The organism is Paenibacillus sp. USDA918EY (genome assembly GCF_009870825.1).
GTDB classification, from domain to species: domain Bacteria; phylum Bacillota; class Bacilli; order Paenibacillales; family Paenibacillaceae; genus Paenibacillus_AQ; species Paenibacillus_AQ albilobatus.
The window spans coordinates 57,672-112,995 of the sequence record NZ_WTWY01000017.1 but is presented as its reverse complement, the minus strand read 5'-3'; the positions used below and the strand labels follow the sequence as shown (position 1 = coordinate 112,995).

Below are 55,324 nucleotides of genomic sequence, written 5' to 3'. Positions count from 1 at the left end.
CTAAGACATCTACACCTTCGCGTAGATTGCCCGGCGTCAGTCCAGGAACGGGAGCCGTCACCCACGTAGCCCCATTAAAGTATCCGTTAGGTGGTCGTATAAAGACGCGATCCCCAGGCCAAACGGTAGATTCAAGCCCCGGCATGTGGTTATTCTCAGCGCTCCGGTTTGGCATCCTACCAGGCGTCCCGGCCACGGTATTTCCGACTAGGAGTGCATCCGGATTAACCGGGACGCCCTTGATTGTAATTGCCCCATCGTAAATACCGGCTCCCTTAACGATATCGGAGGGGCCAGGCGTCACCGTTTGTGCTCCTGTTGCTTGCGTGACAAGCGAGCCGTTCTCCTTTACACCGTTTTTGTAGGCTGATTTCCCGGCGCGAATATCTCCAGCTGCAGCCGTCGCGTCAGCCGTGTAACCCGCAGGAATGGTCTTAACACCTGCGGCCAGCTCGTCAAAAGTCGGAATTCCGTCCCCATCAGCGTCCGCAACCGTACCTTTTACGCCAGTGATCGCGTCGCGGACCTTGCCTTTTCCGTCACTGGCTGATGTAAAAGCCGCATTGGCGCGGTCATATGCCGCTTTTACCGCCTTCGGCGTCGCGGCCATTGCCTCAGACGTGCTGTCTGTGGCGCTGGAAAGCTGAGTGATGCCTTTTTGCGTCGTGGTGGCATCGTTGATCTGTATTCCGGCAATAGCATCAGCCAAATCCTGCTGAGTGGCGTATACTAGGGATTCATCGATGTTGGCCGTGATGTTTGCCGCGGATCCAACAAAGACGTTCATATTCAACGCCTTTTCGATCACTCCGTCGCCTTGCGGCGCAATATAGTCGGCCGTCGCTCCGGAGTTGGCGTACATATAGAGTATCTCGCCGTCGTCCGGATCGGTGGCAAATATGCCGATCTCCCGCAAATAAAACCCGGTCGTAACGTCCTGGTTGGTCAATGTCGCCCCGATGAGCGCCCGTGTTGCCCCTGCCGGACGTTTGAGCCTAGTAATGTTCAGGTCCTTGATCGGGGCGATCAGCGCGGTCATACTCTCCAAAGATTGCCCGCTCAGCGTACCGCTCCCTACCGCCATTCTCGTATAAACGAGTTGGGCGCCAGCCTGCGCTTTTGCTTGCAGCTGACGTCCCTTATTAGTTAATGCATAGCTCCAAGAGCTCACAAAAATCACCTACCCTATTGTGATAAACTCGCCGATGTGCAACATACCGCCAAAGTACATGTCGCGAGCCTCGATGGTTTCCTCCAGGATTACAGCCTCAAGCCACGCTGAGAGACGCTTTACGGAGTCGATGGCCTGTACAAACTCTTGAGCCCTCTCATTTGTAGCCGACGGATCGCTTGTGCGTACCCGGAATCGCCCCGGCACGCCCCCGTATTCAAACCATTCCTCGACCTTGCCCTCACCAAAGAGGATCGTGATCAGGTCCTCAACAGCTGCGGGTGTCCCCTTCCGCCGGTGGAATTTAAAGGCGTTCTTTACCAGCTCACGCTTCTGCTCGAGCGGCAGAGCCGGATCATAGAAATCGACGTGAAATTGCCATGCCAGCTCGTCGGCCTCCTCGTCGCTCAACTCGTCAAGCCGGGAAAAGAGCGGCAGCTTGTAAATCTCGTCAACAGCCACCCGAATTTGTTCGTCCAGCGCTTGGGCGATGGCTATCACCCCCGGATCATACCGGATGCTCGTCGGCAGCAGATCGAGTAGAGACATGTTTTTGACATCAGTCATCGGCCAACCCTCCATATGTGACGTTCACGGCGCCCTCTTGGGCCACCTGCAGTTCGGTAACCGGGATGTTAGTCGGCGCTGCGACGTCTACCCGGAGCGCCCCGGCCGACATCACACGCCAAATAAGCTCCGATGGGTTAATATCCCGGCCGAGCTTGGACTTTTGCCAGAGCCTATATTCGTCCACAGCCTTGGTTACGGCCGCCTTGATCGCCGTTTCCGACGCCACATTTGCCGACGAAATGTAGTAGGTCAGGGTGATATCATACGGCACCACATCGGGCGCCTGAACGGTTACGTGGTCCGTGAGTGGCCGAATTGATCTATCATTTAAGGCGTCGCTGACCTGGTCGATGATGTCCTGCGTCGGGAGCTCGCCGCCCTGCAGCAACGGCACAATTAAAACCTCACGCTCTGCCGGGGATACAGCCGCCACGTCGATGATCGCCGGGCTAGCAGTCTTGGCCCAATATATATATCCTTCCCGCGGGCCTGCCGTGCTAAAACTCTCCGGCGCCAAACGTATGCGTGCTCGTAATGCGTCATCGGATTCAGTGTCCGCTCCCCCGGAGCTCTCCGTCACGTTAACGGCGCTTTGCACATACGGCAGAGGGTCCATGATGGTATTGATCTGCCCGGGGATAAACCCGTTTCCGGCCGCGCCTGTCACGTTGGCAGCGGCAGGGATGTCCTTGGTCGTGCTCCCAGCAGGAAAGACGGCAGCCTCCTTCGTCGCAAAGAACATAGTGCCGCCACTATTCTGCACGCCAACCCGGGTCCCTGCCGGGATGGTCTGCGGAGATGTCAGCGGCATCGAGAGCGTAAAACGAATGGTCGTATGCGCCGCCTCCGCTGGGAGACGGTAGACATTATAAAGAGCGCCCAGATGATCGAGCGCTCCCCCTCTTGCGTATTTCAGTAGGTCCCCTTTTTTGACTTGGTCGATCAGGACCCGAAGTTGAATGATTTCACGCACTAAAGCCAGCAAAAGAATCCGGTCCGGATCAGCCCGGTTCATCGTCCGGCCCGTCTTTGCTTCGACTGACGAGAGCGCCGCGTCAAGTATGCTCTGCACCTGCTGGTCCGTAAATTGGATATCCGGCAAATCGACATAGCTCATGATCCGCCCACCTCCTCCGTAAGCACAAATTTGATTGTGGGGATTAATTTTTCATCTTTCCAATCCAGCGAAATATCCGTTACCGTCGCTCGAGGCTCAAACTCCTCGATAGCCGACTGAATGGTTACCTGCAGCAGTGCGCCCGCAGCTGGCAGAGCCTGGTCAATAGCCACCGGATCAACCCCCAGTTCACGATCCAACGGGCAGGAGCCGATTATCGTCGTGCATATGAGGCGGATATTTTGCTTAACCGATTCGACGCCCGTCAGGCCCAATCTGACCTCCTGGGAATCCACGGTGACCGTGTACGTCGTCGTCATACGTATTCCTCCAACGTGAGAGAATAGGTTGCGCTGATCAAATTGCCGCGGTTATCGAGCCGCTCCCAGTTCTGGGTCAGGCTTATAATCTTGACTCGATCCACGCCCATTCCTTTACCGCCCACTGTAAATTTCATGACCTTACCCTCCCGGCTGTATTTGACCAGTTTATCCACCTCAGCCCGGGGATTCAGACCAAGACGTGCATCCACGCGGACTGTCAGGTCAAAGGTATCAAGCCCGGGGCCGAGGAACTGACTTCGCGGCTTCTTGTGGATAATATCGTTGTTGGCCCACCGATCATTCGAGGTGCGTGTAAGACTTTCAAACGTCCTGACCTTGTATGATGTCACGATAAATACGATGTCGCCCAGGACGCCTACTCCATCAGGTAACGCCATGTCCGCGCCCTCCTCCTCATATGATATTTGCGGCAGTTACCCGTCCGGTCACGGTCAAATCGCCGTCGATCTGCACGCCGCTGGCCGCCTTGACCATCAGCTTTTTCTGAGACCGGTCGTAATAGACGTAGCTGCCGTCCTCAAAATAAACGCCTTGCTGGTCGGCGGTCCCCGGGACGGCGTCGGGAATGACGCCCAGACAAACCCCGTTGCTCTTGCCGTTTCCGAGCATCAGGCATAAAACGGTGTCGCCTTCCTTTGGCATCCCGTTTCCCGTCCCGAATCCGCCAGCAAATAGCACAGGAATGTCCCGGCTAACCTTGTCCTGCCGATCCGGAAAGGTCGCGGTAATCGTCCCGGTTTCAAAATCAACGGTTGAGCATTCCCCTATCTTGACCAGCTCTGCAAGTAAATTAGCTGCCATTACCATCCCAGCACCTTTCTAATTTGAACTTCTGTCGTGTACGCCCCGGTAGCGTCGATGCTATGGGTCGCATTTTCGATGATGTATTTACCGTCAAAATAGCCCCATCCCTTGATGGTGATCGTCTGACCTGCTGCGATGCTCGTATTGCCTTCGAGTGTGATTTTAGCCAGTCCAGCCTTTTTGTTCTGCTCCCGCAGCCGGTTCTTGGCAAGCCGGTTCGCCTCGGCGACGGTGTCGACCTGCTCATTTATTCGAAGCACAGGCAGGCCGCTCGCCTTCGGCAGCTTGTACGACCCTTTGATCGTCTTAGATTTGGACGTCTTCGTCTTGGGCGCCGTGTAAACGACCTCGCACGAGCCATACGCAGCACTCTCACTGTTCATTTCGAACGAGTAGTTCAGCACGTTTGATTTCCCAAGCTCAATGATCATGACCGGCTTCTTTTTCTCAAACTCTTCCTCGTCAAACATGACCAACTTCGATCCGCTCACCTTGAGCGTGATACCCTCCCGCTGGGCGATGTCGAGCAAAAACTCGAAATCCGTCTGCTCCGTTTGGTCCAGCCGTTCATAGGTCGGATTCGAAGACGATTCATAAACAAGATTTAGCTTCGCCCGCCGGGCGATCTCCCCGGCCACCGTTTTAAGCTTGATCTTCTCCCAGGACTTCGAGCGCTTTTCCTGCTTGGCGGAATTACCCTCCACTGGCAACGCACTGGCCTCCATGGTCACTACGTCTGGCTTGCCGGCATACGTAAAGGACTTGAGGTAAAACTTGCCACAAGGCAGCTTCTTCTTCTCGCCTGGCTTATCCCAGTGCCATGTCACAATACCCGCCTTGATCTCATCGCCGATGACCGGTACCCAGCCCCTCATCCATCGGCCCTCCCTGTCGTCAAGCTGGATGGTGATGTCATCGGCCTGGCCGGAATATCCGTCATTGTACGTAAAGCTCATAAGATACGGTTCGAGATCAGCGTCCACCTTAACCCCGTTAAAAAAAAGAGAGAGGAAGGCGTAACGCCCGTTTTGCACAAGGCTGGTCATACGTCTTCCTCCCGTCTCCATGGAGGAAAGATATCAGCGGTTTGGATGGCGATCTCCGGGACGTTCAAAATGACGCCTGTTGGAAAAATCACGGTCTCAGCATGATCGGGATTCGCCTGCATGAGGGGTGTCATAAACTCCTCGGTTCCCGCTATGCTATAGGCTATCCCATCCCAGGTATCCCCTTGGATTGTTCTATAAGTTTTCACACTAGGCTCCTCCTTTGCTGCTGCCGCTGCCAGGCCGCCATGTTTTGTTCCCATCTTTTCTGATCGTCATTCAATACTGATCGGACTACCTTTTCATCTGCGTTTCCTTGGATGATAATCTGCGGGTTATAGACGGGAGCGAAGCTTCCACCGGGGCTCAAACCCAGTGCCTCTCCAGCAGCCGCGTACAGCCCGCGAGAACGGGGCGAATTATTTACCGGGATCACGAATTCTTCGTCCCCGGCCTCCCCGATCATTGCCAGCGTCGGGCTCGTGACACGTCCCCCTTCCGCGAATGCGGAAATCTGCGCCCCCGGAACCTTTATGCCTACGTTTGCCTTACCTGTCAGGGACTTCTGCGCGGCTTGTACCGCGTCAAATCCGGCCTGTCTCCATATGACGTTAAGGTCGATCTTTTTCGAAAGGGGCAAGTCGTCCATCTCGTTGTTGAGTTTCTGAATCTCTGCTATTGCCTGGTCAAAGCGTTGCTTTTCGTCCGCGGTCAGCTTCGAATATTGTGCCGCTTGGTTCTGGATCGTCTGGCCGCCAAGGTCCTGCATTTCGATCAGTTTTACCTGGGCATTATAAAGATCCTGATATGTTTTCTCAGCTTCGAGTATGTCAGCCTGAGCACTGTTGTACCGACCATTTATTTTTTCATACTCTTTACTAAAGTTTTGCATATCAACAATCAGATTCGCCCAGTTCATGCGGTAATCATTACCGGTTTGTTCACGAATTTCATCAGCCAATTTGTTCAATTGCTGGACCTGTTCCGGGCTGTTCATTTGGGTCGAGCTGATAATTTCGCGCTGACGTTTCACATAATCATTGTATTTCTGGTAATTATTCAGCGCCTCCAGGTATTTCTTGTTGTACTCGTCGACGCTTTCCTGAAGCTCTTTGTACTCGCTCACCAGACTCGGAAGCTGAGACTCTTTGTTCAGGATGTCTGCTTCTATATCCCGCTGCATCATTTCCCGCTTGGTTTGATTAAGCTTATCCAGAGCGTTAAGTTGATCACGAAATGTTGAATTTTTCGCATCTTCTGCATGCAGGATTTCAGGATTAAGCTCGATCAATTCTTTTTCGACTGCGGCCAGCTTCCGACGAGCCTCGGTCAATTCATTTGCAGGCGTTTTTATGTCCTTAATTTTCGCCGTCAATCGATCATATTCCCTGATCAGGTTCTGCGTCCGCTTGGTTGTATGGTCTATCGAAGAATAGTCATCGAATGACTTCTGCAGGGTATCACCCATATGGATAAGCGCCTGCCGTGCCTCTTCCTGGTGCTTCTTGTATGCAATGACCCCGGTCGTGATCAATCCGAGAGCGCCGACGGCGATCCCCACAGGATTCGTCAAAAACGTGAGCGCCCGACCGAATTTACTGACCCCATTGGTCGTGTCAAAGAACGATTTCCCGACCTTTGCAAAGTCCTTGGACATGGATACCGCATTTTTTGTGAGCATCGCAGCCGGAACGCCGAGAGCCAGCGTCTTGACCAGATCCTTATTATCGGACGCCCAATGGCTCAAATCCTGCAACATGGGCATTAAATCTTCGCCGATCGGGATGACGACGTTTGTCATCAGCTCCCGGCCGACCTTTTGGATATCCTTGGTGAGGCTGCTGTATTTGACCCCCTCAATTTGCTGCATGGTGTCGAGCGTTTTGTCGTATTCCCCGTTGACGTCCTTAAGAGCATCGACCGCAGCGCCTTTCAGGTCCTCATACTGCGTGCCGAACAAATCTACGGATAGCTTGTTTCGATAATTTATATCATCAATCTTATCCAGCTTCCCTATGATCTCGTTCAGAGCATCTTTCGCCTGCATCGATCCGTTGGCAAGCCCTTCGAAAATCCTTCCGCTATCACTCATTGTCTCCATGATAGCTTCGGCTGCTTTCTGAGACTTTTTGGCTGTACCATTCAGGTCCTTGATCATTTCCTTGGCCGTATCTTTGCCGACACGCTTTGCGAGTACCTGGAATTCCTTGACCTTGGCTCCGCCTTTTTTGAGCGCATCAATAAAATTCTCGATCCCTTCCGGAGCAAACAAGGCGGCCATGGTGTCATTTATATTGTCGTCGCCGCTCCGGATCCGGATGTTGAACTCTTTGAGGAGGTCCCCCATTTTGTCCAAATTCCAGGTCCCGCTCTTGCTTCCGGATTCGAGGATGCTAAACATCTGCTCGGCGTTGTATCCGGCATCTTTGAAATGGACGGAATATTCGTTGATCGTATCGAGAAAATCGTCATAACGATTCAGACCGCGCTGCGTACCCTGTGCGATCAGGTTAAATGCCTGGTCGGCGGTAAGGCCCATGTTTCGCATCAGGGCGTCCACAGTCCGGACAGATTCGTTTATGTCGTAACCGAAAGTATCCCGCAGGATAATCGCTTTTTTGGTGGCTTCCTCAAGAGCATCGCCGGTCAGTCCGGTCACCTGTTTGACATTTACCAATGAGTCAGCAATGTCGCGGAAACCTTCGCCGTAATTGCCGTTATATATTTCCTGTATGATGTCCTTGAACTGCGCCATTTCCTGCGCGGTAGCCCCGGTCGCCGCGCCCATTTGGTGTACAGAATCATCCAGGGCGCCGACCTCACTGATCATGTTCGAAAACATGTCCCCCACCGTCGAAATGATGGTATGGGCCCCGGTAAATTGGAGCGTGCGATCGAAGACCTCCCGGAACTCCTGCGCCTGCTCGCGCAGTTCCCTGAATGCTCCAGACGCTTCCTCTGCGTCAGCCGTTACTTTATCCAACCCCCGCGTGCGCCGGAGGCTGTTAAAATCCGTCTTGAGCTCCGTTACCTCATGGGAGAGCGTGTCGAACGTCCTTAAGAGTCGGTGGTCTATATCGCCATTAAGCTCGAACGACATTTCATATTTTTTTGCCATGGCCTAGCCCCCTTCCCTCGCGTCAGCTTTCTCTTTGCGCCTTTTTACGAATTCGGCAAAGCCTTGTCGAGCCTTCAACCACATTCGTATTTCCCGGATTGATCGGGACATGTATTCGACCGGGGAACCCCCGGCCTCAGAGATGATAAAGCAAATTTCCATGAGCTTTACAGGGGGGGCTTCGCTCAACCCCAACCCTTCAAAAAATTTCGCGCCGCGTCCACCACTTTGTTAAAGTCCTTAGCCGGCAGCTTTTTCAAGAAATTAAAATGGACACCAAGCACCTTGGCGGCAAGCACGGCCAGGTACGCCGGATGTTCGCTTTTAAATGCCGGCAAGAAGTTTCTCTGCCCGTTCATTTCCAAGAAATCCGATTCGAGAGAAATGATGTCATCCCCCGACAGCTTTTCGAAATCCAGATGAAGCTCCGTATATTCAGTGTCCTCCCAAATAAAAGGCCGGGACAGTTTGATTACCGTCCCGGCTCCTTGTTCGACCTGCAGATCCTCTTTTTTAGCTTCATTCATAACCTTCGCTCTCCTCTCTCTTAAGCCAATCCAAGGGCTTTACGGACGTCCGCTTGATCGTCCTGACCGTTTACTCGACTTACAAAATTGAATTTGTCAATTTCAAAAACAGCCTGCCCATCGATGAAAATTTTCATATAAATGACCTCGATAGTGGTTGTCGTGTCCGTCGCAGCATTCACAGAAAGGGTCCCCAGATCGACACCCTTTCCGACTCCGCGAACCACGATCTTGATGGAGCGCGTGACAAACTCGGTTTTCGATTTGTCGAATTCTTTAAACGCTCCACGAATTTCAAGGCCCTTCATTTTCGAACCAACCAGGTTAAATGCATCCCTGTTGATAGTACGCCATGCAATTCCCAGTTCCATGGAACCGTAGTGGCCTGGAGAAGGAAGATCAACCTCACCCAGGATGCCCGCTCCCGAGATCGTATCGGACATTGGCGTAAGGGACGGAAGCGTGATATCTCCCGTCGCAAAATCCGTGTTACTGCCTTCCAAAAACAGGGCCATGCCCTCAAGCTTAACCGGAATATTTCCAGCCATATTGATAAACCTCCTTAAGCCGCCGTCAAAGCAGCCAGATAAGATGCGTCATACGTAACGATAAATTCGATTTCCTGCGCCATGGACGGCGGCGTGACGAAGACCCGGTACACCATTTTCCCGTTGCCAATCTGCTCTGCTGGGTTGTCCGAAGCCAGAAATTCCACCCGCCCGCCGAGCAAGTAGCCTGCGCCTACCAGACCATTAAGCCAGACGTTGGCGCCGTCAGCTACCGACTGGATAAGCCGGATATTAAGCGGATCATCGACCTGCTGCCAGTGGCGAAGAACAAGGTTATTTTTGATGTAACTGAACATCCGGCGGACCGGGATAAATGCCCGCTGCGCATCCGTGAATTCCGGATATGCGCCTGTCCGGTTGCCCCATGCGTGGAAACCATCTTGCCAGCGGATCGCCGTCACGATGCCGTTAGAATTCAAGATGTTCGCCTGATCATATGGGATTCTGACCGGCGTTCCGTCCGCATAGACCAGGCCGTCAACCGTAATCGGCTGATTGGACGGAGTCTGTACGGGCACGCCGTTGTTTGATTGGTCGGTGGCCACCATGGTCGCAGCGACCAACGTCGACATATGGTAAACACGGCCCTTGTACGTCGCCATTGGGTACGTATTCGTCTGCAGATAATCGGTGTATCCGTTATCCTTCTTCCATTGGGGAACATCCATATATTTCACACTGGCGTCGAGATCCGTTACCGCATGAGCTTCGAACAGGCCGTTGATATTTTTGCTCTTTGCATCCATAACGGCGCCAACCACCGGATCGTGCGACCAACCTGGCGCCAAGATCAGATTTGGAACAAAAGCTGTTTCCAGGAAAACGTCCTCGATCAGTTCCAATCCAGTACGCTCCCCCGTCTGCGCGTCGGTGCCGCCGATGATACGCGATGCATTAACGGCGGACGGTTTCAGGGCTTTGTAACCCACCTGCAATGAGGTTGTACCCGCCGGGATGCTACCACCGCTGACAATAGCAATAACAATCTTGCCGGACTCGTTAAATGTGAGGGTGTAATCATTGCCAACCTGGTAATTGGTCGTTCCATCCCCGACCGTGACCGTGTCTTTCAGGACACCATCCTTGTCGATCGTATGGATACCATCAACAAAGGTGGCGGCGGCCGGAGCAGTTGTTTCCGTATCGGTAACACCGAGGACGTTCACAAACACCACTGGAGATTGCTCGTTAACAACGAAATGAGCATGTGCTGCTTCGCAGAGTGTGAACGATTTCCAGTCCCACGAAAACCCAAGCTTTGTCTTGAAATCCTCGAAACTTGTCGCCAGAATCACCTTGTTAACCGCGCCCGCCGGATCGGCCACCTGGTTGATCGGAGCTGTGCCGATATAAAAAGGCAGCGTGTTGGTTTGCACCACCGCTGCCTTGGGGCTGAATGTTTCTGTGGCTTTTACGCCGTGAAATTCCGCCATGTATTATTGCACTCCTTTCAGCGACAGGGCGGCCGTGTTCAGGGCCGTGCCCGTCTGCTGGATTTGTTTTTGAGCTTCCCGCAGATTTTCCACCGGCACGAATAGCGCCTTGATTTGCGGGTATTTCTCATAAAGCGGCTGTAAAAATGCCGGATACCCGCCGATAAACGTCTGATTTGTTCGGAGTCCGATGCCGTCTTGGTGGATCGTCTGGCCGATGTAAATCAGTTGCTCAACCGGGGCTGGTGCCGCTTGTTTTTCTTGCTTGGCAGGCTGTTCCTGCTCGTTTGCTTGTTCTCTTTTAGAAGCCATTCTTCCATACCTCCTGTTCGATTGATGGAACTTCCCATGTAGTGGACACGTAGCCAATCCAATATGGATCGGGCTGTTCTTCGTAAAACCCCATCGTTAGGGGACGGGTTAAACGAAAAGACCATCCTTCGTAAGTTTCTCGTAATAAGGAGGCCCGGACGTATTCCATGAGATGCAGCACGTCCATGTATCCATCAGGCCCCGATCCTTCGCATCCAAATGATAGGTCGATATTCGCCGTCCGATACCCGTCCTCCGTGTCCTCTGCGCTGTTAAAAATAATAATGATATACGGCCACCGCTCGTCCCTCTCGTCCGGAAGGGTTGTTTGTACCGGGAGAATGTCCGTTTCCTGCTGATCTGGGTCGTAATCCGGTGTTGCCCGCGCCGGGAGATCGACCAAATAAATGTTTGGCCGGAGCCGCAGCGGACCAAAAAACATTTCCTTGGTGATCTCCTGCAAATACCCTTGCAGCTTTTGCATCATCATGATAGGCGTCACGCTTTCAGCCTCCCTAACGTTCGATCAAGTTCATGCGGCAGCCGCTTCATCATTTCATCGGCATATACCTGCTGGACGTGCTCGCGCACCTCTTCGCTTCCGACCATAGACGGCACCGCTGGCCCTCGAAGCTCCCTGATCGGCAATCGCTTCTTACCCACGCGCTCGAATACGCCAGTATGGCTGCCAGTAGTCGTCACAAACGCTCCGGGAATCGGCTTTTTTGCTCCGCCGCGGAATACGGCTGCCTTCACTGCCTTCGGCGGCCGCTTCAAACGGCGCTTAGGTGCAACCGAAAAGCGGATCAGAGGAATGGAATAGCCCTGGGAGGTCAAAGTAGCCTGCAGGTTTTTCCCCGCTGCCTTTCGCACCCTAATGGTCTCGACAACGTCTCCCTGTTTCACCACATAACGCTCACGCGTCTTCCGTCCAGCTTCCGTCTTTGCCCGCTGCGTGGCGCGGTTTAAGCTGGACAAGAACGCCCGATAGAGCGCCTTGTCCGTCTGCTTAAGTGCCCGGTTAACCTGCTGGAAATTGTCCTTTATCTGGAAGAAATCACTCATGGCCGCACACCATTCGCCTGCAGGACGATCTTCAAAACGCCAGTGTCATTCGATACACCTTTGACGGTATACCGTAAGAAATCCAAATAAAAATTCTGGTCAACCCTGGGGGTATAGGCCAGAATTTTAGGATCGATATGAACGATTGCGTTATGCGCGGAGACGCCGTCTGCGCTCTGAATTGGCCTGCCGTCCAAAGTGAATTTCTCCACGATCATGGGCAGTTTACGGTCCAGCTGACCAGCCTTCCGGGTTTCATCAGTGAAGGTTGTAACGGTATGGACTTCGGCGAATTCATCGATGTTCATAAATACCGACTGAACATCGTGAACAAGCTGCTCCTTAAAGCTGCGCATCCGAACCACCATCCGTTACTTGGCTGGTGTACCATTCATCATACTGAGCGACCCGATCTTCTTCCTTGCCTGCTGGATCGATCTCGAGAGATTTGAGATGGACTTTTTGCTCATCAGCTTTCAGTTCGGCAAATTGCTCCACCGTAAGGACCAACCCTTTCAGCGGGAGGTTAAGGGCATCGTTATCCGTCTCCGTCGATGTGCCGGCAGGCTCCTGTTTCGGCTCGGCGAGCGACGGCGCCGCTTCGCAGACGCCGAGAGTAATCAAACGTTGCTCTTCTTTTTCATCAAGATCAGTGATAATTTCTCCTACTTGATATTCGCGACCATCAGCTTGCACCTTGTTTTTCTTCACCTTTACGCTCATGATGGCCCTCCTTATTGCACTTCAGCGACGAACCAGCCGTCTACATCTTCAGGAATCGGAATCGGACGGGAGCTCAAACGAATCATACGTGCATCGCTGTTTTGATCAGACCAAGACTTTGGAACACGAGTGCCTTCGTAGGTATGGAACTGGCCGTCCGCTTCCATTTGCGTCACAGCCCCATATGAAAAGCTGCCTAGATTAGGGCGGCACAGAATGACGGCATTTTCCGGGATATACGGCTGTTCAACGCCGTCATCATCGATAAACCAATCGTCATAGGTGTACAGTTCCAGCCCCAGTCCTGGCAGCTTTCCGCAGTATGTCAACGCAATATCAACAACGCTTGGATTCATGAGTGCAAGGGTGGCGTTTTGTTGATCAACGAGCTTCATAATTTCCGGATCTTTTCGGAAGCTCTCCCAAGCATTTTGCCCAAAAATCACCATGGTCGGGGCGGTACCAGATTTTTTGATAACTTCCATTCGCCATTTCTTAAGGTTTTCAAGCTTCTTACCTTCCGATCCCGGATCACTCCACTTATCTGCTCCCGCGAGAGTTACTTTATTGTCAAACCCGAAGTTAATTTGGTCTTCAACATATTCAGAATCAAGTTTGTCGATATAACCTTTGACAATGATCGGTTTTCCAAGGAAGAGTTCGCGTGCCATCCACTCAATTCTACGAGCAGTCATGTCTTCAAGTTGAGAAAGATCTTTCGCGAGGAGTTCGGCCTGACGTTGTGCCGGTGTGCGCTGGCTGAATACATTCTCGCCCATCCCCCGGGTCATAAGATCATCCACCGTCAAAATGCGCTGTGGAGCGATTTTGGGTGCTGTATACTCCTTCGTTTGATATCCGTCACGGGAAACCGTAATACCGCCAACGCGAGGCGCCACGAACGGAGCCATGGGACGTTTCCCTTTCTTGTAGTCAAAAATGACTTTTTCGGTAACGAACGTGGTCACGCCCGGAAAAAAAGTTTTCGTGAAGAATTTACGAAGAGGCATCGTCTTTTCGATAGCCGCCAGCATTGTAGTTGTTTTGTAGAGTTCCAAATTCATTGCCATGTCAATAGTTCCCCCTTATTTATCGTATGCTTGGTCATCTTTGAGGAAGATGCCCAGCATCCGCAATCGTGTTTCGTGCTTGTCCGCGGTATCAGAGCCCCCAAATTTGAGAGCCTTACGGTTGAACGAGCCCGTTTGGTACGCCGTGGTTACAACGTTGTCGGTTGCACCGGCAGCTCCCGTGTCGATCGTATCGGTCAGGATCGAATCCGCCAGCTCGCTACCATCGGTTTTGCTGCTGTCAACCGGGACTGCCAGACCATCTGCCGAAACAACTCCGAGAACAGTTCCACGCTCAAGCACACCTTGCCCGGCTTTAAGCGTGACCGCCTTAATGTCCGTCGGGTGTTTCGTGTCATAAAACAGGTTATCAGGCGTAGTTGATCCGATATTGTCGTTCCAAAGGTTTGCCATTAGTTCTTCGCCTCCATTCCGCCTCTGATGGCATTCATCGCACTTGCGATGGCATCAATTTGGGATGCTTTTTCCAGATTCTTGTCACCTTCTGGTTGAGTGTCCTGCGATTCCACGGAGCTGTTATTTTGCAATTCGTTCTGACGAGCGTTCAAGAACGTTTCGCCCCTGCCAGCATCCTGTTTCAGCGCCAAGAACGCCAGCTTTTCAACATTCATGGGTTCCTCAAATTTGGCTTTATTGACCAGTTCCTGAGAAACAGTGTTGGCAATATCTTCGATTTCCTTGATCCGGTTACGCTCGGCCTCCACCGCATCCTTGACCGCCTGTTCAATGAGTTGATTGCATAGTTGCGGATATTGATTTTTCAATTCTTCGACATTCGTAATAGACACCTCGTCCTCACTCTCCTTTGTTTTTTTGTTCTGTGGTGCTGGTTCGTCGCTGCCGTCTCGCCGATTAACCTTTTGCCATTGCTCAAAGAAGCGGCGCATTACTGTATCTGTGCTGTTTTGGATGGCTAACATGCTGAATGAAAAGGCATTTTGAATAGGGGCCTCCCCTTCCTCCTGGTACATAATTCTGTCAGCAAACCCATCATTAACAGCCTTCTGAGCGCTCATCCAAGTGGTTTCATCCATCATTTGGGACAGCTTTTCACGGCTCAGCTTGGTTCTGAGCTGGTAAACATTCAAGATAGCTTCTTTAACCTCGTTTAGCACTTCGGCAGCCTTGATCATGTCCTTGTACTCTCCCTGTGCACGTGTCCAAGGGTTATGTGCCATCATAATACCGCCAGGGCTGATCAAGATTTCATTAGCTGCCATCGGGATAATTGATCCGGCTGATACAGCCTTACCGTCGATCTTGGCTACCACGCGCCCCTTATGCTCTTTTAGAGCGTTGTACATACCCATGGCCGCAAAGACATCTCCACCCCAGCTATCAATCCAAACCGTGATGTTCTTTCCTTTGTGAGCCAAGAGTTCTGATCTGAAGTCGTTCGGGGAGACCGCAGAGATTCCGAACCACTCGTATAACCATGCATCATCATCATCAATGATCTCGCCCGATATTCGGAGTTCGACTTCATCATCAGAAAGGTTCTTAAAACTCCAAAATCTACTCATCGTCTTTGTTCACCTCCTTTCCGGGACTTGTAGAAGTTGTCTGCTTTGAAATTTCAGGATTAAGTACTGCCGATCTCATCGACGCAATCTCGATTTGCTGCTGTTGGATGTTTGTCCAGAAGTCGCTGCCATTTGTCTCGATCGCTTCGCGCTCGCGCGTACTTAAACCGAGAGCAATTCTGCGTTCTGCCGCTTCGACTTCTTTGACCGGATCGAGTTGACCAGGAGCCGGTCCGTTCCACTCCGCTTGACACCATGCTTTTCGGATTTTGGGGTCGCCAAAAAACCCGGGCGCGCGAACGCGGCCGAGCGCAACCGCTTCAGCTAGCCATTCCTCATAAATCGGCTGGCAGAATTCTTTGGCCGTCCATTGTCGGCGCATACGGAACATCTTCCAAGCTTCGAGCAACGCCGCCCGGGATGCCGAATAAGACGATTGAAAGTTTTTAAGCAGCAACTCATACGGGATTTCCAGCGCAGCCCCAATATAAAGGCACAGCGAGCGGACGAACGGGTCGAACGTAGAATTAGGACGCTTCGGATCAGCGATCTGAATTTCCTCATCTGGCCCCAGAACGTTAATGGCTCCCGGCCCCATCTCGTAGCTGTTCGGGTCGGTTACTGGAAGTTGTTGTTCCACCGGGATCATTGGACCCAATGGGTTTTCCGAGGTCGGCCCCGCTGTTTTGATGAATACAGTGAACATGGCCGAAATTACCGCGGCCATCAGCTCTGCCTCCGTATACCGTGTGATTTGCTTCAGAGTCTCGATAACTGGCGCCAACATCGGAACACCTCGGCGCTGCTCCGCTCGCTCAGTATCCATCAGGTGGATTATGTTTGGCCTTCCTGTGACTTTTCCGTAGGCTTCGATTCTCGTCCACTCCCGGAGTTGCCCGCTGCTGTAATCCGTTGGGTACGAATTTGCGATGTGATAGGCAACCAAAGCACCGTCATCGTCAATTTCAACACCGGAGTAAATTCGGTTCCCATTCGTTGCCTTGCCCTCTATCGAATCACCGAGCACTCCATTCCCTTGTGGCGTGCTGACCCTGTCCGCCTCGATCAAATGTATCCGGAGAGCGTATGGCATCCAAGGAGTGCGTTTTCCCTGCTTGAAAATGGTGAAAGAATCGCCATTCATCAGCATCCCAAGGAACGCAATGCCCTGCTGATCGTAAAAATCGTTCATCCTGATCGCATCTGAGTGTTTCGATTCGGCCCAAAGATTGAATTCCTCTTCAACGTGACCGCACCATGCATCAGCCTCTTCTGTCGTCATCCCCAGCAATTCAGCGTTAATCCTTGCCTTTAACCGTAATCCTGAGCCGATAACATTTGTCCTTGTCGTCTTAAGCGCGGCAGCCCCCAGCGGTCCATTCATGTACAGGTCCCTGGATCGGCTGCGCAGAGTATCAAGGTTCGGTTCAATGTCATCCTTCGGGTTTTTGGCTGATGTTATCCAGCCACGCATGCTCTTTTTTTGATGACTTGCCCCGCCCTGCTCATAACCATTTATGACACGAGTGACCTGGCGTGCTGCAGTTCGTTTCATACCTGCCACTGGGTTGAAAAAAGAAACCAAACGATCCGTGAAATTGATGTGGATCACCCCCTCTCATTTACAGGAAATTAAAAATCCCGAGGAATAACGCCGATTACGCGGTTTCGGCCATTTCCACGGGACATTCCCTCTTCTGCTGCTATTTCTTTTTCAAGATACCTGATCATGTCGGATATTTCGGCCAAATTGGCTCTTGTTAAGTTTCTGCCGGCGATCGAGTAGGACTGCGCCCCGCTTAAAATCGCTGACTCGCATGCAATATACTCCGACAACCTCGTCCTTAAGGATTCGAGTCTGGTCAACCTCAGCACCTCCCCCATTAAATCTGAATTCCTTTACTCACCACGCCAGACCGCCGCTGCTGCGAGGCGGCTTGGGGAGCTCCTGCCCCTACTGGAGCGATTGATCCAGCATTGCAGAATGGATTCATATTGTCCAAATCCGGCTGCAGAATTTCTATCGCAGCGCGGTTGTACACCGCAAGGTCAAGCGGCTCGTTTCGTTGCCGGACCTTTACCCAAACTTGGTAAGGTACCCCCATTTTCATGCGGGTATGCAGCGCCTCGGCCGTCAGGCCCTCAAAATATTGCCGCTCATATCCGCGGTTTCGCTCCTGCGTGGAAAGTGGGAAATGGACATAACCCCGCATTTTAAGCCCGTTTTCGTCCACCATCGGCGTTTTCAAGGCGCTCATGACTTTAGTTTTCCCTTCATCGACGCCGAGGCGGATGACCGTTGCCTTGTAGCGATTATTCGTTGATGTCCCGATAATGAGCGGCTGCCGGGTTCCATCACCGGTGCCTTCCCCTTTGATGGCAAACACTCTACGTGCTGCCCGCTCCTTACAAAAGCGATACACCTCGTTTGTGAAGTGGCCGCCGGAGTCCATACAAGTCAGCGCGATCGGAAATTTTCTTCCGTCGGCATCCTCCCACGTTCGTTTTAAGAACTCGTCTAGGTCGGCCCACACCTGGGGCTGCTTCAAGTCGCCGCGGATCACATGGTATTGAATACGCCAATTCTCATGGCCGACTCCCCAGCCCTGAACCTCAACCTCAAAACGATCGTCCTGGGTATCGACGGCTGCCGTCAGGATCTTCACACCATCCGGCACATCCGCATTGTACGGTTCCCGGCGTTTGTACAGGACTTCATCGTCCAACTGCTCGCCCTTTTCTTCCCATGTTTCACCCAGGGAAGTATTGACCCAGGCTTTAAGCGTTTCGGTCCCGTTGTGCTTGGCCTCTCGGAACTCTTCGATGATGGTTTCCCAGCGTTTCCACGGGCTCGCAAGCTCATTCAAGTGGAATCCGCGAACCTTGCGGTTTTTCTTCCGGGCAACCCACTTGCCCGAGCCAGCCTTCCACTCTATTTCCGAATGAAGAGCGCCGCAATATTTGCATGCCATCGACGCATCTTCAAAGCGAATTTGTGCCCAGACCAGCGGCTGATGATCTCCGCAGCTAGGGCAAGGCAAACACCACTGTTCCATGCTGCTTGCCTCATAGGCTGTCTCGATCCGGGAGGCACCTTTGATTGTCGGCGTACTGACAAGTACCCGCTTCCGGTTGTGGAAGGTTGTCGCCCGCTTGGATACCAACGTTACTGGGTCACCTTCGGTGCCAGCAGAGACTGGATAACGGTCTACCTCGTCAAGAAGCACGACCCGGATAGGCCGGGACGCCAAAGAGGCCGGCGAGTTAGCGCCAGCCATCGTAATGTGCCCGCCGGGGAATGTCTTGTGCAGCATTGTGTTTCCGCTGTCCCGACTCTTCGCCCCCGCCATTCGCTTTTTCAATTCTGGACTGTCTCGCACCATCGGTGAAAGCCTGTCCTTCGAGAAGGCCTGAGCCAATTCGAGCGTTGGTTGGACCAACATGATCGGCGATGGATCTTGATGAATGAAGTAACCGATGATGTTCAGGATGATCTCTGTCTTGCCGACCTGGGCCGAAGACATGACAACGATCGTTTCGGTCTCATCATCATTCAATGCGTCCATGATTTCCCGTTGATAAGGCGCCCGCTCGGTTCGCCATTGTCCCGGTTCTGCCGAAGCTTCAGAGGAGAGCCGGCGATAAAGGTCAGCCCACTCTGAAACCGTGAGGCTTGGGGGAGGAGCAACGACCCTCGCGATCTTACGAAAGAGGGCTTCGGTCTTTAAGTAATTAGGAACCGCCATCAGAATCATTCCTTGCCCGTTCTTGCCGGAACAACTCCGGGTCATAATCAGCTAATTCAGCAAGAGCTTCATCCAGCGCCGCAGACAATCGGCCCTTAACAACGTTTAATTCGTTTTGTCCGATCAATTCCGGTGCCAAACGCATTGGAATCGCCCGGATACGCTGCCGAAATGCCCCCAACATGTCGTTCATGACCGCCTCGACATCTGCAGAACGGTGTAATTCCCCTTGCATTTCAGCCAGTTCAAGGGCCGCTTTTTCCTTCTTGATGCGCTCATGTTCCGTCTTTTCATCGATAAATCGGGGCTTCTTATCGTCCTCTTTGCCGCCTGAAACGTGCTCGCAGTAGGCTCGAACGGCTTCTCCGAGCAGGTATTTTCCTCTACCCACCTGTTTTAAGACGCCATCCCGGGTCAATTGGCGTATCCATTGGGGAGTTTTCCCCACAATCGCGGCCAATTCGGACGTGATTACCTCTTTGTCTGGCAGATTTTCCGCTTTCGTTTTAGATTTAGCCAATTTCCCCACCTCACTTTCGTTTTTCTGCGAAAAAATGCTATTTTGAAAATTTCAGACATAATTCGAAGTGAAAAATAAAAAGGCCCTCGATCGGCCACTTGCCAAGCGAAAGCGAAAGCAATTTTTGAAAACTAAATCTAGCGGAAAATCGGGGTCGTCCGCACCCGCACCCAACCTCGACCGCCAGAAGGACCCGTCGCCGAAAATTCGGCCCCTCTCAGCCGTTTTTGCCCTAGTCCCGTCTCTTTGTTCATCTCCACATCAGAACGCCTACAAGAGCCATTTCCGTCGGTCTGACGACGTGCCCTTGAATATATCATTAACATAGTCTGCAATGGACTTCTTCGTCCCTCGGCTGGTCGGTACGTAATCATCATCGATCTTCCAAGACTCTTCGAGTGACTCCGCAGTATCTCTAAAGACAATGCGCGGCCTCAACGAACGGTGAACTTCTGCACAGATAGACGGCATTGCTGCAATCGTCATATCTACTGCCACGCCGCTATCACCAAACTCATCAACGAATGCATTGTACAAATCCTTAGCGGCAGCTGCGATGCGTTTCGCGGGATCAGCGTCAATCTTAATCTTGTCGTCCATGTCGTCTCTCCTTCCGATTACGTGGTGCCGGCTTTGCTGCATTATTCGTTTTCCTGATCAGCCATCGGATCAGCTTCATCTTTCACCACTCTCCACAGGGTTCCTCGCAATAACCTTGGTTTATCCCACATCAAACCGCCTTGGTGCGGTATGCAGGAACGCGATGATATTCCCATTGTTGCTCTTTGGCAGATTCTCGAAATGATCCCTTACCTCTGCCTCCCATTCGTCCGCTGTAACTCCAAAGGACTGCAGTTCCTCTATCCGTTCGCTTATGCTTTGATATTGCTCTTGTGTTATTCTCATGTGCTGTTTGTTCTTCTTCAAAGCAAAGTGTTTCAGATAGGTTTGAAAGAAGTGATTTTGTATGGTTTTAAAATCGATGTATTTATTAAATCTTTTATCATTCGTTAGTATATTATCATTAGTTACTAGCGTTGGATTTTCCACAACTGGAAAACCCGATTCTGGACGTAATGACGGGCTTTCGTAAATATCGAGTTCCCAAGACATGATTTTCCCGCGCTCATTTTTGACCGCGTAACGATGGACATAACCAAACTGCTCGAGCTCCTTCATGCCGCTGCGGATGCTGTCCTTTTTCTCGGTGGTGTGCTTCATTAGCTCGTCCAGGTAAAAGCGGAAATGGTCCGGCTTGGTCAGCATGTAGGCGAGCAGGCCGCGGGTCTTAAAGCTGAGGCGTGCGTCCTGCAGCGCTTCGTTTACGATCCGGGTAAATGGCGGCGGGTGCCGGCCAGTCTTTATCACTCGATGAGTTGCCACAGCGATACAACCTCATCAGCCACTTTTGCTCAATCCCCAACCGCGTTGGTTTGTGTTTCTGAGTCTGCCCAACGTAGCATTTTGAGTAGTGATCGTGTAATACCACCCTGCCCGAGTATCAGGCCGGATTTCGGCAGCGATGGGCCGACGTATATCGATTGGTTTCTGATCATCTGGTTGCGGGCACCTCCTCAAATTTATGCATAAAATATTTATCCCTGCCCGACAGCAGATGGCCAAGCGTACTGCCGGGGCTTACGGGATGGTTGCCCCATGCGAGCCTACAGTACGTATAACGCACCATCAAACAGCCGCACAGGGTATATATGTGAAGCACCCCGGGAAAACCCAGTGTGCGGTCACCAAAAGAAAAGGCGGATCATCCCGACCCGCCCGCGCCTCACCTCCGACAGTGTTTTGCAACTACATATTGATCGGAGGAAGCAAATAACCTATTCGACTTGATGGAAAACCGAAGCGGGAGCTTTCACCACTCAAATAAAAGAGTTCGGCTCCATTGCCGACCTGGTAGGCAGGGCGTTCACGCCCCTGTGGTGTCCTTCATTCGATTTTCCATGATACAAATATACAGCATAGAAAGTCCAATAACACACAATGTTTCCGCATTTTTTTCACAATATTTCCGCAAAAGTTTCTTTGAAGCCGATATTTTTTTCCTTGTTTTATATCAGTTCTTCCCTTTCCTTGCGTTCACGAAAATTAAGAACAAAATTCACCCCGTCACGATAAGCATCTTCATAAGTCCAATTCATGCAACGCTTTATGGTGTCAATAAGGATGGCTTCATCGACTTTATAAAATCCCAACATTTCTTCGATAAACGAACAATGTTTATCAATAACAGCACGCTTGGCGTTCCTATAACCCGCGTACTCGTCTTCGTCAATTGCCTCAATTGCTGCTCTGATCGTTGGGTATGTGCATTCTGGACTGCTACGAATATCAGGAACTATTTTATAATCCATACACTCACCTGCTCCAGCACCGTTGAGAATTTGTATTTTGTGTCCCCGATGTTCTTTGACGGTTACCCATTCTTTTTTCATAAACGTTCCCCCTCCTGAAAATAGATTTGGAATTCCAAAATGTTTCGTTTCCTGTACATAATATATCATTAGCGATATCGACAGTCAAACTAAATATTTGACTTTCTGTATTTAATGGATTAGATTCTATACATAATATACTGAAAGGGAAATGAATATGCCATTTAATTACAAACCATTATTTAAGCTTCTCATCGACAATAACATGAAGAAAACCGATCTCCGAGAAGCAATAGGCGTCGGTCCTTCTACCCTCGCAAAATTTGAAAAGGGCGAGAATGTATCGTTGGACGTAATCGAACGCCTCTGTTCATATTTCGGAGTACAACCGAATGACATTATCCAACATACGAAGGGAAGTGATTGATTTGCCTTGGTACCACGACGATAAGACTGATACGTATTATTTCAAAGTTAATTACAAGGAAAACGGGAAGTACAAACAAATTCTGCGTAGAGGATTTAAAACCCAAAAAGAAGTCAAAGCCGCAATGGCCGAGGTGGAGAATCAAGTTAACAAAGGGACCTTTGTTAAGGTTTCGAAGCGGCTGTACGAGGATTTTGTTGAAGATTTCCTTGAAGATAAGAAACGATCGATTAAACAGCGAACATGGGAAAATTACGCCACTCTGATGAAAAAGCATATTTTACCGATGAGGAAGAACAGCAAGGGGAAACTTGTTGGTTTAGGCAAGAAGGAAATCGGCAGCATTACTGCACGTGACATCCTAGATATCTATAATGACTTGTTTGAGACGGGTAATTTGTCAGACGAGAATATTCAAAAATGCCATACACTTATAAAAGACTCGTTTAAACAAGCCCGAATCGAGAAGCTTATCTCAGAGGATCCGGTTGAGTTTATTAAAAGACCAAAAGCTCAGAAAAAGGAAATGCAGGTATGGTCACTCGAAGAATCTCAGCAATTCCTGCGAGCGGCTTCTTCCGATCCTCTTTATATCGTATTCCTGCTTGCATTAACCACTGGAATGCGACAAGGCGAAATTCTAGGACTACGCTGGAAGGATGTTGATTTCAAAAACCGAATCATAAGCGTGACACAGATCCTCAATCATGATGGAAAAAGTTTCGATGTAGGTGCAAAGACATTATCTGGTCAAAGACCTATTCGATTGGACCAGGAAACGATGAATGTTTTAGCAAAGCATCAAATTAAGCAAAAAGAAGCTCGAATGAAATATGCAGATGTATTCGAGGATAATGGACTTGTTGTCTGCACTCGTTTCGGCAGCCCTGTTTCGCCACGGAACGTCAACCGATCATTTGAACGAATAGTCGAAAAAATAAATGATGACATCGATGAGCGTCGCGCTAACGGAGAAGAGACTGAAGAACATTTAAAAAAGATCAGATTCCACGACCTTCGCCATACCCATGTTACGTTTTTGATTAAGAACCGTGAAACACCTCAGGCAATTGCGGAGCGCCTTGGTTGGTCTGACACAAGAATGATAGATAAGTATGCACACATCAGACCTGATATCCAGGAAGATGTCGCAGACACGTTCGGGAAATCATTTTACGGTTCACAATCATAACGGATTCGGCCTGCTGGTGAACGTGATACGAATTTTGATACGAAAAGGGCTACAGAAAGCTACTTTTAGATACCAAATAAATGTTCGTGCGAACACGTCAAAGGCTTGTCCTGAACAGACTTTTACTGAAAGATACCGAACACTTAATCATCTTGACAGGGTGGGGGTCAGTGGTTCGAGCCCACTGCAGATCATCAGCAAAAAGTCCTTGATTATCAAGGGCTTTTTTATTTTATCTTCAGGAATATAGCACTTTAAAATGGCATCGGGGACAAAGCGGGGACAGAAATGCACCTGCCAAAATAATGAAGACCCTATGGTTATATATCACAGGGTCTTAAAGATATGATTTACTTAGTAGAAGAACGATTTAGTTATGATAACCAGCAAAATGAAGAGTACCAAGATTGCTGCCATATTATTGCCAATACCACCGTAACCTACTCCACCGACTTCGCTCATCCTACACTCCTCCTTGATTTAGAATACTTTATATCTTATGTATGAACTAGAAACCGGTAAGGGACAATTCGGCAAGTATAATTAAAAAGTGATAGGCTGTCGCTATTTCCAATAGTTATACAAATAGTTTAATGCGCATTGCTTTTATTCTATATGATATAAAGCGGGCCGAATATGGCCCGCTTTTTTTGTTTTCAACGATTTATCGTCCAATGAATTTTGTTATAATTGTAACAGGAATTACACGAATTGCACTTACAACCATATAAAGGTATTATAGTGTTTGTTGATTTCCATCAGCAAGGGAGATGATCCGATGGTTATGATATTATTAGGCGTTATCATGATTGTTTTCGGCTTATACGATTATAAAAACCCAAATTCCAAACTGCTTAAAATATTGAACCGCCGCCCGAAGCATGATGCCGACCGACAAGAAATACGCTCAAATGGTTCGATCGGCATCGTTAGCGGAATCATGTTTATATGCATTGGAGCAATCGCCTTCTTTTTAAGAGATTAAGATCATGAAACCAAAAAGGAACCGGCAAGCCGGTTCCTTTTGACGATCCATTTTATTTTTTCTCGACGATGCGGTTTTCCGTTTTCGGGCTGATCACTTTGACTTTTTCCAAATACTCTTCCACGACGTCATAGAACGTGTAACCGGTATTCAGCACTTCATCTTTTTTCAGCATCGAATATCCGTCACCGCCCGACGTAATGAAGTCGTTTGTCGCCACGGTGTACGTTTTGTTCGGATCAAGCGGCTGGCCGCCGATTTTTACTTCCTGAACGCGCTCCCCTACCGGCTTCGTCACGTCGTAGACGTAGGACATGCCGCCGATTTGCAGGAAGGAACCCGGGAGGTCGTCTTTCTTTTCCACGCCTTTGACCGATACCTCAAGCGCCGCTTTAATATCGGCACCCGTCGCTTTGACGATCGTCAGCGTGTTCGGGAACGGAAGTATTGCATAAAGATCCTTTTTCGTCAGATCCCCGGCTGTTTTGCTGGCGCGGATTCCGCCGCCGTTCACCAGAGCCACATCGGCTTCGTAGCCTTTGATCGTTTTGGTCTTTGCTAAAATGGCGTCCGCGATGAAGTTGCCGAGATTCGTCTCGATGGCGCGCACTTCGGTTCTTTCGCCATGGAGATCGACTTCGGTTTTCCCGACCACAGCGCCCATGGCATCGTCAACCTTCTTGACGACGTCCTGGACCAGTTTTTCGATTTCCGGATCGGCCTTGACGTTTTCGTCATATTCGACCAAACCGCCGCTGAAACCGACCAAATCTTTATTATAGTAGTATAAGTCCACGCGCCCGAGCGATTTGCCGTATTCCCAGTCCTGCACGATGTACGTGCCGTTTACGTTTTCAGGCGTACGGAGCGGCGTATGGGAATGCCCGCCGATGATCAGGTCGATGCCCGATACGTTTTTCGCGATTTCGCGGTCTTTTTCCACGCCGATATGCGATACGATCACCACATGATCCGCCTTCGCCTTCATTTCCGGCACCAGCTTTTTCGCGATTTCGACCGGATCTTTGAAGGTCAAACCGATAACGTTGTTCGGATGGGTCACGATCGGCGTTTCTTCCGTCACGAACCCGATGAAAGCGATTTTTTGGCCGCCCACTTCGGCCGTGTATGTAGGAATGAGCAGGTTCGAGCCGTCCGCTTTGTATACGTTTGCGTTAACCATCGGGAAATCGAGCTGATCGCGCAATTTAAGCAGCTGCTCATAGCCGAAATCGAATTCGTGGTTCCCCGCGGTCATGGCTTCATAACCGAGTTTGTTCAGGATCGGGACGATCGACTCCCCTTTGAACTGGTTGGCGTAGATCGTTCCTTGGAACGTGTCGCCCGCGTCCATCAGAAGGAAATTTTTGTTCTCTTCGCGCCACTGCTTGACGAGCGTAGCGATTTTGGCATAACCGAATTCTTTGTCCTTCGAGTTGTCTTGGATATGCCCGTGCACATCATTCGTATGCGCGATCGTGATATGCTCCGTCACGGCTTCACCGAGTGCATTGATAAAGTCGCCGCGGGTCACCTGCGTCGCGGAATCCAGCTTCAAATCGATTCCGAGCCCTTTGGCGATGCCGGCCAATTTGTCGGAGGAAGGATACGTTCTGCCCTGAGCCGTTTCGGCTTTTGTAATGGCGCCTTTATTGGCGGCCCAATTCAAATAATCGATCGCCCAGTAGCCATTGGTCGGCGCAAACTGCTGGCCTTGGACTCTGGCGAACAACGCGACGGCTTCCCCAAGCGTAACATGCTGCGCCAGCATCAGATCCCCTTTTTCGAAACCGGTTACAATGTGTTTCTCCTGCATCCAGTCGCTGTGCTGCACGGGATGCAGCGGCGCAGCAAACGCCGACGTGGCGAGCAGCGTGGACATCAGCCCCGTGACTACCATTGTTTTCGCTTTCAATTTAAAATTCAAAAACAACACTCTCCCCTTTTTGTTGTTGATGAAACCGTGAACAAATGTTATATCACATGAGAACATTTGGTCATACAAAAGTATACACAGCGGTATCAAATGGGGTCAAGCACGAACTTTCGCCACCGGCGTTTATGGAATTGCGGCATTTACGCAGATTTCATACAGGTTTTACGCATTTTTTACGCAGGTTTTACGCCGGTTTGACGCGAATTAAATACGAGGAAGAAATCGAAGGCGTCATAGGAAGAGTGTATGCGAAAGCTTCTCCCGTCACCTTTTCATATGAATACGCAAGGTCCTATATTTTTTGGGTCTATTTGCTTATATTCGTGAAAAAATAGCTTTATATCCGGCACCGTTTCCCGTATGATAGAACTAGAACGAAATATCTATAGTCTGTATATACAGGAGAATAGTCGCATGGAAAAAGTCATTGAACTTGCCATTAAACACGGGCATACGCTTTTCGTTAAAAGCGTGGACGGCAGCACGTTAACGGGCATCCCGGAACCCTCGTCCGACCCCGCCAAATTAAAAATACGCACGCCGCTGGGCCATTTTTGGATTCCGCTGGACGAAGTGAGCCATGTGTCGCGCTTGATCGCATTCAAATAACCTGATCGGCATACGTCCGCTGTCGCAAGCAGCGGTTCTTTTCTTGATTTTCGCATACCGCTTCCTGTTTCAGATTCGCTCCCTCCGTTTATCCTTACATAAGAGCGTCAAGGAACAGCCGCACCGCTGCCGGCCGTATAGGAACAACGTTTCGGGACATCCTATGAACCTGTGCAGCATCCTTCCGGTATCTGAAAAGGAGTGGATTGGTATGGGTAAACCTCATAAACACGAGGAAGAAGAAAGATTTCCCGGAGTCGATCCGATTCCGGAGCCTGAACGCGAAAATCCTTCTTCCACCAGCATGATCGAAGAGATTTTGGAGGAGGGCTCGCAGGAAGCGGCCAAGCGCAAACAAGAAGACGAGTAAGCTTCCGGCCAGTCTCCTTGTTTCGCGCCTTCGGAGCACGTGATTTCTCCCCCACCGCCAAAATAAACCGGCGTCCGCCTTGGACCCGGTTTATTTTTTGCGCCGTTTTTACTTTTCTTTCGCCAGCAATTCGGCAAGCCGATCCGGATAATCCGTAATGATGCCGTCGACCCCGGCTTGAAGAAGCCGCAACATTTCGTTCGGGTCATTGACGGTAAACGGATGATAGGCTTTTCCGGCCGCTCTGGCGGCAGCCACGAATTCGGGAAGCACCGCAACATGATAAGCATGCAGCGCGTCGGCGTGCAAGGTGTCGGCGTAAGCCCAGGGCTCGTAGAGTCCTTCCATATAAAGAATGCCCGTCCGAATTTCAGGCGCAAGCCGTTTGCAGAGCAGCAAAGAGTAATGATTGAAGCTTGAAATGACGACCCGGTCGCTCAGCCCGTCGTCTTTTACCCGCGCGATGACTTTCTCTTCCAGCCCCTCGTATGGAACGGCTCCGTTTTTCAGCTCAAGATTGACGATCGTCCCGGTGTCTTTGACCAGCTCCAAAAGCTCGTCGAGATGCGGAATGCGTTCTCCCCGAAAATCGGGATGAAACCAGCTTCCCGCATCCAGCTCCTTCAGTTCGTTTAACGTATGGTCTTTCACCCAACCCGTGCCGTCAGTCGTCCGCCCCAGCGTTTCATCGTGAATCAGCACCATATGTCCGTCTTTGGTAAGCTGCACGTCCGTTTCGATGCCGGTCGCTCCCTGCTCCAGCGCTTTCCTGAAAGCAGCCATCGTGTTTTCGGGACAAACTTTGGAAGAGCCCCGATGCGCAAAATTAACGACGTTTCCCATGTCCTTTTAGCCTCCACCCTCTCCATCGCTCGGAAAATTAACATAACTCTTTGCTTCATTTCATGGCCTGTTAACAACCATATTCTAACATGATTACAGACCCGCAAAAAAGAGTAAGAAGGAGCTGAAACGACATGATCGTCTTTGACGTCATCGTGCACGGAGAGGTAAAGAAAACAATCCGCCCCATCAGCCAGAGGCTGCACGCGATGCTTGACCAGGTGACGGAGGAAGCCCGGCGGTTAAGCCGGTTGTACGGGACGCCCGTTGAAGTGAAGCGCCGGATCATTTATTGACGATAAGTGATCCGGTTTTTTTTCGCCTATAACACCCGTTTTCCCCGGAACATGCTTCGTCCAAACGCAAAAACACCCCTGCGGGATGGCCGGGATGCATAAAGCGTACTTATTAATAAACAATCGCGCGAGTAACGATGACAAGCAGAATGAAGAGAACCAAAATCGCCGCCAAAAAACGGAATGCTCCGCCCGGATACCCGCATCCCGCTCCGCCAACCGCTTCCCTCGTGGATACTCCCTCTTTCAACCCATGCTCACCCTATCGTTTGCGAATCGTTTTCCGGCCATTTGGATGCTGGAACCTGTTTTCCAACCGGTCGACGGATTCGTTTCCGGCACCGTCTTGGTGAATAAATGACATTCATATTGGTTAAAGGGATATAAATAGGAAAAGACCGTTCCGGTCTATAAAACGTTGGGGGGATCCTTTTGCCGCAAAGCAAATATTACCGCACATGCCTCGGGGTGATCTTCGCGCTGCTTATCATCTATTTGGGCTCGAAGGTCAGCTTTATTTTCAATCCGCTTATCCTATTGTTCAACATTATGATTATTCCGGTCATGCTGGCCGGCTTTATGTATTATTTGCTGCGTCCGATCGTCAATGTTTTGGAGAAACACCGCTGGCCGCGGCCTTTGTCCATCCTGATGATTTACCTCGTGTTTGCGGGACTGATCGTCTTGTTTATCATCCTGGTATGGCCGACCCTGCGGGAGCAAGTCATAAATTTTGCGGATAACGCGCCGTTTTTCGTCGAACAGGTGCAAAAGCAGCTTGACCAGCTTCAGCATAACCGTTTTATCGCCAGACTCGTACCGAGCGAATCCGATTTGATGACCCGCCTGGGCCAATATCTCAATAAGCTGGTCACCGCCGTGACCAACTCGGTATCCAATTTCATCGCGGTGTTGTCCAACGTCGTGGTCATCATCGCCACCGTCCCGATCGTGTTGTATTACATGCTGAAAGAGAGCAGCAAGCTGGGGCCGATCCTGCTTCATCTGGTTCCCCGGAAATACCGGCAGGAGGGCCGCGAGGCGCTTGAGGAAATCGATACGGCGCTCAGCAACTTTATCGTCGGGCGGGTGCTCTTGAATATTATGCTCGGCGTGCTGTTGTACATCGGCTTTTTAATCATCGGACTGCCTTATTCGCTGCTGCTCGCGCTGATCTCGATCGTGCTGAACCTGATCCCGTATGTCGGCGCCGTCATTGCCGCGATCCCGGTCGTTATCGTCGGGTTTATCGACTCCCCGTCCGTGGCAATCTGGTCCGTTGTCGTCATCATCGTGGCGCAGCAAATCCAGGACAACCTGCTTACCCCGATCATTTACGGAAAAAGGCTCGATATCCATCCGCTGACGATTATCGTGCTGCTGCTGATCGGCGGCGACATCTCCGGCTTACTCGGTATCATTTTGGCCATTCCGGCGTATATCGTCGCCAAAATCATCATCATTCGGGTTTACAAGCTGTTCCTTTCCGAAAAGGTCGACGACGTGATGGAATAAAAAAAACCATAAAAGTCGGGACTTAGGTTCGAAGCCCCATTCAGGTCCTCTGCCGGAGCCCCGGAAATCATAAAAAAGCGGGCCGCGGCCCGCTCGCTTGTTAATCTTTTTGCTTATATATTCGGAATCGACCAATCGATCGGCTCCATGCCATGCGACTCCAAAAATTCGTTCGTTTTGGAAAAAGGCCGGCTGCCGAAAAAACCGCGGTGCGCCGAAAGCGGGCTTGGATGGACCGATTTCAGCACCAGATGTTTGCTTTGGTCGATGAAAGCTCCCTTTTTCTGCGCATGGCTTCCCCATAATATAAAAACAACCGGCTTGTCCCGTTCATTCAGCTTCTCAATAACGGCATCCGTGAACCGTTCCCACCCGAGATCCTTATGGGAGTTGGCCTGCCCTTCGCGGACGGTAAGCACCGTGTTGAGCAGCAGCACGCCTTGCTTCGCCCAAGGAACGAGATAACCGTTGTTCGGGATCGGAACGCCAAGGTCGCTATTCAGCTCCTTGTAGATATTGACGAGAGACGGCGGTATTCTGACCCCCGGCATGACGGAAAAACTGAGCCCGTGCGCCTGTCCCGGCCCGTGGTAGGGATCCTGCCCCAGGATCACTACTTTGGTATGTTCATAGGACGTCAGTTTCAAGGCCTGGAACAAATTATCTTTGGACGGATAAACCGTATGCAATTTATATTCCCGGGCAAGCGCGTACCGCAAATCGTTAAAATACGGCTTTTCCACTTCTTCCTTCAGCTGCTGATCCCAATCATTGTTAAACATTCCCCATTCTCCTCTCATGATGATGTCGTTCTATGAAAATATGAATCCAAAAATAAAACCGCTGCCGACGCAAGTAAATGCCACATTCGAGTGTACCACGACGCGGGAAGATGGATCAATGAAAAAACCGATTTAGGTGCATGCCTGCAGGATATGAAGTCCTGTGCGTTTGCAAAAAGCGCGTGTAGCCAGAGAAATAAAAAAGCCCTGGCATGGTATCATTACCACGCAGGACTTCTTATGTATTGGCTTTTGAAAAATAATGGCCTCAGCGCAAGGGCTGAGGTCTATGATGCCGAGGACCGGGCTCGAACCGGTACGGTAGTCACCTACCGCAGGATTTTAAGTCCTGTGCGTCTGCCAATTCCGCCACCCCGGCATATCGCGTGAATCTTTCATGGTGGGCCCTGAGGGACTCGAACCCCCGACCAGTCGGTTATGAGCCGACCGCTCTAACCAACTGAGCTAAGGGCCCTGATCAAATATGGGAAATCGATTCATTATAATGGCTGTAATTGGTTGCGGGGGCAGGATTTGAACCTGCGGCCTTCGGGTTATGAGCCCGACGAGCTACCGGACTGCTCCACCCCGCGTCGTTAAGCCGTAATAAATAGCGACAAGAATTAATATACAGCATGATCAATAGGTACGTCAAGTATTTTTTGCAGGAAAATATAAAAAGAGAAATCGCGGGACATCAATCTCCCGGCTTATGGAATGAACCGCACGCCGTATCTCCCTTTCCTCGAACGGAAAATTTCAACGAGACGCGGATCGTCGTATCCGTAAATCCAGCCGTTTTGCTCCAGCCGTTTTGCGAGGCAGCCTGCTTGAAATTTCGTTTTGTAAAGCTTGCCGAAATAAACCCACTGCATGTCGTTTCCTCCTTTCCGCCCGTCGAATCGGCATCGATGGCTATTGTTGCCGGAAGTGGGGCTCCTCATGCATGTTCCCGTTTTCTTTGAGATTATTTTAAAATTAATTTATAATATTTACTTAGTTTGAATCAATTTCATAAACCGTTAGCTGCTCCAATCAAGACATATATAGATCGTAAACGTTTTTGTATATCTATGTATCGTTTCGTTCCCGTACTTTTTTATGAAATTGGTTCTGTTTAACATACTTTCTGGAAGCGAGGAATTCGAATGGCTAAAACACACAGGAAACTCACTCCCGTCGAACTGCTGAAAAAATTCATCTTCATTACGGCGGGCGCCGTATTAATGGCGGTTGCGCTCGAAGTTTTTCTTGTCCCGAACGATATCATCGACGGCGGCATTACCGGTATTTCCATCGTATTGTCCAAAATTACGACGCTCCCGCTCGGCATCTTCCTCTTTATCATCAACCTCCCGTTTTTATTCTTGGGTTACAAGCAAATCGGCAAAACCTTTGCCATCTCCACGTTGTACGGCATCGTCGTCATGTCCGTCACCACACAGCTTTTGCATCATGTCAGCCCGTTTACGAATGAAAAAATACTCGCCGTATTGTTCGGCGGACTGATTTTAGGCCTTGGCGTCGGCCTGGTGATCCGGTTTGGCGGCTCCTTGGACGGAACGGAAATCGTAGCGATCCTTCTCTCCAAAAAAACCCGCGTTCCCGTGGGCCAGATCATCATGATCATGAACGTGTTCATTTTTATCGTCGCAGGTTTCGTGTTCGGCTGGGATTCCGCGATGTACTCCATCTTTACATATTATATGGCTTCAAAAGTAATGGATATCGTCGTCGAAGGCTTGAACGAATCCAAATCCGTGACGATCATTTCCAGCGAATACGAGGAAATTTCGCAAACGATCCAGGACCGGCTCGGACGCAGCACCACCTTTATCTACGCGCGCGGCGGCTATTCCCGCGAAGATACGCAAATGATTTACTGCGTCGTGACCAGACTTGAGCTCGCCAAGCTGAAATCGGTTGTGCAGGAAATCGATCCGAAAGCGTTCATTGCCATTGAGCATGTATCGGACGTGCTCGGCGGCAATTTCGAAAAAAGCGCGATCCACTAAAACAGAGCTAACGCGTGCAGCATGGACAAAAAGAAAACCCTTGTTCTTTTCGAAAAAGGACAAGGGTTTTTAACGTGAAACGAAAAGCAGCCCCTGAAGGCTGCTTGACTGGTTTTATGCGCCGAAGGAAGAAGGATCTTCTCTCCAGGCTTTGAGGGCTTGCACGTCGTCTTGTTGAATCACGCCTTTTTCCAAAGCCACTTCCATCAAAGCCGTGTAATCGGACAAGCTTTGGAACGGAATTCCGGCCTCGTTGAAGGCTTGTACGGCCTTGTCCAGCTGGTAGCTGAAAATCGCCAGCACCGCTTGCGCCTCGGCGCCGGTATCCTGAACCGCCTTAGCGGCTTTGATCGAGCTGCCTCCGGTGGAAATGAGGTCTTCGATGACGACCACTTTTTGCCCCGGTTTGATAATGCCTTCGATTTGGTTTTCCTTGCCGTGGCCTTTGGCCTTATCGCGGATGTATGCCATCGGCAGGTTCATTTTTTGCGCCACCCAAGCGGCATGAGGAATACCCGCCGTTGCCGTTCCCGCGATCACCTCGGTATCCGGGTACTGCTCGCGGATGACCGCCGCAAACGATTCCGCGATAAATTCGCGGATTTCCGGATACGACATCGTCAACCGGTTATCGCAATAGATCGGCGATTTGATGCCGGAAGTCCAGGTAAAAGGATTTTTCGGGCGCAAGGCCACCGCCTCGATCTGCAGCAAATACGCCGCGATCCGTCCAGGGATTTCTGCAAGATTCGTCATGCTTCCAACATCTCCTTAATGATTTGTTCTGCTGCCGTTCTCGGCTTCTCTGCGGCCGTTATCGGCCGTCCGACGACAATGTAGCTGCTACCGCCGCGTATCGCTTCTCCCGGCGTCAGAACGCGTTTCTGGTCGCCCTGATCGCTGCCCGCAGGCCGGATGCCCGGCGTCACGGTAATAAACCCTGCGCCGCAAGCGCGGGCGATATCGCCGGCTTCCTGCGCGGAAGCGACGACGCCGTCAAGGCCGGCGGCTTGGGTCAACTCGGCGTAGCGGATCACCGCGTCCCTTACCGTCCCGGGAATGCCGATTTCATCGTTCAGCATGTCCTGGCCGGTGCTCGTCAGCTGGGTGACGGCAATGACAAGCGGCTTTTTCAACGAGCCGTCGGAAGCCAGCGCCTTGTCTGCGCCCTCAAGCGCAGCCTTCATCATGTCCGTTCCGCCTGCGGCATGCACGTTAAACATGTCCACGCCAAGACGGGTGATGCTTTCCGCTCCACCCTTGACCGTGTTGGGGATGTCATGCATTTTCAGGTCCAGGAATACTTTGTACCCCCGGGTCTTCAAATCGCGCACAAAATCGGGGCCTGCAGCATAATACAGCTGCATGCCCACCTTCATGTAACACGGGATGCCTTCAAGCTCCCGCAGCAGCGCCGCGGCTTGATCCGCATCCGGGTAATCCAGGGCCACGATTAAGCGGCCCGCCATTTCCCTGTATCGTTCATTCATCTATCGTAGCCCCCTAGCGATCGGCGAATGCCGGCATGGCTTGGGACGAGAAGTTGATCGTATCCAGCATGTGAAGAAGCGCTCGGACGGTATCCAGCGACGTCATGCAGACGACTCCGTTTTCCACCGCTTCGCGGCGGATGCGGAATCCGTCGCGTTCCGGCGTTTTGCCTTTCGTCAGCGTGTTGAAGACGAACTGCGCTTCGCCGTTGCGGATCAGGTCGAGAATGTTCGGTGTGCCGTCGCTCAGCTTTTGCACCGTCGTCACGAGGATGCCGGCTTCGCTAAGCGCTTGTGCCGTTCCGCCCGTCGCGTAAATTTTGTAGCCGAGGCGGCGGAAGCCTTTCATAAGCTCGACCGCTTCCTCTTTATCCTTGTCGGCTACGGTCACGATGATCGCGCCGGTGGAAGGAATTTTCATGCCTGCGCCGATCAAGCCTTTGTAGAGCGCTTTGGCATACTGCAGGTCGCGTCCCATCACTTCGCCCGTCGATTTCATTTCGGGACCGAGCGTCGGTTCGACGCGGCGCAGCTTCGCAAAGGAGAATACCGGAACTTTGACCGACACATATTCGCTTTCAGGCCACATGCCTTCTTCGTAGCCCAGATCCTTCAGCTTTTTGCCGAGAATCGCCTGCGTGGCGAGGTTCGCCATCGGAATCGTCGTCACCTTGCTCAGGAACGGCACCGTCCGGGAAGAACGCGGGTTGACTTCGATCACGTACACCTCGTCTTGGTAGATGACAAACTGGATGTTAACCAGGCCGACCGTTTTCAATTCCTTGGCGATGCGCGTCGTGATGCTGACGATTTTGTCTTTCAGATGCTGCTCCAGATGCTGCGGCGGATATACCGCGATCGAGTCGCCGGAGTGCACCCCTGCGCGTTCGATATGTTCCATGATGCCCGGGATGACCACCGTTTCGCCGTCGCAGATCGCGTCGACTTCGACTTCCTTGCCGAGCATGTAACGGTCGATCAGAACCGGATGCTCCGGATTGATTTTGACCGCTTCTTCCATGTAGCTCAGCAGTTCGGCGTCGGAATACACGATTTCCATCGCCCGTCCGCCGAGGACGTAAGAAGGTCTCACCAGAACCGGATAGCCGAGCGCTTGCGCCGTTCCAACCGCTTCGTCCACCGACGTGACCGTGCTGCCTTTCGGCTGGGCGATGTCAAGGCGGGAAAGCAGCGCTTCGAATTTTTTTCGGTCCTCCGCTTCGTCGATGCTTTCAAGGCTTGTGCCGAGAATCGGAACCCCGGCGGCGCTCAGCGGCCCGGCGAGGTTGATCGCCGTTTGGCCGCCGAACTGCACGATGACGCCGATCGGTTTTTCCTGCTCGATGACGTTCATGACGTCCTCGAAGAACAGCGGCTCGAAGTACAGACGATCCGACGTGTTGAAGTCCGTCGATACCGTTTCAGGGTTGTTGTTGATGATCACCGCTTCGTAACCCGCATTTTGGATGGCCCATACCGCATGCACCGTCGAATAGTCGAATTCGATCCCTTGCCCGATCCGGATCGGACCCGAGCCCAGCACGACCACTTTCTCCTTGTTCGATGGCGTCACTTCGTTTTCCGTTTCATAAGTCGAGTAATAATATGGCGTGGATGCCTCGAACTCGGCGGCGCATGTATCTACCATTTTGTATACCGGGCGCAGTCCTTGCTGCTGGCGGTATTCACGCACTTCAACTTCTTTCGTGTAGCTGTCCGCCAACGCCTGCGTACGGAGTTCGGCGATCGCGCGGTCGGTAAATCCCAGCCGCTTGGCTTCATACAGCGTTTCCGGCGTCAGTTCCTTTTGCTGGATTTGCGCTTCGAAAGCGATCAAGCCTTGCAGCTTATCGAGGAACCACCAGTCCACTTTGGTCAGATCCTGCACGGTTTGCAGATCGTAGCCGCGGCGGAAAGCTTCGGCGATCAGGAAGATGCGCTCGTCGTCGGCTTTGACAAGGCGTTCCTTCAGCACTTCCTCGCTCAATTCCTCGCTGCCTTTCAAGCAGAAGCGATGTACGCCGATCTCCAGAGAGCGGATCGCCTTGTGCATCGATTCCTCGAACGTCCGTCCGATCGCCATGACCTCGCCGGTCGCTTTCATTTGCGTGCCGAGCTTGCGGTTGGCGTGAATGAATTTATCGAATGGCCAGCGCGGGATTTTGCTGACGATGTAGTCCAGCGTAGGCTCAAAGCATGCATAAGTTTGGCCGGTTACCGGATTGACGAGCTCGTCAAGCGTGTAACCGAGGGCGATTTTGGCCGCCATTTTTGCGATTGGATAACCGGTCGCTTTGGATGCGAGCGCAGACGAGCGGCTGACCCGCGGATTCACTTCGATGACGTAATATTGATAGCTGTGCGGATCGAGCGCGAACTGAACGTTGCATCCCCCTTCGATGTTCAGGGCGCGGATGATTTTCAGGGACGCCGATCTCAGCATTTGGTATTCGCGGTCGGACAACGTCTGGCTTGGCGCGACGACGATGCTGTCGCCGGTATGCACGCCGACAGGGTCGAAGTTTTCCATGTTGCAGACGACGATGCAGTTGTCGTTGGCGTCGCGCATGACTTCGTATTCGACTTCCTTCATGCCCGCGATGCTTTTTTCGATCAAGCATTGTCCGATCGGGCTGTAGCGGATCCCGGAGGAAACCGTCTCGCGGAGCTCTTCTTCGGTCGCGCAAATGCCGCCGCCGGTGCCGCCAAGGGTATACGCCGGACGAACGATGACCGGATATCCGACTTCATCCGCAAAAGCAAGCGCTTCTTCCAGCGTCGTGACGATCGTGCTTTCCGGAACCGGCTGCTCCAGCTCGCGCATCAGCTCGCGGAACAGGTCGCGGTCCTCGGCTTTTTCGATGGATGTCAGCTGCGTGCCGAGCAGTTTCACGTTTTCCTGTTCGAGGATGCCCGCTTTCGCCAGTTCGACGGCCATGTTCAGTCCGGTCTGGCCGCCGAGCGTCGGTAGCAGTCCGTCCGGACGCTCCTGGCGGATGATTTGGGTGACAAAGTCGAGCGTGATCGGTTCAATGTACACTTTGTCGGCCATGTTGGTATCGGTCATAATCGTAGCCGGGTTGCTATTGATCAATACGACTTCAACGCCTTCTTCTTTCAACGCTTCACAGGCCTGCGTGCCCGCATAGTCAAATTCCGCCGCTTGGCCGATGACGATCGGCCCCGAGCCGATGACGAGGATTTTCTTAAGTTGTTTGTTCAGTGGCATAATTAACGTTCTCCTTTCGCGGCTGCAGCCAGTTCAGCCTGACGCGGGTTGGCCGGGTTTTGCTGTTTATGTTCTCTGATCATGTCAAGGAATTGATCGAATAGATAGCCGTTATCGTATGGACCCGGCGCGGCTTCCGGATGGTATTGCACGGTGAACGCCGGATATGTTTTATGCTTCAAGCCTTCGATGGTTTTGTCGTTGTTGTTGAGATGCGTCACTTCAAGCTCCGTGCCTGCGACCGAATCCTCTTTAACCGTATAGCCGTGGTTTTGGGAAGTGATGTAGCAGCGGTTCGTTCTCAGGTCTTTGACCGGGTGGTTGCCCCCGCGGTGTCCGAATTTCAGTTTCTCCGTATCGGCGCCGCAAGCGAGCGCGAACAGCTGATGTCCAAGGCAGATGCCGAAGATCGGGTACTCGCCGAGCAGTTCCTGGATCGTGCGGATGGCATGCGGCACGTCTTTCGGGTCCCCAGGCCCATTGGACAGCTGGATGCCGTCCGGATTCAGGCGGCGGATTTCGTCTGCCGTCGTGTCGTGAGGCACTACCACCACGTCGCAGCCGCGGGCCGTCAGCTCGCGCAAAATGCCTGTTTTTGCGCCGTAGTCCACCAGTACGATCCGCTCTCTCGAGCCTGGGCTGCTGTACATATGTTTGGTAGATACCGTAGCGACCTGATTTGTCAGAACCGGGCTGGCCGCCAGGCGTTCTCTCAGCTCTTCAACCGATGCGGCCGAAGTCGTGAGGATCCCTCTCATCGTTCCGTGCTGGCGGATCATCCGGGTCAACATCCGGGTATCGATGCCGCTGATGCCGACGATGCCGTATTCTTTCAGCAGGCTGTCTACGTTGTATTCCGCGCGCCAGTTGCTCGGCACCGTTTCATGCCGTCTTACCACGAACCCGTTCACGAACGGGGCCACGGATTCGAAATCGTCGCGCGTAATGCCGTAGTTTCCGATCAACGGATAGGTCATCGTCACGATTTGCCCGCAGTAGGACGGATCGGACAGCACCTCCTGGTAGCCGGTAATTCCCGTATTGAATACAACCTCGCCTGTTTTTTCCCCTTCGGCTCCGAATGCACTGCCCGTAAACAGTGTTCCATCCTCCAGAAGCAATCTTGCCTGCATTCTACTCACTCCCTCTGTCAAATACGTACTTCTCTTCTGTTAAACAGCGTTTAGCCTGAATCTATCTCGAATCCGGGCGAAGGTTATTCAGCCCATGCCACTTTGCCGTCCACCCATGTTTTTACCGGCCAGCCCTTCAGCTTCCAGCCGGTAAACGGCGTGTTCCGCCCTTTCGAGGCGAAGGTTTGCGGATCGACCTCTTTTTCGGTCTCGAGGTCGATCATCGTCAGGTCCGCAGGCGCACCTTCTTCCAGCCGTCCTGCATTAAGCCCGAACACTTTTGCCGGATCGGCCGTCATGCGGCGCACGAGGAAGGAAAGATCCCAAAGCCCCGTTTCCACGAATTTCGTGTACAGCAGCGGAAATGCCGTTTCGAAGCCGACGATGCCGAACGGCGCCATTTCCATGCCTTTGGCTTTTTCCTCTTCGGTGTGGGGCGCATGGTCCGTGACGATCATATCGATCGTCCCGTCCTGCAGAGCTTCGATGCACGCCTGTACGTCGCGCGGCGAGCGGAGCGGCGGGTTCATTTTCCAGTTGGCGTCCAGGCCCGGTATGTCTTCGTCGGACAGCAGCAAGTGGTGCGGACACACCTCTGCGGTGACGTGGATGCCGATCGATTTCGCCTGGCGGATCAGTCGGATCGATTGTTCCGTGCTGACATGGCATACATGGTAGTGAACGCCCGTCGCTTCGGCGAGCAAAATGTCGCGCCCGACATGAATCGCTTCCGATTCGTTCGGGATGCCGACCAGCCCGTGCTTTTCGGCAAACTTGCCTTCCGTGACGCAGCCTTTTTCCACCAGCGAGTTTTCTTCGCAATGCGCGATGACCGGCATATCGAGCTCGGCGGCAAGGCGCATCGCGTTTTTCATCATTTGCGCGTTCTGAACGCCCACGCCGTCATCCGTGAAGCCGATCGCACCGGCGGCCTTCAGCGCGGCAAAATCGGTCAGTTCTCGTCCGAGCTCCCGGACCGTGATCGCCGCGTAAGGAAGGACTTTGACCAGTCCCGCTTCGCGCGCCTTGTCCAGCACCAGCCGCACCGTTTCCGGATTGTCCGTCACCGGCTTGGTGTTCGGCATGCAGGCAATCGTCGTGAAACCGCCTTTGGCTGCCGAACGGCTGCCCGTTTCAATCGTTTCCTTATGTTCAAAGCCAGGCTCGCGCAAATGAACGTGCATATCGATGAGCCCCGGCGTTACCAGCTTCCCGGCCGCATCCGTGATTTCCGCGCCATCGGCCGGTTTCCATTCCGAGTCCCCGTCGATCAAGGTGCGGATGACTCCGTCCTCCAAAACGATATGCTTTTTCGTAAGTTCGCCTTGTTCATTCAACACGCTGGCGTTCGCGATAATATGCATGCTGTTTACCTCCGCTCGTTGATTGGCGCTGTGGCTTCCAATCTATTGTATAATATTCATTCAGATTTGTGTATATTTATTAATGCAATGGCATGAAAATTCCTGCCTTCGCCTACAATAACGCTCTTTCCATGACGGCCATCCGTACGGGAACCCCGTTGCTCATCTGCGTGAATATGGCCGACTGCTCACATTCGACGACAGCGTCATCGATTTCCACGTTCCGGTTCACCGGCGCCGGATGCATGATCAGCGTATGTTTGGAAAGCTTGGCTGCCCGTTCTTCCGTTAATCCGTACTGCTTTCGGTATTCTTCCGCAGATCCCAGCATGCCCGTTTCATGGCGTTCAAGCTGTACCCGCAGCATCATGACGACATCCGATTTTAATGCTTCTTCGATGCTTACATAAGGAACGTCAAGCTCTGGCGCCTGCATATTCGGCGGCGCGCAAAATTTGACTTCGGCGCCGAACTTCCGCAGCGCCCACAGGTCCGATCTGGCCACCCGGCTGTGCGATACGTCCCCGATGATCGAAACGCTGAGTCCTTGCAACGTTCCGAACTTTCTTTTCATCGTCAGCAGGTCCAGCAGCGCTTGCGTCGGGTGTTCGTTGTTTCCGTCCCCCGCGTTGATCAGCGGGACCGAAATTTTGCCTGCCAGCTCTTGAAGCACGCCTACCGGCTTCAGCCGGATGACCCCGGCGTCGATTCCCATCGATTCAAGCGTTTTGACCGTATCGTAAATCGATTCGCCCTTCTCCACGCTGGAGGCCGCGGCAGCGAAGTTCAGCACCTGCGCGCCGAGCCGCTTTTCGGCCATTTCGAAGGAAAACCGGGTTCTTGTGCTGTTCTCGAAAAACATGTTGGCCACAAACCGCGTGTTCAGGACCGGGACCACCTTCTCTTCCCGAGCCGCCCAATAGGCGGCCCGTTCGAGGATGGAGTCGATTTCGCCACGGCTCAGATCCTTCAGTCCGAGCAGACTGCGTTCCTTAAGCTTCGTCATCGTCATCATCGTCATTTCTCCTCCCGGTTTTGAAAAATCGTTACCTCGTCTTTGCCGTCGGTTTCCGTCAGCGCGACTTCGATCTGCTCCTGTTTAGATGTCGGCACGTTTTTTCCGATGTAATCCGGTCTTATCGGCAGTTCCCGATGCCCACGGTCCGCAAGCACCGCCAGCTGGATCATCTGCGGTCTGCCGCAATCCATGAGCGCATCCATGGCGGCCCGGATCGTCCGGCCGGTATACAGCACGTCATCGAATAAAATGACTTTTTTCTCTTCTATTTCGAGAGCTTTAAGCTCTTGGTTCCCATCCAGGGCGGTTTTCGGAGCGGCTTGCTTTTGATCGTCGCGGTATGCCGTGACGTCGATCGCTCCCCATGGCACCGGCGTGCCTTCGATCTCCAGTATTTTGGCCGCAAGCCGTTTTGCCAGAAATTCGCCTCTTGTTTTGATGCCGATTAAAACGCAGTTTTCAATCCCCTTGTTCCTCTCCAGTATTTCGTGTGCAATCCGTGTCAGTGCGCGGCGGATAGCCGCTTCATCCATAATGACATGCACCTCGTTGCTCATGCTCTACACTCCTTTTTGTTAAGGGATATTGACTACATTATCGCCCGTGAACATGCAAAAAACTCCTTGCCGCTCTTGGCAAGGAGTTAAAGTCTCTTGGACATTCGGACACAAGGCACCCTTACGAGACCGCGCTAAAAAGGCATGCGCATGCCGCGAAAGTGAACCTCGGTTCACGTTACCTTGCCAGCCTCACGGGACTGATTTAAAGGTCTTATTCAGATGGATTGAACTGAAGCGACTTGCTTCAGATTCATTTCATTTCATTCAGCTACAAGAATTATGACAGACGGGCTTCGTCATGTCAACAGGCGATTCGCCGCCGCGTCATGGAAATTTATTCCGGAAGATTGCGGGACTGCCGGGGATCAGGCTGAACGGGTGCCGCCTGAGGTTCGTCCGTTTTCGGCGCTTCCGCGGTTTTCCGCGGCGCCGGCCGGGAATCCCCGAATATTTCGTTCATTTCCCTTTTCACTTCACGCAGCGCCTTTCCCGCGGAACGCCCCAGTCCCGGGAGCTTGTTCGGCCCGAACAAAAGCAGGGCCAGCAGCGCCAGCAAAATGAATCCGGGCAAACCGATATCGCTTAGCATTTGGTTGAAACCCCCTTTAATTCTGTAACGAGATCGCTCGATGCATAGCGGATCACACTTGTCCGATCAAGAAACCGTCCCGTAATTCATCCGGTCCTCATAGTTGCCGTCGAGCCGCTGCTGCTTGCGGTACACTACCCGGGACATAAACACGCTGATTTCGTATAACACGATAAACGGCAGCGAGACGGAAATATGCGAAAAAAACTCGGGCGGTGAAATCATGCACGCGATAAATACAAGCACCATGTAGGCGACTTTGCGGATTTTCGCCAGCTTGGCCGGCGTCAGAATGCGAAGCCTCGTCAAAAACATCGCGACCACCGGCAGCTCGAACGCCAAAGAGACCGGCGCAACGATGTTCGTCAAAAAAGAAAAATATTGCGCGATGCCGTAGGTTTCGACGAGTCCCAGGTTTTTGGTCGTGTCCGTCGTAAACCGGAACGCCATCGGAAACACGACGAAATAAGCAAACGCAAACCCGACGATGATAAGGACAAAAGCGGCCGGGATATATTTTAACGCCGCCCTGCGCTCATCCTTGCGCAGCCCTTTTTTCACGAACCCCCAGATCTGGAACAGCGTGAACGGAACGGCCACGATCAGCGACAGCGCCGCGGAGAGATACATATAGATCCGGATGCCGTCAAACGGACTAAACGCGTTCCATACGACAAGCGAAGCCGGAGGCCTGCTTTTCAGAAAATGCAGCACATCCCCGGCGAAAAACATGGCGGCAATCATCGACGCCACAAAAACGGCCAGTATCCAAAACAATCTTTTCCGAAGCTCGGATAAATGTTTTTCGTAACGGGACCAGTTCATTCGGTTCATCAAATTCAGCAGGTTCAGCAAGTTGATCAGCTCCATTGCTTTTTAAACATTTGCCATTTCCTTTTCCATACCTAACACTTTACCATTTTTGCCGGCAAAAATCACGATGGTCTTCGCATCGCCTTAAGCCGCTCCATCACGATCCCGACGGCGATCGCGTCATCGATGTAACCGAAAGGAAAGCTGAAATCCGGAATAATGTCCGTCGACAGGACGAAATAAAGCAAGGCGCTGCCGATGACGTGACGCTCGGGTTCCGGCAGCCGTCCCGATCCGTATTCGCCGTATAAATCCTTCAATTGGTCGATGTAATACCCTCTGCTCCGAAGCTGCTCCAGTTTGGGCAAAAATGAGCTTTCGATGAGCTCCCGCCCTTCCTCGGTTTGTGCATACGCCTCATATTTATGCAATTCCTTGCGGATTTGGTCGGCCATGTTTTCTACATGAATGCCGCTGCCTTTTAGCGCATTCCTTAATTCGCTGATGTCGTCCTTCGTTTCCTTGGCTTCAAAACCTGCGGCGGACAAAAGCTCCTGAATCGGAATCTCTAAATGCTGCGCGAACAGATGCAGATGCTCCAGCTTGGGCTGCTGCTTTCCGTTGACGATCCGCGAGATGGAAGCCGCGTCCAAGCCTGTCATTCCGCCGAGCTTCCGCATCGACAACGATTTGGCGCGCAACGATGTTTTGATCAGCTCGCCAAGCCGGTTTTCCTCCTGTTTGCCTTCATGTCCGGTAGCCATCGTTTCACCGCCTCTTTCGGCCTTTTTTTTCGCCTCAACGTTTTGTTGCGATTTCTTCAACATTATATGATCCGAACGGGCACTTTTTGTTGCCGGTTTTAATAAGATACGATGAGGATTCGGCAAAATCTCGAAACATCATTCATGCAGGGGAGTGCTTAGATTATGATTGCACCATGGTTATCGTCCGTTTCAATCGCGCTGGCGTCCAATCTGGACAATGCCGGCGTCGGGGCCGCTTACGGGGTAAGGAACATCAAAATTCCTTTTTATGCGAGCGCGGTCATTGCCTTTATGGGTTTTCTGCTTACGCTTATCGGAGGTTTGTCCGGGCAAGTGATCGCCTTGTGGATTCCCCCGGAAATATGCAACATCATCGGGATGGTCATTTTGGTCGCGATCGGTCTGTGGGTGATGCTGCAGCCGTTTTTGGAGCGGAAAAAGCCGAAAAAGGAGACGCCCCCGGGGCTCATCAAGGAAATTTTGAAAAACCCGGAAGCGGCCGATTTCAATCAATCCAAAACCGTCGATTTCAAGGAATCCGTCATTCTTGGCATCGCGCTGTCGATCAATAATTTGGCCGGGGGGTTCGATGCCGGAATTACGAACATCAACATTTGGGAAACCTCCATTTTTTCCGGTTTGTTCAGCTTGATCTGCATCGGCGTCTGTTCGATGGCCGGCCGCAAAATTGCCGGTGAACGCCTCGGCAGAAGCGCCAGCTGGATTGCGGGGGCGATCCTGATCGCCATCGGCCTTCACCAAGTCATTTAATGCCAGAAGAAAAACGTCTATCGACGTACTTTCACAGAAGGCAGACCGCGTTTAGCGGAATTTTTCTTGAGATATAAGGAAGCCTTCGCTCCGAAACTTATACTTTCTCTTATATCTTAAACCAAAAAAGAAAGGCTGCCCCTAGGGGCAGCCTTTCCCGCAATAACTTTATTTGCGAACAGAGAGAATGAACTTCTCAAGTGACGCTGTATCTGTAATGCTCTGATTGCAAGCATGGCTATCGACGCAAACGTATTGGCCGACGGAAGAAAAATTATCCGGCACGGCGCTTTTGGTCTTGACCGAGAAAAATGCAAGTTCCTGGTGCCGGTTGCAGAACATGCAGTAGCCCTTCTTGTTGGTCGGCATCAATCTTCCCTCGATGCCGATAAACTGCCCTTCGTACGGATATACGATGAACAGCCGGCTCGTGGCGACGTCCACCCAGCCCAGATACGTCATAAATCGAAAATCGATGGACTGCAGATCAGGCACTTTCAATTTTTTATTTTTAGGGAATAACTTCTCAATCTGTTTCTGCGTAATCGGCGGATACGGCTCCAGAAATGCTTCCAATTCAGTGAGATGTCTTTCAAAATCGGGTGCCGTTTCGAAGGTCGATATTCGTTCCAGCATTTTCCGCTGATCCACCGTCAGGGAAGAAAATGCTTCCGTAACCGTCATTGCCGCACGGTACCTTACGGTTTCCAAAACGCTTCGGTCCGCAACGGTTCGCAGCGTTCTCAGAAGGAATTCCGACTGTTTTTTAATTACGTTATACTGGTGGTTTCTAATAAATGGTGTACTCATTGCTTTTCAGCCCCTTATTTATTTTGAAATTCAATAAGGTGCAAAGCCTTTATTAGAAACGATAAAATGAAGTTTGGGCGATTGAATCCATTCCATCGCACCTCACGCAAAGTATCGCCCCGAAATCAGGCTTTGCATGAGGACTTCCTAGCAAATGAGCAATTCAGTATTGCCAACGATAAAACCCCCTATCATCATCGATGCGAAAAGTATAGCAAAAATAACCCGGAGCCGCAATTCATTGCCGTTCAAAATCGCTGAGAACACAAAAGGACAGCCGCCAGGCTGCCCGTTGAACGTTCATGACTATGCTGTTAAAACTCGAATTCCACGTCGCTCAGACGCCGTTTGATTTCGCCGATGACCCGTTTTTCGTCTTCTTCGCCGTTTGCGATAAACGTGACGGAGAAACGGACGAAATGTCCGGCATCATCCCAAGGCACGCTGGAGATGAGTTTTTCGCGTATCAGGTATTGGGAGAAATCTTCGCCGGATTCGAAGCGGATGCCGCCTTTAATTCCTTTCGGCGCTTCCACGTACAGGAAGAAGGAGCCTTTCGGTTTTTCGGCCTTGAAGCCGAGCTCGTTCAGCGCGGCGACCAGCATGTCGTGCCGGCGGGAATATTTGGCCGCGATTTTTTCGGTGATTTCCGGATGGTACAAGCCGTAAGCCGCCGCTTTTTGGATCGCGATGAATTGTCCCGAATCATTGTTGTCCTTCACGTCGCCGAACGCTTTGACGACAAGCGGGTTGCCGGCGATAAAACCGATCCGCCAGCCGGTCATGTTATAGGACTTGGACAAAGAGTGAAGCTCGACGCCGACGTCTTTCGCCCCCGGAACGGACAAAAAGCTGAGCGGCTTCAAGCCGTCATAAGTAAGCGCGGCATACGGCGCGTCATGCACGATGACGACGTTATGCTTCTTCGCCCATTCCACGACTTCGCCGAAAAACTCCGCGGTCGCGCTGGCCCCCGTCGGGTTGTTCGGATAGTTCAGGTAAAACAGTTTGGCGCGTTTGGCGATCTCTTCGGGAATGGCATTCAAATCGGGCAGGAAGTTGTTTTCTTTTTTCAATTCGACGTTGTAAACTTCCCCGCCCAGGTATTTGGTGTGCGTGCCCATCACCGGATATCCCGGCACCGTCATGATCGTAACGTCGCCCGGGTTGATAAAACACGAAGGCAGCATGGCCAGCGCCGGTTTGGAACCGATCGAATGCAGGACTTCGGTTTCAGGGTCGATGCCGTCGACGTTAAACACTTCTTTCAAGTAATGGGCGGCAGCAACCTTGAATTCAGGGATGCCGTTGTCCGCGTAACCGCGGTTTTCAGGCTTGGCCGCTTCTTCGGCAAGCTTCGCGACGATGCCGGCATCCGCCATTTCATCCGGTTCGCCTACGCCCAGGTCGATCAGTTCGACATCCGGAAAATCCTTTTTCGCTTGGGCTTTGGCGCGTTTAATTTTTTCAAACTTGTAAATCGCTGTATCTTTACCGTAATTGGATCCGCCAATCCGGTCCGCAAAATTGTGCTGAATATACGTATTTTGGTATCGTTCGATGCTCATGTACCATTTCATCTCCTATTTAGGCAAAATTCTATCCCTAAATATGAAGGAATCCATGGCTGAATGCCATGGACTAATCATCGTATCATTTGTACTTTCATCGGCTGCGCAGGTTGAAGAGCAGTTGTTCCATGTCCGGCGGGATCTCCGCGGTGAATTCCAAATATTCCCCGCTCGACGGATGAACAAAACCAAGCACTTTTGCATGCAGCGCCTGCCCGTCCATTTTGATGCCTTTGCTGCGCCCGTATACCGGATCCCCCACAAGCGGATGGCCGATAAATTTCATATGGACGCGGATTTGGTGGGTTCGGCCTGTTTCGAGCTGCAGCTCGAGCAGCGTGTAATCCCCGAACCGCTCCAGCACGGCAAAATGCGTAACCGCATGTTTGCTGTTTTTTTCGGTCACCGTAAACATTTTGCGGTCCAGCGGATCCCGGCCGATCGGCGCATCGACGGTTCCCTGGTCGTGGCTTACGTTGCCGTGGACGAGGGCGACATATTTGCGCGTCACGCTATGCTCCTTTAACTGGGCGGCAAGCGAAGCATGCGCCTTATCGTTTTTGGCTGCCATCAGCAAGCCCGAGGTGTCTTTGTCGATCCGGTGAACGATCCCCGGCCGCAGCTCCCCGTTAATGCCCGACAGGTCCTTGCAGTGATACATCAGCGCATTGACAAGCGTCCCGGAGGCATGTCCGGGAGCCGGATGCACGACCATCCCCCGCGGTTTGTTCACCACGATCAAGTCACTGTCTTCATAAGCTACGTCGAGCGGGATATCCTCCGGCACAATTTCCACGACCGCGGGCTCCGGCACGGTGACCTCAAGGACATCCCCTTCGGCCAGCTTGTAATTGGCTTTGACGGGTTGGCCGTTCACTTTGACATGTCCCGAACCGATCCACAGCTGTACCTGGGATCTGGATACGTCCTCCTCCCAGGATTCCGTGATGTATTTATCGATCCGTTCTTTGGCATACGCCCCGTCGATCACCCATTCCCGGATATCGGCTTCATTCACACGATTTCATTCCCTTCCCCGCTGCCTTCTTCTTTTGGTGTTTTGTTCAAATCAATCAGTGAATCCAAAATGATCAGCGCCACCCCTACCACGATGCAGGAATCGGCGATGTTGAAGATCGGAAACGTGTAGCTTCCGAAGTTGAACATCAAAAAGTCCACGACCTCCCCGTTCAGCGCCCGATCAAGGAAATTGCCGATCGCTCCGCCAAGCACGAGGCTAAGCGCCGCCGGCAGCAGCTTGCGCGAAGAAGTTTTTCTTACTTTTTGCATGTACCAAATAATCGCAATCACAACAACGATAGTTATGACGATAAAAAACCACCGTTGATTCGGGAGAATGCCAAAGGCGGCCCCGCGGTTGCGGCTCGAGGTGATCACAAAAAAGTTTCCGATGACCGGGATTTCCTGACCGATCTCCAATTGTTTCGCAATGATGAATTTTGTCCCCTGATCCACTAAAAATGCGATAATAGCGAGGATATAATACCACACAGCGCCAAGTCACTCCGTTCTTATCAATTAGGTCCGCAGACCCTGACGGTTTCATGTCAACTAAGACCTGTATATTGTAGCACAGCACGTCAGACATCGTCCATTAACGTCCAACCCCGAGAAGATTTTCCTTCTGTAAAACCGGCTTGTTCCGCGCATTCTACAAAAGAAAGAAATGTCTCAAGCGGCATTTCGCTGCCGTCAAAGGAAAGGGGTCCGTACTTATGCAGCATCTTACCGATTCACAGCTCAAGCATCTGCGTTCCTTGCTGGAAGAGCAGCTGCAATCGTTACAGCATAAAGACCAGGAAAACGATTCCTACGGCCTTGACGAGTCCATGCGGGACGAATCGGGCGAACTGTCTCTCGTTGACAACCATCCGGGAGATATGGGGACCGAGATGTACGACCGTGAAGTGGACCTGATGCTTCAAAACCACGACGACAACCGGATGGAGCTGATCCGCGATGCGCTCGAACGGATGGATCAGGGAACGTACGGCATCTGTCCCGTTTGTAACAAGCCGATTCCTTACGAACGCCTCGAAGCCGTTCCGACGGCGGAATATTGCGTTGAGGATAACCCGAAACATCATGTATCCAACTACCGCCCGGTGGAGGAATATTTCCTGATGCCGCCGTTCGGCCGTACGAGCCTGGATGAACGCGAAGACCAAAACGGTTTTGACGGCGAAGACGCCTGGCAGGCGGTCGAAAATTTCGGGACATCCAACACGCCGGCCATGGCCGAAGGCAATGAAATCCACAGCTACAACGAGATGGAAATCGAGGCGTCGGAAGAGCTTGAAGGCTGCGTCGAACCTTTGGAAGCTTTCGTCGCCACCGACATGTACGGCAACCTGATCGATATCGTGCGAAATCAGCAATACCGCAAATACATGGACATGGGCGAAGGAATCGACATGTACCAGCTGGCTGAAGAGGAAGAGGACGAAGAAGATTATCTCATTTGATCTTTCGTTTCGTCCGATTTCCTTCCTTGCGCCGGTCTAATATGTTTTCAGTTCCATCTGCCGCTGCACGATCCGCACGATATCCGCGATATAATCCCCGATGATGGGCAGGTTGAGCGCACCAAGCACCTGCAGGACGTAAATAATGGTGGCGGCAAAAAAAGTAAAACCAATCGCAATCCCGACCCCGCGCGCCGTTCCGGAAAGCAAATTCAGCCAGATCAGCCGCATCGGCTTGTGAAGAAGCTGAGTATAGTCGGCAATGCGGGATCTTTCCATCTCGTCCGCAATTTGGGCCGTAAGCTGATAAATCCGGCTCAGCTGTTCTTTCTCCGCCGCAGATTCGCATGTTTTCCGATCGTTGACCATAGATGACTTCCCTTCGTAAAAGCGTTGCAAAGCATCTCGCGAGAAAAACAAACGAGCCCGCAGCCGCCGGTTTTTGTCCGGCGCCTTAAGGCTCGTTTTATTCTTTGACTGCTATTATTTGCCTAAAGTCAACCTCTCATTCAAGCGGGAAGGCTATCTTGGGCTTTTTTTGTCTTTCGGAGCTACTCTGCAATGCGCACGCCAAGCGTTTTGCCTGCCAAATCAACGGTTTCCATGCCGTCTTCCTTGCCGAACACAACGTCTTTGACCAGCACGTTTTCGCGGAGCACATGGTCGAAGGCCCGAATCGCTTGGGTCAGCTCTTCGTCCGCGTCCAAAACAAGCGTTACCCGTTTTTCGATCGGCAGGTCAAGCTTTTTGCGATAATCCTGAACGGCGCGGACCACTTCCCTGACCCAGCCTTCCTGCTCAAGCTCAGGCGTAATCTCGGTATTCAGGGCAACCGTGATGCCGTAACCGGAAGCCGAAGCGAATCCGCTCTTGGCATGTTTTTCGACGAGCAATTCGTCGGCGGTAATTTGCAGCTCTTCACCTTCCGGAGAGGTAACGTTGAGGCCTCCGGATTGAACGGCCGCTCTCGTTTCCTCCGGAGACAAACCTTTCAGGAAGCCTTGGAGGAAACCGATGTTTTTGCCGTATTTTTTGCCGGCCACCTTCAGGTTCATTTTGAGCGTAAAGTCCACGAACCCGCTGTCGCTTGTTTCCAGCACGAGGTCCTTCACGTTGATTTCTTCTTTGATGATCTCCTGGTAGCCCTCCGCGTCAAACGGACGATCCATGGAAACGATCAGCTCGGACAACGGCTGACGGGTTTTGATGCCCGTTTCGTTGCGCACGTTGCGCGCAAGCTCGACGATTTGGCGCGCCGCTTCCATGTCGGCTTCAAGCGTTTTGTCGATCAGCGATTCGTCGGCCTGCGGGAAGTCCGCCAAGTGCACGCTTTCGCCTCCGCCGAGGTTGGTGTAAATGTCTTCGGACAGGAACGGCGTATATGGCGCCATCAATTTCGACAGCGTCAGCAGCACATGCGTCAGCGTGCCGTATGCCGCAAGTTTGTCTTCGGTCAGCCCGCTGCCCCAGAAACGGTCGCGGGAACGGCGGATGTACCAGTTGCTCAGCTCGTCGACAAATCCTTCGATGCCTTTCGCCGAGTTCAGGAAGTCGTTCACCGCAAGACCTTTGTCGACCAGTTGGATCAGGCTGTTCAAACGGGACAGAATCCAGCGGTCGAGTTTATTGTCGGAAGGCTTGAACGGATGCTTTGCCGGATCGTAGCCGTCGATGTTTGCGTACAACGTCAGGAACGAATGAGTGTTCACGAGCGTATCGACGACTTTGGATTTCGCTTCCGCAACGATGCCTTTGGAGAAACGTTTGCTGTTCCATGGCGCGCTGTCGGCCAGCAATGCCCAGCGGAACGCGTCCGTGCCGAATTCGTTGATGATATCCCATGGATCGATGACGTTGCCTTTGGATTTGGACATCTTTTGTCCGTTTTCATCCAAAATGTGGCCCGTCGCGATAACCGCTTTGTAAGGCGCCACGCCCTTAAAGAGGGTGGAAACCGCCAGCAAGCTGTAGAACCAGCCGCGGGTTTGGTCGATCCCTTCGCAGATCATATCCGCAGGGAACTGCTCTTCGAAGGTGCTCTCGTTTTCGAACGGATAATGATGCTGCGCAAACGGCATCGAACCGCTGTCGAACCATACGTCGATGACCTCGGAGGTGCGTTCCATCACGCCGCCGTCGCAGTGCGGGCATTTGACTTTGACTTCGTCCACGTAAGGCTTGTGAAGTTCAAAATCATCCGGGAGAGCCGTTGTCGCATGTTCTCTCAAATCCGCAAAGCTGTGCGGAGCGTATTCTTTTTTACAGGAGTCGCACACCCAAACATTCAGCGGCGTACCCCAGTAACGGTTCCGGCTGATATTCCAATCCACCAGATCTTCCAGGAATTTGCCGAAACGGCCTTCGCGGATATGGCCCGGGAACCACTCCACGCCGTTGTTGTTGGCGATCAACTGATCTTTGACGGCCGTCGTTTCGATGAACCAGCTTTCCATCGCGTAATACAGGAGCGGCGATTTGCAGCGCCAGCAGAACGGATAGCTGTGTTCGTATTTTTCCTTGCTGAACAAAAGGCCTTTTTCCGACAGCATCTTCACGATGTCCAAATCGCAATCCTTCACAAAACGTCCGGCCAGATCCGTAACCTCATCGGTATAGCGGCCTTGGGCGTTAACGACGCTGACGAAGCTGATGCCGTTTTCGCGGCATGTTCTGTAGTCGTCTTCGCCGTGCGCAGGCGCCATATGGACGATACCGGTACCGCTTGCGTCCGTGACGAACGAAGCGCCGACGATCAGGTTGCCCTTTTCCGGATGGATGTACGTAAACGGCGGCGTGTAGGTTTTACCGATAAACTCGGAGCCTTTGTGCGTGGACAACACCTGATAATCTTCTTTCATCACGTCTTCGACCAGATTTTTGGCCACGATGTACACTTCGCCGTTTTTTTGCACGCGCGCATAATCCATATCCGGGTTCATCGCGAGCGCAACGTGAGCCGGCAGCGTCCAAGGGGTCGTCGTCCAGGCAAGCACGTAGTCGCCGCTGTCATGCAGCTTGAACTTCGCAGTGGCGCTCAAGTCTTTGACGTCTTCGTAGCCTTGGGCCACTTCGTGGGAGCTGAGCGTCGTTTGGCAGCAAGGGCAATACGGGCTAACGCGATGGCCGCGGTACAGCAGTCCTTTGTCATGGATCGTCGCGAGGATGTTCCACACGCTTTCGATGTAGTTGTTTTCAAGCGTGATGTACGGATGATCCAGGTCGGTCCAGTAGCCGATCGCCTCGGTCAGCTCTCTCCATTGTTTTTCATATTCAAATACGCTGGCTTTACATTTTTTAATAAATTCTTCAACGCCGTATTTTTCGATCTCTTGTTTGCCGGAGATGCCCAGCTGTTTTTCCACGCCAAGCTCGACCGGCAAGCCGTGAGTATCCCAGCCCGCTTTGCGGACGACGCGGTAGCCTTTCATCGTTTGGTAACGGCCGATAAAGTCTTTGATGACGCGGCCGAGAACGTGCCCGATATGCGGCGCGCCGTTCGCCGTAGGCGGACCTTCGTAAAACACGTAGTTCGGTCTGCCTTTGCGGTTTTCCATCGATCTGCGGAAGGTATCTTCCTCGTTCCATTTTTTTAGTACGCGCAGGTCGCGTGTGCGCGCTTTTTCTTTGATATCGACTTTTTGCATCATTTTCAACCTCCAAAATCTTTCAAAAGATTTCCCATCCCCCTAAATCCCCCTTCTAAGCGGATGCTTTCGAAGCGAGTTTTCCTTCGGAAAACTTTTAGGGGACCCCAAGGGCTCCGCCCTCTGGACTCCCGAAATGGGTCGGGCGAGTCACAGAGTACGTACTTTGATTCTTTTTATGTGATACCCGCTTTTCGCCCCGTTCTTTGCTTTCGCAAAGACGGGGCACGCTTAACGGATGCGCGCTCTCGTTTCAAAAACTAAAAGTTACTCCTTGCACCACACCCATCGCACGCATGAAAGGTTCCCGATAGCGATCCGAAGGGAGCTGAGGAAGAACCGTTCACAACTCCAAAAGCTGCTTTATCGCGCCACTCCCATAGCTCGCATGGAAGGTTCCCGATGACGATTCCGAAGGAAAGTCGAGGAAGAACCGTTCACAACTCCAAAAGCAGCTTTAGCGCGCCACTCCCCCTCCCTACGCCGAACTTTCGGGTGTCCAGAGGGCAGCGCCCTCTGGGGTCCCCCTTTGGAAAGGGGGATTTAGGGGGATTCGGTAGAATTTAGGCGGATTCGAAACAAAAAGATGCTCGAAGAAGCTTCGAAGAACACAAATAAAAGCCCCATCCCTAAAAGGGACGAGGCTTCTGCTCGCGTGACCACCCTAATTCCGCTCATGGAGAAACAAAACTCCCCTGAACGACTCCTCAAGTCCTCGCCTGATCGGGGTTCCCAAGGAACATCGCCGTCAGCAAGGAGCCGATATAACGTTCGGCATGCCGGCTTGGCTTACGCACGTTAATGCTAACGCTTCAGCTTCGCTTCTCCGGGAGGATCTTCGGCTTCGGTCTGAACGTCGGCTCTCAGCAAACGCCGACTCTCTGGAGAACATGTCCAAAGCTTACTTATCCCATCATGGAATCCATATGCGCTTCAACGCTGCCGCGACTGCGCGCGACAACCGATATGACTATAGTTATAGCCCTTTTTCATTCAAAAGTCAACCAAGCAGAAGCCTAGTATACCTCATTTGCTTCGCGGGTATCCCGGGAATCGCCGGGCGATTCCAGCGCATCCCAGCCGTCTTGGCTCAAAAGCTCCAGCTGCGCTTCCACCAGCGTCCGGAATCGGGTACGGTAAATGGAAGCCTGCTTTTTCAATTCTTCCACTTCCATCGCAATTTTGCGCGACTTGGCAAGCGATTCGTTAATGATGCGATCCGCATTTTTCTCGGATTCTTTTATGATCAACTGCGCTTCCTTCTTGGCGTTGTTTTTCACTTCATCCGCCGCTTCCTGGGCGACGATGATCGTTTTCGAAAGCGTCTCTTCGATGTTGAGGAAATGGTCCAATCTTTCCTGCAATGACATCAACTGATTATGAAGATCCTTGTTTTCGCGAATGACACTCTCATAATCCTTAATGACCTGATCGAGGAATTCATTCACTTCATCTTCATCATAGCCCCGAAGCCTGCGTGAAAATTCCTTGTTATGTATGTCTAACGGCGTTAACGGCATAGATGTGCACCTCCTAAGAATGTTCAGGTCCCCCTGTTATCAAACGGATCTGATGATACAGCCCTCTTGGATTGTATCGGCCGAATAAAACCATTTTATTAGTATTCGCTTGAATTAGATTTCGACAGGAATAACCTATTTCCTGCTGCGAGTCTACACAAATTTACCTATTTTAACCCGGTAGCGTCCTTTTTTTGTAACGTCCCCCGCTTCGAGCACCTTAAACCGGCCGAAGCCCTGCATCGACACGACATCCCCCGCCTTTAGCGGAGCCGACGGATCCTCGACCGTTTTCCAATTGACGCGGCAGCGGCCGGCCCGGATCGGAATCAACACCTTGCTTCGACTGAGCCTATACACGTCGGACGCGATCCCGTCCAGGCGCAGCGAGGCGACCGTAATATCCATCGGCTCCAGCGCGGCTTTGTTCGTTTGAAGTTGATCGATCGGCAAAATTTCGCTGTGAACTTGCACGCGATGCACCTGATTCAGGTTCATGTCCAGAAAGGCGCTGATTTCT

61 protein-coding genes and 3 tRNA genes (2 of these 64 only partly in view) are annotated in these 55,324 nt (G+C 51.8%); 10 read left to right on the top strand and 54 right to left on the bottom strand.

What is annotated here, in order from left to right:
* From GQY55_RS25435 to GQY55_RS25310, 27 genes are all read right to left on the bottom strand, one after another.
* Window positions 1–1,180, bottom strand: partial view of a phage tail protein gene (locus tag GQY55_RS25435; RefSeq protein ID WP_236575852.1) — the 5' portion only. The gene continues 308 nt to the left of window position 1, outside the view; 1,180 of the gene's 1,488 nt are visible here — the first part of the coding sequence; the start codon lies at window positions 1,178–1,180; its stop codon lies off the left edge, out of view.
* Entirely contained in the window at window positions 1,181–1,738 is a 558-nt protein-coding gene (locus GQY55_RS25430; protein ID WP_160044716.1) for a phage tail protein I, read from the bottom strand.
* Entirely contained in the window at window positions 1,731–2,858 is a 1,128-nt protein-coding gene (locus GQY55_RS25425; protein ID WP_236575851.1) for a baseplate assembly protein, read from the bottom strand. The genes GQY55_RS25430 and GQY55_RS25425 overlap by 8 nt, the downstream gene beginning before the upstream one ends.
* Window positions 2,855–3,178 (bottom strand): GPW/gp25 family protein, encoded by a 324-nt coding sequence (locus tag GQY55_RS25420; RefSeq protein WP_160044715.1) that lies wholly within the window; start codon window positions 3,176–3,178, stop codon window positions 2,855–2,857. Before GQY55_RS25420 ends, GQY55_RS25425 begins: the two co-directional genes overlap by 4 nt.
* Window positions 3,175–3,579 carry a phage tail protein gene (locus GQY55_RS25415; protein ID WP_036713174.1) on the bottom strand — a complete coding sequence of 135 codons (405 nt, stop codon included), beginning with the start codon at window positions 3,577–3,579 and terminating at the stop codon, window positions 3,175–3,177. Before GQY55_RS25415 ends, GQY55_RS25420 begins: the two co-directional genes overlap by 4 nt.
* A 16-nt stretch (window positions 3,580–3,595) precedes the next feature.
* Window positions 3,596–4,003: a phage baseplate assembly protein V gene (locus GQY55_RS25410; RefSeq protein ID WP_160044714.1), complete on the bottom strand. Its 408-nt coding sequence runs from the start codon at window positions 4,001–4,003 to the stop codon at window positions 3,596–3,598.
* Entirely contained in the window at window positions 4,003–5,052 is a 1,050-nt protein-coding gene (locus tag GQY55_RS25405; protein WP_160044713.1) for a phage late control D family protein, read from the bottom strand. Before GQY55_RS25405 ends, GQY55_RS25410 begins: the two co-directional genes overlap by 1 nt.
* Window positions 5,049–5,261, bottom strand: a complete 213-nt coding sequence (locus tag GQY55_RS25400) for a tail protein X (RefSeq protein ID WP_160044712.1) — start codon at window positions 5,259–5,261, stop codon at window positions 5,049–5,051. The genes GQY55_RS25405 and GQY55_RS25400 overlap by 4 nt, the downstream gene beginning before the upstream one ends.
* A complete protein-coding gene (locus GQY55_RS25395; protein WP_160044711.1) occupies window positions 5,258–8,170 on the bottom strand; it encodes a phage tail tape measure protein in 2,913 nt (970 codons plus the stop codon). The genes GQY55_RS25400 and GQY55_RS25395 overlap by 4 nt, the downstream gene beginning before the upstream one ends.
* Before the next feature lie 185 nt (window positions 8,171–8,355).
* On the bottom strand, window positions 8,356–8,697 hold the full coding sequence (locus tag GQY55_RS25390) for a phage tail assembly protein (protein WP_160044710.1): 342 nt from the start codon (window positions 8,695–8,697) through the stop codon (window positions 8,356–8,358).
* 20 nt (window positions 8,698–8,717) lie between these two features.
* On the bottom strand, window positions 8,718–9,245 hold the full coding sequence (locus GQY55_RS25385) for a phage major tail tube protein (protein WP_160044709.1): 528 nt from the start codon (window positions 9,243–9,245) through the stop codon (window positions 8,718–8,720).
* Window positions 9,246–9,259: 14 nt separating this feature from the next.
* Complete coding sequence (locus tag GQY55_RS25380) at window positions 9,260–10,699, bottom strand: phage tail sheath family protein (protein ID WP_160044708.1); 1,440 nt, start codon at window positions 10,697–10,699, stop codon at window positions 9,260–9,262.
* Between the two features lie 3 nt (window positions 10,700–10,702).
* Window positions 10,703–11,011, bottom strand: coding sequence for a hypothetical protein (locus GQY55_RS25375; protein WP_160044707.1), 309 nt, complete (start codon window positions 11,009–11,011; stop codon window positions 10,703–10,705).
* Window positions 11,001–11,513, bottom strand: coding sequence for a hypothetical protein (locus tag GQY55_RS25370; protein ID WP_160044706.1), 513 nt, complete (start codon window positions 11,511–11,513; stop codon window positions 11,001–11,003). The genes GQY55_RS25375 and GQY55_RS25370 overlap by 11 nt, the downstream gene beginning before the upstream one ends.
* A complete protein-coding gene (locus tag GQY55_RS25365) occupies window positions 11,510–12,076 on the bottom strand; it encodes a phage tail protein (RefSeq protein WP_160044705.1) in 567 nt (188 codons plus the stop codon). Before GQY55_RS25365 ends, GQY55_RS25370 begins: the two co-directional genes overlap by 4 nt.
* Window positions 12,073–12,432 carry a hypothetical protein gene (locus GQY55_RS25360; RefSeq protein WP_160044704.1) on the bottom strand — a complete coding sequence of 120 codons (360 nt, stop codon included), beginning with the start codon at window positions 12,430–12,432 and terminating at the stop codon, window positions 12,073–12,075. Before GQY55_RS25360 ends, GQY55_RS25365 begins: the two co-directional genes overlap by 4 nt.
* Window positions 12,419–12,799, bottom strand: coding sequence for a hypothetical protein (locus GQY55_RS25355; RefSeq protein WP_160044703.1), 381 nt, complete (start codon window positions 12,797–12,799; stop codon window positions 12,419–12,421). Before GQY55_RS25355 ends, GQY55_RS25360 begins: the two co-directional genes overlap by 14 nt.
* A gap of 11 nt (window positions 12,800–12,810) precedes the next feature.
* Entirely contained in the window at window positions 12,811–13,869 is a 1,059-nt protein-coding gene (locus GQY55_RS25350; RefSeq protein ID WP_201452232.1) for a major capsid protein, read from the bottom strand.
* Window positions 13,870–13,884: 15 nt separating this feature from the next.
* Entirely contained in the window at window positions 13,885–14,283 is a 399-nt protein-coding gene (locus GQY55_RS25345; protein ID WP_160044702.1) for a head decoration protein, read from the bottom strand.
* Entirely contained in the window at window positions 14,283–15,413 is a 1,131-nt protein-coding gene (locus GQY55_RS25340) for a head maturation protease, ClpP-related (protein ID WP_160044701.1), read from the bottom strand. The genes GQY55_RS25345 and GQY55_RS25340 overlap by 1 nt, the downstream gene beginning before the upstream one ends.
* Window positions 15,406–16,968: a phage portal protein gene (locus GQY55_RS25335; RefSeq protein WP_236575857.1), complete on the bottom strand. Its 1,563-nt coding sequence runs from the start codon at window positions 16,966–16,968 to the stop codon at window positions 15,406–15,408. Before GQY55_RS25335 ends, GQY55_RS25340 begins: the two co-directional genes overlap by 8 nt.
* Window positions 16,969–17,045: 77 nt before the next feature.
* On the bottom strand, window positions 17,046–17,297 hold the full coding sequence (locus GQY55_RS32160; protein WP_442953646.1) for a DUF6148 family protein: 252 nt from the start codon (window positions 17,295–17,297) through the stop codon (window positions 17,046–17,048).
* Complete coding sequence (locus GQY55_RS25330) at window positions 17,297–19,168, bottom strand: phage terminase large subunit family protein (protein WP_236575850.1); 1,872 nt, start codon at window positions 19,166–19,168, stop codon at window positions 17,297–17,299. The genes GQY55_RS32160 and GQY55_RS25330 overlap by 1 nt, the downstream gene beginning before the upstream one ends.
* Window positions 19,146–19,679 carry a hypothetical protein gene (locus GQY55_RS25325; protein WP_160044699.1) on the bottom strand — a complete coding sequence of 178 codons (534 nt, stop codon included), beginning with the start codon at window positions 19,677–19,679 and terminating at the stop codon, window positions 19,146–19,148. The genes GQY55_RS25330 and GQY55_RS25325 overlap by 23 nt, the downstream gene beginning before the upstream one ends.
* Before the next feature lie 270 nt (window positions 19,680–19,949).
* A complete protein-coding gene (locus GQY55_RS25320) occupies window positions 19,950–20,279 on the bottom strand; it encodes a hypothetical protein (RefSeq protein ID WP_160044698.1) in 330 nt (109 codons plus the stop codon).
* Window positions 20,280–20,399: 120 nt separating this feature from the next.
* On the bottom strand, window positions 20,400–21,062 hold the full coding sequence (locus tag GQY55_RS25315) for a hypothetical protein (RefSeq protein WP_160044697.1): 663 nt from the start codon (window positions 21,060–21,062) through the stop codon (window positions 20,400–20,402).
* A gap of 683 nt (window positions 21,063–21,745) precedes the next feature.
* Window positions 21,746–22,129, bottom strand: a complete 384-nt coding sequence (locus GQY55_RS25310) for a hypothetical protein (RefSeq protein WP_160044696.1) — start codon at window positions 22,127–22,129, stop codon at window positions 21,746–21,748.
* Window positions 22,130–22,286: 157 nt separating this feature from the next.
* On the opposite strand from GQY55_RS25310, the gene GQY55_RS25305 reads away from it, so the two are divergent.
* Window positions 22,287–22,496: a helix-turn-helix domain-containing protein gene (locus tag GQY55_RS25305; RefSeq protein ID WP_160044695.1), complete on the top strand. Its 210-nt coding sequence runs from the start codon at window positions 22,287–22,289 to the stop codon at window positions 22,494–22,496.
* Window positions 22,462–23,688 (top strand): site-specific integrase, encoded by a 1,227-nt coding sequence (locus tag GQY55_RS25300; protein ID WP_160044694.1) that lies wholly within the window; start codon window positions 22,462–22,464, stop codon window positions 23,686–23,688. Before GQY55_RS25305 ends, GQY55_RS25300 begins: the two co-directional genes overlap by 35 nt.
* Window positions 23,689–24,042: 354 nt before the next feature.
* Here the strand turns inward: GQY55_RS25300 and yjcZ are convergent, their stop codons facing one another.
* Window positions 24,043–24,150 carry a sporulation protein YjcZ gene (yjcZ, locus tag GQY55_RS25295; RefSeq protein WP_160044693.1) on the bottom strand — a complete coding sequence of 36 codons (108 nt, stop codon included), beginning with the start codon at window positions 24,148–24,150 and terminating at the stop codon, window positions 24,043–24,045.
* Window positions 24,151–24,466: 316 nt separating this feature from the next.
* On the opposite strand from yjcZ, the gene GQY55_RS25290 reads away from it, so the two are divergent.
* Window positions 24,467–24,673 carry a hypothetical protein gene (locus GQY55_RS25290; protein WP_160044692.1) on the top strand — a complete coding sequence of 69 codons (207 nt, stop codon included), beginning with the start codon at window positions 24,467–24,469 and terminating at the stop codon, window positions 24,671–24,673.
* Window positions 24,674–24,725: 52 nt separating this feature from the next.
* Here the strand turns inward: GQY55_RS25290 and GQY55_RS25285 are convergent, their stop codons facing one another.
* Window positions 24,726–26,573 carry a bifunctional metallophosphatase/5'-nucleotidase gene (locus tag GQY55_RS25285; protein WP_201452239.1) on the bottom strand — a complete coding sequence of 616 codons (1,848 nt, stop codon included), beginning with the start codon at window positions 26,571–26,573 and terminating at the stop codon, window positions 24,726–24,728.
* Between the two features lie 450 nt (window positions 26,574–27,023).
* Here GQY55_RS25285 and GQY55_RS25280 point away from each other — a divergent pair, with 450 nt between their 5' ends.
* Window positions 27,024–27,218 (top strand): hypothetical protein, encoded by a 195-nt coding sequence (locus GQY55_RS25280; RefSeq protein WP_160044691.1) that lies wholly within the window; start codon window positions 27,024–27,026, stop codon window positions 27,216–27,218.
* Window positions 27,219–27,429: 211 nt separating this feature from the next.
* The gene (locus GQY55_RS25275) at window positions 27,430–27,588 is read left to right on the top strand and encodes a hypothetical protein (protein WP_160044690.1); all 159 of its coding nucleotides are present in this window, start codon (window positions 27,430–27,432) and stop codon (window positions 27,586–27,588) included.
* A gap of 108 nt (window positions 27,589–27,696) precedes the next feature.
* On the opposite strand, the gene GQY55_RS25270 is transcribed toward GQY55_RS25275, so the two are convergent.
* Window positions 27,697–28,431, bottom strand: coding sequence for a glycerophosphodiester phosphodiesterase (locus GQY55_RS25270; RefSeq protein ID WP_160044689.1), 735 nt, complete (start codon window positions 28,429–28,431; stop codon window positions 27,697–27,699).
* 134 nt (window positions 28,432–28,565) lie between these two features.
* Here GQY55_RS25270 and GQY55_RS25265 point away from each other — a divergent pair, with 134 nt between their 5' ends.
* The gene (locus GQY55_RS25265; protein WP_160044688.1) at window positions 28,566–28,727 is read left to right on the top strand and encodes a mechanosensitive ion channel protein MscL; all 162 of its coding nucleotides are present in this window, start codon (window positions 28,566–28,568) and stop codon (window positions 28,725–28,727) included.
* Between the two features lie 112 nt (window positions 28,728–28,839).
* Here the strand turns inward: GQY55_RS25265 and GQY55_RS31115 are convergent, their stop codons facing one another.
* Window positions 28,840–28,977, bottom strand: a complete 138-nt coding sequence (locus tag GQY55_RS31115) for a hypothetical protein (protein WP_201452230.1) — start codon at window positions 28,975–28,977, stop codon at window positions 28,840–28,842.
* Window positions 28,978–29,159: 182 nt separating this feature from the next.
* Between GQY55_RS31115 and GQY55_RS25260 the strand changes: the two genes are divergently transcribed.
* A complete protein-coding gene (locus tag GQY55_RS25260) occupies window positions 29,160–30,242 on the top strand; it encodes an AI-2E family transporter (protein ID WP_160044687.1) in 1,083 nt (360 codons plus the stop codon).
* Between the two features lie 113 nt (window positions 30,243–30,355).
* On the opposite strand, the gene GQY55_RS25255 is transcribed toward GQY55_RS25260, so the two are convergent.
* From GQY55_RS25255 to GQY55_RS31110, 5 genes are all read right to left on the bottom strand, one after another.
* On the bottom strand, window positions 30,356–31,024 hold the full coding sequence (locus GQY55_RS25255) for a uracil-DNA glycosylase (RefSeq protein WP_160044686.1): 669 nt from the start codon (window positions 31,022–31,024) through the stop codon (window positions 30,356–30,358).
* A 293-nt stretch (window positions 31,025–31,317) separates the two neighbouring features.
* A tRNA-Leu gene (locus GQY55_RS25250) sits at window positions 31,318–31,403 on the bottom strand.
* 19 nt (window positions 31,404–31,422) lie between these two features.
* A tRNA-Ile gene (locus GQY55_RS25245) sits at window positions 31,423–31,499 on the bottom strand.
* Between the two features lie 41 nt (window positions 31,500–31,540).
* Window positions 31,541–31,617: transfer RNA gene (locus tag GQY55_RS25240), tRNA-Met, on the bottom strand.
* Between the two features lie 117 nt (window positions 31,618–31,734).
* Window positions 31,735–31,899: a hypothetical protein gene (locus GQY55_RS31110; RefSeq protein WP_201452229.1), complete on the bottom strand. Its 165-nt coding sequence runs from the start codon at window positions 31,897–31,899 to the stop codon at window positions 31,735–31,737.
* Window positions 31,900–32,172: 273 nt separating this feature from the next.
* Between GQY55_RS31110 and GQY55_RS25235 the strand changes: the two genes are divergently transcribed.
* Window positions 32,173–33,039 (top strand): YitT family protein, encoded by an 867-nt coding sequence (locus GQY55_RS25235; protein WP_160044685.1) that lies wholly within the window; start codon window positions 32,173–32,175, stop codon window positions 33,037–33,039.
* A gap of 114 nt (window positions 33,040–33,153) precedes the next feature.
* Here GQY55_RS25235 and pyrE read toward each other — a convergent pair whose 3' ends face one another.
* The 10 genes from pyrE to GQY55_RS25185 form a co-directional block, all read right to left on the bottom strand.
* Window positions 33,154–33,795, bottom strand: a complete 642-nt coding sequence (gene pyrE / locus GQY55_RS25230) for an orotate phosphoribosyltransferase (protein WP_160044684.1) — start codon at window positions 33,793–33,795, stop codon at window positions 33,154–33,156.
* Entirely contained in the window at window positions 33,792–34,529 is a 738-nt protein-coding gene (gene pyrF / locus GQY55_RS25225; protein ID WP_160044683.1) for an orotidine-5'-phosphate decarboxylase, read from the bottom strand. The genes pyrE and pyrF overlap by 4 nt, the downstream gene beginning before the upstream one ends.
* Window positions 34,530–34,542: 13 nt before the next feature.
* Window positions 34,543–37,758, bottom strand: coding sequence for a carbamoyl-phosphate synthase large subunit (carB, locus tag GQY55_RS25220; protein WP_160044682.1), 3,216 nt, complete (start codon window positions 37,756–37,758; stop codon window positions 34,543–34,545).
* 2 nt (window positions 37,759–37,760) lie between these two features.
* Window positions 37,761–38,891, bottom strand: coding sequence for a carbamoyl phosphate synthase small subunit (locus GQY55_RS25215; RefSeq protein ID WP_160044681.1), 1,131 nt, complete (start codon window positions 38,889–38,891; stop codon window positions 37,761–37,763).
* A gap of 83 nt (window positions 38,892–38,974) precedes the next feature.
* Window positions 38,975–40,255 (bottom strand): dihydroorotase, encoded by a 1,281-nt coding sequence (locus tag GQY55_RS25210; protein ID WP_160044680.1) that lies wholly within the window; start codon window positions 40,253–40,255, stop codon window positions 38,975–38,977.
* Between the two features lie 112 nt (window positions 40,256–40,367).
* Window positions 40,368–41,270 (bottom strand): aspartate carbamoyltransferase catalytic subunit, encoded by a 903-nt coding sequence (locus tag GQY55_RS25205; RefSeq protein ID WP_160044679.1) that lies wholly within the window; start codon window positions 41,268–41,270, stop codon window positions 40,368–40,370.
* A 2-nt stretch (window positions 41,271–41,272) separates the two neighbouring features.
* Window positions 41,273–41,830: a bifunctional pyr operon transcriptional regulator/uracil phosphoribosyltransferase PyrR gene (gene pyrR, locus GQY55_RS25200; protein WP_160044678.1), complete on the bottom strand. Its 558-nt coding sequence runs from the start codon at window positions 41,828–41,830 to the stop codon at window positions 41,273–41,275.
* A gap of 337 nt (window positions 41,831–42,167) precedes the next feature.
* Window positions 42,168–42,422 carry a twin-arginine translocase TatA/TatE family subunit gene (locus GQY55_RS25195; RefSeq protein WP_160044677.1) on the bottom strand — a complete coding sequence of 85 codons (255 nt, stop codon included), beginning with the start codon at window positions 42,420–42,422 and terminating at the stop codon, window positions 42,168–42,170.
* A 66-nt stretch (window positions 42,423–42,488) separates the two neighbouring features.
* On the bottom strand, window positions 42,489–43,292 hold the full coding sequence (gene tatC / locus GQY55_RS25190) for a twin-arginine translocase subunit TatC (protein ID WP_236575848.1): 804 nt from the start codon (window positions 43,290–43,292) through the stop codon (window positions 42,489–42,491).
* 65 nt (window positions 43,293–43,357) lie between these two features.
* On the bottom strand, window positions 43,358–43,999 hold the full coding sequence (locus GQY55_RS25185) for a DUF1232 domain-containing protein (RefSeq protein WP_160044676.1): 642 nt from the start codon (window positions 43,997–43,999) through the stop codon (window positions 43,358–43,360).
* Between the two features lie 165 nt (window positions 44,000–44,164).
* Here GQY55_RS25185 and ytaF point away from each other — a divergent pair, with 165 nt between their 5' ends.
* The gene (gene ytaF, locus GQY55_RS25180; protein WP_160044675.1) at window positions 44,165–44,773 is read left to right on the top strand and encodes a sporulation membrane protein YtaF; all 609 of its coding nucleotides are present in this window, start codon (window positions 44,165–44,167) and stop codon (window positions 44,771–44,773) included.
* Window positions 44,774–44,941: 168 nt separating this feature from the next.
* Here the strand turns inward: ytaF and GQY55_RS25175 are convergent, their stop codons facing one another.
* The 4 genes from GQY55_RS25175 to lspA form a co-directional block, all read right to left on the bottom strand.
* Complete coding sequence (locus GQY55_RS25175) at window positions 44,942–45,583, bottom strand: FusB/FusC family EF-G-binding protein (protein ID WP_160044674.1); 642 nt, start codon at window positions 45,581–45,583, stop codon at window positions 44,942–44,944.
* A gap of 314 nt (window positions 45,584–45,897) precedes the next feature.
* Entirely contained in the window at window positions 45,898–47,151 is a 1,254-nt protein-coding gene (locus tag GQY55_RS25170; protein WP_160044673.1) for an LL-diaminopimelate aminotransferase, read from the bottom strand.
* Between the two features lie 97 nt (window positions 47,152–47,248).
* Window positions 47,249–48,172 (bottom strand): RluA family pseudouridine synthase, encoded by a 924-nt coding sequence (locus GQY55_RS25165; RefSeq protein ID WP_160044672.1) that lies wholly within the window; start codon window positions 48,170–48,172, stop codon window positions 47,249–47,251.
* Window positions 48,169–48,666, bottom strand: coding sequence for a signal peptidase II (gene lspA / locus GQY55_RS25160; protein WP_160044671.1), 498 nt, complete (start codon window positions 48,664–48,666; stop codon window positions 48,169–48,171). Before lspA ends, GQY55_RS25165 begins: the two co-directional genes overlap by 4 nt.
* Before the next feature lie 224 nt (window positions 48,667–48,890).
* On the opposite strand from lspA, the gene GQY55_RS25155 reads away from it, so the two are divergent.
* A complete protein-coding gene (locus tag GQY55_RS25155) occupies window positions 48,891–49,640 on the top strand; it encodes a TraR/DksA C4-type zinc finger protein (RefSeq protein WP_160044670.1) in 750 nt (249 codons plus the stop codon).
* A 36-nt stretch (window positions 49,641–49,676) separates the two neighbouring features.
* Here GQY55_RS25155 and GQY55_RS25150 read toward each other — a convergent pair whose 3' ends face one another.
* The 4 genes from GQY55_RS25150 to GQY55_RS25135 all read right to left on the bottom strand — a co-directional run.
* Window positions 49,677–50,009 (bottom strand): DUF5665 domain-containing protein, encoded by a 333-nt coding sequence (locus GQY55_RS25150; protein WP_160044669.1) that lies wholly within the window; start codon window positions 50,007–50,009, stop codon window positions 49,677–49,679.
* A 182-nt stretch (window positions 50,010–50,191) separates the two neighbouring features.
* Window positions 50,192–53,284 carry an isoleucine--tRNA ligase gene (ileS, locus tag GQY55_RS25145; RefSeq protein WP_160044750.1) on the bottom strand — a complete coding sequence of 1,031 codons (3,093 nt, stop codon included), beginning with the start codon at window positions 53,282–53,284 and terminating at the stop codon, window positions 50,192–50,194.
* A 1,016-nt stretch (window positions 53,285–54,300) separates the two neighbouring features.
* The gene (locus GQY55_RS25140; protein WP_160044668.1) at window positions 54,301–54,804 is read right to left on the bottom strand and encodes a DivIVA domain-containing protein; all 504 of its coding nucleotides are present in this window, start codon (window positions 54,802–54,804) and stop codon (window positions 54,301–54,303) included.
* Window positions 54,805–54,957: 153 nt separating this feature from the next.
* Window positions 54,958–55,324, bottom strand: partial view of a YlmH family RNA-binding protein gene (locus GQY55_RS25135; RefSeq protein ID WP_160044667.1) — the 3' end only. It continues 416 nt past the right edge of the window; only the last 367 of its 783 coding nucleotides appear in the window; its start codon lies off the right edge, out of view; its stop codon occupies window positions 54,958–54,960.

What these genes read in the sequence shown, in the direction of transcription:
- GQY55_RS25415 (WP_036713174.1), bottom strand. Translation starts at nt 3,579, where the DNA reads ATGGCGTTACCTGATGGAGTAGGCGTCCTGGGCGACATCGTATTTATC.
- carB (WP_160044682.1), bottom strand. Translation starts at nt 37,758, where the DNA reads ATGCCACTGAACAAACAACTTAAGAAAATCCTCGTCATCGGCTCGGGG.
- GQY55_RS25185 (WP_160044676.1), bottom strand. Translation starts at nt 43,999, where the DNA reads ATGGCTACCGGACATGAAGGCAAACAGGAGGAAAACCGGCTTGGCGAG.
- yjcZ (WP_160044693.1), bottom strand. Translation starts at nt 24,150, where the DNA reads ATGAGCGAAGTCGGTGGAGTAGGTTACGGTGGTATTGGCAATAATATG.
- GQY55_RS25150 (WP_160044669.1), bottom strand. Translation starts at nt 50,009, where the DNA reads ATGGTCAACGATCGGAAAACATGCGAATCTGCGGCGGAGAAAGAACAG.
- GQY55_RS25345 (WP_160044702.1), bottom strand. Translation starts at nt 14,283, where the DNA reads ATGGCAAACCTTTGGAACGACAATATCGGATCAACTACGCCTGATAAC.
- GQY55_RS25350 (WP_201452232.1), bottom strand. Translation starts at nt 13,869, where the DNA reads ATGGCAATGAATTTGGAACTCTACAAAACAACTACAATGCTGGCGGCT.
- GQY55_RS25320 (WP_160044698.1), bottom strand. Translation starts at nt 20,279, where the DNA reads ATGGACGACAAGATTAAGATTGACGCTGATCCCGCGAAACGCATCGCA.
- pyrE (WP_160044684.1), bottom strand. Translation starts at nt 33,795, where the DNA reads ATGACGAATCTTGCAGAAATCCCTGGACGGATCGCGGCGTATTTGCTG.
- GQY55_RS25385 (WP_160044709.1), bottom strand. Translation starts at nt 9,245, where the DNA reads ATGGCTGGAAATATTCCGGTTAAGCTTGAGGGCATGGCCCTGTTTTTG.
- GQY55_RS25290 (WP_160044692.1), top strand. Translation starts at nt 24,467, where the DNA reads ATGGTTATGATATTATTAGGCGTTATCATGATTGTTTTCGGCTTATAC.
- GQY55_RS31110 (WP_201452229.1), bottom strand. Translation starts at nt 31,899, where the DNA reads ATGCAGTGGGTTTATTTCGGCAAGCTTTACAAAACGAAATTTCAAGCA.
- GQY55_RS25195 (WP_160044677.1), bottom strand. Translation starts at nt 42,422, where the DNA reads ATGCTAAGCGATATCGGTTTGCCCGGATTCATTTTGCTGGCGCTGCTG.
- GQY55_RS25330 (WP_236575850.1), bottom strand. Translation starts at nt 19,168, where the DNA reads ATGATTCTGATGGCGGTTCCTAATTACTTAAAGACCGAAGCCCTCTTT.
- GQY55_RS25360 (WP_160044704.1), bottom strand. Translation starts at nt 12,432, where the DNA reads ATGCGCAGCTTTAAGGAGCAGCTTGTTCACGATGTTCAGTCGGTATTT.
- GQY55_RS25140 (WP_160044668.1), bottom strand. Translation starts at nt 54,804, where the DNA reads ATGCCGTTAACGCCGTTAGACATACATAACAAGGAATTTTCACGCAGG.
- GQY55_RS25235 (WP_160044685.1), top strand. Translation starts at nt 32,173, where the DNA reads ATGGCTAAAACACACAGGAAACTCACTCCCGTCGAACTGCTGAAAAAA.
- GQY55_RS25305 (WP_160044695.1), top strand. Translation starts at nt 22,287, where the DNA reads ATGCCATTTAATTACAAACCATTATTTAAGCTTCTCATCGACAATAAC.
- GQY55_RS25410 (WP_160044714.1), bottom strand. Translation starts at nt 4,003, where the DNA reads ATGGCAGCTAATTTACTTGCAGAGCTGGTCAAGATAGGGGAATGCTCA.
- ytaF (WP_160044675.1), top strand. Translation starts at nt 44,165, where the DNA reads ATGATTGCACCATGGTTATCGTCCGTTTCAATCGCGCTGGCGTCCAAT.
- pyrF (WP_160044683.1), bottom strand. Translation starts at nt 34,529, where the DNA reads ATGAATGAACGATACAGGGAAATGGCGGGCCGCTTAATCGTGGCCCTG.
- GQY55_RS25335 (WP_236575857.1), bottom strand. Translation starts at nt 16,968, where the DNA reads ATGAAACGAACTGCAGCACGCCAGGTCACTCGTGTCATAAATGGTTAT.
- GQY55_RS25175 (WP_160044674.1), bottom strand. Translation starts at nt 45,583, where the DNA reads ATGAGTACACCATTTATTAGAAACCACCAGTATAACGTAATTAAAAAA.
- GQY55_RS32160 (WP_442953646.1), bottom strand. Translation starts at nt 17,297, where the DNA reads ATGGGGGAGGTGCTGAGGTTGACCAGACTCGAATCCTTAAGGACGAGG.
- pyrR (WP_160044678.1), bottom strand. Translation starts at nt 41,830, where the DNA reads ATGAGCAACGAGGTGCATGTCATTATGGATGAAGCGGCTATCCGCCGC.
- GQY55_RS25355 (WP_160044703.1), bottom strand. Translation starts at nt 12,799, where the DNA reads ATGAGCGTAAAGGTGAAGAAAAACAAGGTGCAAGCTGATGGTCGCGAA.
- GQY55_RS25430 (WP_160044716.1), bottom strand. Translation starts at nt 1,738, where the DNA reads ATGACTGATGTCAAAAACATGTCTCTACTCGATCTGCTGCCGACGAGC.
- GQY55_RS25395 (WP_160044711.1), bottom strand. Translation starts at nt 8,170, where the DNA reads ATGGCAAAAAAATATGAAATGTCGTTCGAGCTTAATGGCGATATAGAC.
- GQY55_RS25205 (WP_160044679.1), bottom strand. Translation starts at nt 41,270, where the DNA reads ATGATGACGATGACGAAGCTTAAGGAACGCAGTCTGCTCGGACTGAAG.
- ileS (WP_160044750.1), bottom strand. Translation starts at nt 53,284, where the DNA reads ATGCAAAAAGTCGATATCAAAGAAAAAGCGCGCACACGCGACCTGCGC.
- GQY55_RS25340 (WP_160044701.1), bottom strand. Translation starts at nt 15,413, where the DNA reads ATGAGTAGATTTTGGAGTTTTAAGAACCTTTCTGATGATGAAGTCGAA.
- GQY55_RS25285 (WP_201452239.1), bottom strand. Translation starts at nt 26,573, where the DNA reads ATGGTAGTCACGGGGCTGATGTCCACGCTGCTCGCCACGTCGGCGTTT.
- GQY55_RS25425 (WP_236575851.1), bottom strand. Translation starts at nt 2,858, where the DNA reads ATGAGCTATGTCGATTTGCCGGATATCCAATTTACGGACCAGCAGGTG.
- GQY55_RS25300 (WP_160044694.1), top strand. Translation starts at nt 22,462, where the DNA reads ATGACATTATCCAACATACGAAGGGAAGTGATTGATTTGCCTTGGTAC.
- GQY55_RS25210 (WP_160044680.1), bottom strand. Translation starts at nt 40,255, where the DNA reads ATGCATATTATCGCGAACGCCAGCGTGTTGAATGAACAAGGCGAACTT.
- GQY55_RS25155 (WP_160044670.1), top strand. Translation starts at nt 48,891, where the DNA reads ATGCAGCATCTTACCGATTCACAGCTCAAGCATCTGCGTTCCTTGCTG.
- GQY55_RS25310 (WP_160044696.1), bottom strand. Translation starts at nt 22,129, where the DNA reads ATGAAAAAAGAATGGGTAACCGTCAAAGAACATCGGGGACACAAAATA.
- GQY55_RS25275 (WP_160044690.1), top strand. Translation starts at nt 27,430, where the DNA reads ATGGGTAAACCTCATAAACACGAGGAAGAAGAAAGATTTCCCGGAGTC.
- GQY55_RS25375 (WP_160044707.1), bottom strand. Translation starts at nt 11,011, where the DNA reads ATGGCTTCTAAAAGAGAACAAGCAAACGAGCAGGAACAGCCTGCCAAG.
- GQY55_RS25270 (WP_160044689.1), bottom strand. Translation starts at nt 28,431, where the DNA reads ATGGGAAACGTCGTTAATTTTGCGCATCGGGGCTCTTCCAAAGTTTGT.
- GQY55_RS25380 (WP_160044708.1), bottom strand. Translation starts at nt 10,699, where the DNA reads ATGGCGGAATTTCACGGCGTAAAAGCCACAGAAACATTCAGCCCCAAG.
- GQY55_RS25170 (WP_160044673.1), bottom strand. Translation starts at nt 47,151, where the DNA reads ATGAGCATCGAACGATACCAAAATACGTATATTCAGCACAATTTTGCG.
- GQY55_RS25255 (WP_160044686.1), bottom strand. Translation starts at nt 31,024, where the DNA reads ATGTTTAACAATGATTGGGATCAGCAGCTGAAGGAAGAAGTGGAAAAG.
- GQY55_RS25215 (WP_160044681.1), bottom strand. Translation starts at nt 38,891, where the DNA reads ATGCAGGCAAGATTGCTTCTGGAGGATGGAACACTGTTTACGGGCAGT.
- GQY55_RS25365 (WP_160044705.1), bottom strand. Translation starts at nt 12,076, where the DNA reads ATGAGTGATTTCTTCCAGATAAAGGACAATTTCCAGCAGGTTAACCGG.
- GQY55_RS25265 (WP_160044688.1), top strand. Translation starts at nt 28,566, where the DNA reads ATGATCGTCTTTGACGTCATCGTGCACGGAGAGGTAAAGAAAACAATC.
- GQY55_RS25405 (WP_160044713.1), bottom strand. Translation starts at nt 5,052, where the DNA reads ATGACCAGCCTTGTGCAAAACGGGCGTTACGCCTTCCTCTCTCTTTTT.
- GQY55_RS25390 (WP_160044710.1), bottom strand. Translation starts at nt 8,697, where the DNA reads ATGAATGAAGCTAAAAAAGAGGATCTGCAGGTCGAACAAGGAGCCGGG.
- GQY55_RS25280 (WP_160044691.1), top strand. Translation starts at nt 27,024, where the DNA reads ATGGAAAAAGTCATTGAACTTGCCATTAAACACGGGCATACGCTTTTC.
- tatC (WP_236575848.1), bottom strand. Translation starts at nt 43,292, where the DNA reads ATGGAGCTGATCAACTTGCTGAACCTGCTGAATTTGATGAACCGAATG.
- GQY55_RS25420 (WP_160044715.1), bottom strand. Translation starts at nt 3,178, where the DNA reads ATGACGACGACGTACACGGTCACCGTGGATTCCCAGGAGGTCAGATTG.